This is a genomic window from uncultured Gilvimarinus sp., assembly GCF_963972205.1.
Classification (GTDB): domain Bacteria; phylum Pseudomonadota; class Gammaproteobacteria; order Pseudomonadales; family Cellvibrionaceae; genus Gilvimarinus; species Gilvimarinus japonicus.
In genome coordinates this window covers 57,672-114,363 of record NZ_CAXAUC010000006.1, presented here as the reverse complement: position 1 = coordinate 114,363, position 56,692 = coordinate 57,672, and the positions used below count along the sequence as shown (strand labels likewise).

Here is a 56,692-nt window from a genome sequence, read left to right as displayed (position 1 = left end):
ACGTCCGACCGTGAATATTAATCAGTTGTTTCTTAATAAACGTTCAGTGAGTGTTACGGTTACTTTTACTGGTTTTTAGTTTTGCGGTTAAGTATCGGCGTATTGGGAGGTCTAAAAACTTAGCGACTAAGTAAGCTAAGCATACGAGTAAAATTACAGAGATAGGAATAACCCAGCTCAGCTCCGTCATACTTGGTTGCTCTGCTACCACATAATTGGCAAATACAAATAGAAATGGGTAGTGAGTCATATAAAGCGGGTAAGAGATATCCCCGGAAAGCTTATTGATTTTATGGTGATTGCTGGACAAGCTTGCGCCAGCGCCGAGTGCCACCAATAAAGGAAAGTAGAATACGACCAACAGCGGTTCAATTAGCCAGTTCCACTGATCGTTGTAAGGTGTTAAAAATGCCAGCATCAATAACACACTCATGCCGAGCAAGCCCAATTTATTCTTGATGATCCAGTTTGAGCGATAAATAAACATCCCCATTAAAAATGAGAAAGAAATACGAGCCAGGCCATCTAAGAAAGTACCACCACTCCAGCCGCCGAGTATGTTTCCCGAGCTCCAGCCCACATAAAAAAGCCCCGCTGCCGCCAGCACGAGCAGAGGCGCTAGTAGCGTTCTCGTTACTTTAAATAAAACCGTCGCATATACAAAGTTGGCGACATACTCCCAAAATAACGACCAGCTGGGGGCGTTCAAACTAAACAGATTAAAATAACGCTCTGGCATTACCGGGTAAGGTATTAACAAAACCGAGGTAATAAAGAGTATGGCTGTCTCTTTAAAGCCGTAAGTGGAATACAAGTTAGTGAAAGGGTCAAACAAAAAGGTCAGCAAACCTAAAATAGAGCCTATCACCACAAGCGGCTGTAAGCGTATCAGGCGTACCTTAATAAAGCCCAGCAAGCCCATCCCGGCTATACGGGTATCGTAGGCATAGGCGATAACAAAGCCCGATAGACAAAAGAAAAAATCGACGGCTAAAAAGCCATGGGCCACCCAAATACGGCTAAAGTCGGGAACAATAATTTCCATAAAATGGAAGATCACCACCACGAGTGCGGCTAAACCCCGTAAGCCATCCAGTATCTCAAAGTGCGGCTTATTGTTTAGCGTCATCGAACCTGCAGAACTGTTGGTCATTTGTATTATCTTTTGTTATTTGTGTTTAAAAATAGCGATAAGCCGTATCCCCAAACCTCGGCTAATCGTTACTTACCCCAAGAGTCTTATAGACTGGATAAATACCGTGAGCATACCCAAAAGCGCAAGAGCGCGACAACACTGAGAATATTAGGGAGTGTTAGGGTTTGTTAGTGGGGCGCTAGGCTCAATAGCACGACATCGATATCAAATGTCACTAGGCTTATTGCCTAGAGCCGCCAACTATTCACCCCAATCTCCTCCGCCCCACTACTCAAACCCCGACAACTTAGGGTATTATTGACTATAAGCGCGCGACAACTGGCTCAAACCAGCGTTTTAGGCTCTTGGCCGCTTGTGGCGTGAATCTATAGTGTTTATGATCGGTGCGTGTTTGCCGGAGTATTCGGCCCGAGCCACAGATAGCGCGATGCCCATATGGCGCTAACAACATAATTAATAATTTAGGTATCTTCCATGAATAATTCAGTCAGCTCTGATCAGGGCAGTACAGGATTTATTATCTTTATCAGTGTGATCGCCACGATTGGCGGTTTCCTGTTTGGTTACGACAGCGGTGTTATTAACGGCACGGTTAAGGGCTTACAGATTGCCTTTGATTCCGAGTCGGCCGGTACCGGCTTTAGCGTGTCGTCGATGTTGCTCGGTTGTGCGGCGGGCGCCCTGTTTGCGGGCCGTTTGGCCGATCGCTATGGCCGTAAAGCGCTGCTGATTGTGTCGTCAATACTGTTTATTATCTCGGCCTGGGGCTCGGGTGTGGCCGGCTCTACCGGGGAGTTTGTGGTGTATCGCATTCTCGGTGGCTTGGCGGTTGGCGCGGCCTCGGTGATGGCGCCGGCTTATATCAGTGAGGTGGCTTTGGCGCGTTATCGCGGGATGCTGACCTCGGTGCAGCAAATTGCGATTATCTCGGGTCTTACCGCGTCTTTCTTTAGTAACTACTTTTTGGCCGATTCCGCTGGCGGCTCGACCGCTGAGTTTTGGCTGGGCTACGAGACTTGGCGCTGGATGTTCTGGGTCGAGCTGATTCCGGCCGGTATCTTCTTTATTGCGTTGTTGGCGATCCCAGAGAGCCCCCGCTTTTTGGTGGCCTCGGGCAAAACCGAAAAAGCCCGCGCGGTGTTGGTACGTTTGTATGGTTCGGTCGATGGTACTGCCAAACTGACCGAGATTAGCGATTCGATGGCCGCCGATCATCACCGTCCGCGTTTCTCGGACTTGATCGACAAAGCCGCCGGTAAAGTGCGCCCCGTGGTATGGATTGGCCTTGGTTTGGCGATTTTGCAGCAATTTGTGGGCATTAACGTGGTGTTTTACTACGGTGCGGTACTGTGGGAGGCCGCCGGCTTTACCGAAAGCCAAGCGCTGTTGGTGAACGTATTGTCCGGTAGTATCAGTATTGCCGCCTGCTTTATTACCTTCTTTTTGGTGGACAAAATTGGTCGCAAGCCGCTGTTGTGGTTTGGCTCGGCGGGTATGGCCATTAGCTTAGGTGTGGTGGCTTACGCGTTTGCGGGGGCGCCCGTAGATGCCGCGGGCAACCTGGAGTTGTCGGACGATTCTGGCCTGCTGGCACTGTTTGGTGCCAACATTTATGTGTTTTTGTTTAATCTGTCGTGGGGCCCTGTGGTGTGGATTATGCTGGGTGAGATGTTCCCCAATCAGATTCGCGGTTCGGGCCTGGCTGTGGCCGGTTTGGCGCAGTGGTTGGCTAACTTCCTGATTACCTGGAGCTTCCCGATCCTGTTGGCCGGTATTGGCCTGTCGGCGGCCTACGGTATTTATACCTTCTTTGCCGCGCTGTCGGTGTTCTTCGTGATCTTTATGGTTCGCGAGACCAAAGGCAAAGAGCTGGAAGAAATGGAATAACCGCTTCCAAGCGATCAAAAAAGCCACCTTCGGGTGGCTTTTTTGTGTCTGCCCAGCAACCTTGCATCTGTTTTGCCCCCGCCCGCGTCTATCCTGTAATTGAGTGATAGACCGAGGAGTCCACCGTGAACGACATCAGTATTCTGGTTCCTATTGTTGCCATCATTATGGTGTTTTCGACCCCAGTATTGTGCTTGGGAATCTTGATGTTTAGCTTGCATAAGCGCAAGCAGCTGCAGCTAGAGATTATTAATCGCCTGATTGAAAGCGGCCAGCCGGTGCCCGAATCACTGTTTACCGGCGCGGCTAAAAACACCGGGGGCGACCCTTTGTATCGGCGTAGCTTGTACCTGTTATGGGTTGGTGGCGCGGCCTTTGTCGCGCTGTTTTTTGCCGCTGGGTTAGATGTGGCGGCGCTGGCGCTGATACCCATTGCGATGGGGGCGGTAAACTATAAGTTATGGCAGGATTCCCGCGCCGACCAAGCTCGCGACGGCGATTAATTACACGATGGAGCTCGGTGACGAGGTCTTAATCGAGCGCGCCGTTAAAGGGCGCGATCGGCACGCCTATAGCCAGCTGGTGCTGCGCTATCAGTCGCGCCTGCGCCAAGCGCTGCGCCAGCAGTGTGGCGGCGATCACGCATTGGCCGACGATATTGCGCAGGATGCGTTTATTAAGGCGTACCACGCGCTGGCCGGTTTTAAGCGCCAGTCGGCGTTTTTTACCTGGCTGTACCAAATAGCGCGCAATAGCTTAATGAGCCATTACCGGCGCAATATTCCTACGCCCGACAGCGAGTTGGTCGAGCACTCACAAGCACAGCTGGTCAGCGAGGGCCCGGCCCTTAATGGCCGCGACTTAGACCGTGCGATGGTACAGCTGAGCGCCCCCCAGCGCGAAGCGCTGCACTTAACTTATCGTCTGGGCTACAGCAACGAAGAGGCGGCGCAGCTGATGCAGCTACCTTTAGGTACGATTAAATCTCACGTGCTGCGTGGTAAGACTAAACTCAAGACGATACTGCACGATTGGCAGCAGGAGGTGTGCAATGAGCGCGGATAAACTGGACGCGTGGCTGGAGCAAACGCTGGCCGCGCAAGAGCCGTACCTGGACGACGACGGTTTTACCGCTGGGGTGATGGCCAGCTTGCCTGCACCGGTCAGCCGGCGCCAGTTGTGGCTGGCTAATCTGTCGGTGGGTTTGGTGGTCGCGTTGTTGGTGGCGTTAGTGTTCCCCTGGGGCAACCTCATTTCTGTTTTAACGGGCCTGGGTGATAGGGCCTGGCTAACGCTGGCGGCTGCGGTCAGTGGCGTGTTCACCACGGCCGTGTTGGCCGGCGGCTATTGGAGTTACCAGCGCTGGAGTTAGCCGCCGTTAGCCCCGGCCGAGCCGATCCTAGCCGGTGTTCACGCGCTGCCTGCGTGCCTAGTTCACGTTTCGGCATCAATCCTGCAATATCACCTGTTCTGCGGTTTCTTTTGCTGTTTTTGGCTTAAATCGCATGGTTTACGTGTGTTATTTGCAATGTGCGTGTAAAGATTTCTGTCTGTCGGGGGAATGGCGTGACCTGTTTAAAGATTCTAACGGTCAATACCCACAAGGGTTTTACCACTTTTAATCGCAAGTTTATGCTGCATGAGCTGCGCGATGCGGTGCGTTTGGTATCGGCTGATTTGGTATTTTTGCAAGAGGTTCAGGGCGAGCATCAAAGCTGGTCTGAGCGCCATGCCGAGCTTTGGCCCGAGCAACCACAGTATGAATTTTTGGCCGATGAAATTTGGCAAGATTTTGCCTACGGCCGCAACGCGGTCTATCAAGAGGGGCATCATGGTAACGCGCTGCTCAGTAAATACCCGATTAAAAGTTGGGACAACTGGGATATCTCACTAAATGGCATCGAAAAGCGCGGGTTACTGCACTGTAAAATCGATACCCAATCTGGCCACCCGTTGCACGCAATTTGTGTGCACTTAAGTTTGCGCGAGCCCCATCGGCAAATCCAGCTGCAGCAGCTGTGTGAGCATGTCAACGCGATCCCCGCTAACGAAGCCGTTGTGGTGGCAGGCGACTTTAACGACTGGATGCAAAAGTCTCAGGCGATCTTAAAAGAGAAGGCGGGGATGCAAGAGGTGTTTACCGAAGCTTACGGTAAGCCGCCACGCACCTTTCCCGCGCTGTTCCCCATGCTGCGGCTCGATCGCATCTACGTGCGTGGCGCCGAGACGCATATGCCTATTGTATTGTCTAGCAAACCTTGGTCGCGTTTATCGGATCACGCACCGCTATTGGCCGAAGTCGAATTTTAACAGGAGTGAAGTATGTTTGGGTTTCGAGAGTTTAAAGGTCACTTCTGTCAAAACAACCGCTTGCAGCTGTTGGTCAATGGCGAAGAGTTTTTCCCCCAATTGTTGCGACGCATTAAACACGCCAAGCGAGAGATTTTGCTAGAGACGTTTATTCTGGAGGATGACCGCATTGGCGGCGCGTTAAAAACAGCGCTTATCGGTGCGGCAAAACGCGGTGTTTGGGTGAGTGTTACGGCCGATAGCTGGGGCAGTCATTTTTTAAACCCCGAGTATATCGAAGAGCTGGCTGATGCTGGCATTATCTTTCAGATCTACGACCCGCAGCCTGAGTGGTATAACGGGCGGCCTAAACTGTTTCGTCGTTTGCATCGCAAGCTGGCGGTTATTGATGCGACTTATGGTTTTATTGGCGGCATCAATATGTGTAACGACCATATGATCAGCAGCGGCCCCGAAGGCAAGCAAGACTACTCGGTTGAGCTAGAAGGTCCGATTGTGAATGAGTTGCGCGACCTGTGTAAAAGTTATGTGCGCGATGCCAAAGACGAGCATTTGCACGAGTTTGTCGAGAAGCTTAAATCGCCCGATAAGCCTGGCACCACACCGATGGCGTTTGTCTCGCGAGACAACCGCCGCAACCGCAGTGACATCGAGAAAGCTTACTTAGCGGGTATTCACGAGGCAAAAGAGCGGGTATGGATAGCCAATGCATACTTCTTTCCCGGCTACCGGTTTATGCGTGCGCTGCGCAAAGCGGCTAAGCGCGGCGTCGATGTGCGCTTGGTGTTACAGGGCGACCCGGATATTCCGTTTGCGTTGCCTATGGCGCGGGCGTTGTACGATGTTCTGCTGCGCAACGGAGTAAAGATATACGAGTATCGCGACCGGCCGCTGCACGCCAAGATTGCGGTGATCGACGATGAGTGGTCGACCATTGGCTCGAGTAACCTCGACCCTCTAAGTCTCGCGTTTAATTTAGAGGCTAATATTATTGTGCGCGATCGAACTTTTAATGGCCAATTAGCCGATCAAATTGAGGCGCTGGAACAAAACAGTACTAAAATTGAAAACGATTGGGTTAAGCGTCGTCGCTGGTACTATCTGGTTAAAGATTTTTTTATGTACCATTCGCTGCGTCACTTTCCGACCTTTGCCGGCTTGTTTCCGGCGCACACACCAAAAATCCGTGAGCTAAAACGAGCCTTTGAAACGGGTGAAGGGCGCACCCGCGATGCCGACTTGCGCCGCCAGTATCCCGAGTCAAAACACGCGCGCCGGGTTACTCGCAAGCAAGATTACGACACAAACACCGAAATTGAAGCCAAAGAAGCTGAGGTTTAATGATGCCAAGTACCGAGAGTCACCGCAGTGCATTTGGCGAGAAGCTCCATAGCCTACGCCATTGGATTAACTGGAGCTGGGTAAAAAATGGTTTGACCGTCGTATTCTTTTGTTTGGTGGCCTATTTGCTTTATCAGCAGGCTATTACCATTGAGTGGGGCAAGGTGTTTGAAACCCTGAAAAATACCTCGATGGTTACCTTGGCAACCGGTTTTGGCTTGGGAGTGTTGTGTTATTTTGTGTACGCGGGCTACGATTTGTTTGGGCGCTACCTTTTAGGGTTAAGAGTAAGCGTTGCTAAAACGTGGTTTGTCGCTTGGCTAAGCTATGCCTTTAATTTAAATTTAAGTTCATTGGTGGGGGGTATTGCGTTCCGCTACCGGTTGTACTCTCGTCTGGGCGTAAAAGCGGGCGATGTCACCCGAATTTTAGGTATTAGCATTGCCACGAATTGGCTTGGTTATATTTTGCTGGCGGGAGGCTTGTTTGTATCGGGGCAAGTTAACCCGCCCGAGAGTTGGGCGGTTAACGCCACCCACTTGCAGTTTATTGGTGCGGCGTTTATCGCTGTGGTTTTAGCCTACCTTGGAATGTGCGCGTTTTCTAAACGGCGTGAATTTCAGGTGCGCGATACCACGCTTACCCTACCCTCGGTGAGTATCGCTGTGCTGCAACTTGTGGTGGCTTGCGCCCACTGGACGTTAATGGCTAGCGTGATATACCAGTTCTTGGCCGACGATGTAAACTTTCCCACCGTTTTTGCGGTGCTATTAGTGAGTAGTTTGGCGGGCGTTATTACCCATATCCCCGGTGGGCTGGGTGTCCTAGAGGCGGTGTTTCTTGCGTTGTTGGCAGGTCAAGTTGAAAAAAGTACCATACTGGGCAGCTTGTTTGCTTATCGCTGTGTGTTCTATTTAATTCCGCTGGCTATCGCGACACCCACGTACTTGGTGTTTGAAGCCTTCACCAGGCCGCCCCAAGGTGATAGCGAAACACCTAACAATGAGCGCAACAAAACCACGGCGGCTCTGTCAGAGGCGGAATCGGCATGAGTGATTGGGTCACAGATATTATCCGCTCGACCGGGTACGCTGGGATTATTTTTTTAATGCTTATCGAGAATGTGTTTCCGCCTATTCCGTCGGAAATTATTATGCCTTTGGCGGGTTACTTGGTCAGCCAAGAGCAGCTGCAATTTGCCTTGGTGGTGTTAGCGGGCATGGTGGGGTCAGTGCTAGGTGCACTACCTTTGTATTACTTGGGCCATAAGCTCGGTGCCGAGCGCTTAAAACACTGGTGTGATCGATACGGCCGTTGGTTCGTTATTACCCGCAAAGATATCGATAAAACCCAGCGCTGGTTTGATCGTTACGGAATCTGGACGGTATTGCTGTTGCGCTTAGTGCCGGGGGTGCGATCTTTGATTTCGATCCCAGCCGGTATTAGTAAAATGTCGCTGTGGCCGTTTTTACTGTTTACCGCCATTGGCACGGCGATTTGGTCGGCTTTTTTGGCGTATTTAGGCTTGGTTCTGGAGCAAAATTTTTCCGCTGCCAGCGATTATATTGGCCCTATTAGCACGGCTGTTATTGTCGCTATGACGCTTTGGTACGTGTGGCGCGTTTGGCGCGGACCAGAAAAATCGGGCAAAACCGGTTGAGCTCGGGTACCATTAAAAAAAACAAAAAAAGCCTGATAGATGATCCTTTGCGATTCACTTAATAAACAAAGGCTCATGGTATGACATTGCAGTTATTAATTAACACACAGGGTAAATTACTGACCTTGCTTTTTGCGCTTAGCGCAAGCTGCTTGCAAGCGGCAGATCTAACCGGCACCTGGAAACTGGCCGGCGGTGAGTTTAAAAACGCCGAAGGCGCGATGCTGGACTATAACCAAGAAAAGTTTGTTGGTATTAAAGTGATCAATGCCGATCATTTTTCGTTTATCTCTAAACGCGATGGCGAGTTTTGGGCGGCCGCCAGCGGCCCTTACATCGCAACTGATTCACACTACACTGAGACGCCCAGCATCGCCTCGTTTGGCGAGGTGGGCAAAGACTCGTACGAGTTTCGTTATCGCTTGGAGGGTGACAACTGGTATACCGAGCGCTTTGAAAACGATGAGCGTGTTGAGTATGAACACTGGCGCCGCGTCACCCGGTAATCCGATGTTACCGAGCTTGCTTTAGGGCAAGCTCGGTGTCGAGCTGTTCGGCTAATGCGGTATGGTTTGCCCGCCGCAATAACGCCGCGACACATTCACTGGTACACAAACCGTATTCTTGCTGGTTGCGCCGCAAGCGATATTGCGATGGTACATCGGGCTTTAGCTCAATGTGCCCCAGCGCGTGCAAGTAGGGGCTGTGGTTGTACATCTTGCGCGCTTGTTGCCAGGTCGCATCCAACAAAATGATATGCTCGGGCAGTGGTGTATGGCGGGGCTCTTGTAGCAGGATGGGTGCTTGCCCATTGGGTGCTGGGTACAGCAATGCGCTGGGCATAGCGTTAATGCGCAGGAGTAATTCGGCATCGGGTTGTTTACGCTGCCAAATAATACGCTGGCAATTGGCAGCCCGTTGCTGAGCAAAAGCGGACAACACTAACTGCCCGGTATTACTGGTTTTATCAAGCTCCGTAGCGTGGGTTAGTAGAGTAATAAACATGCAGCCAGCGGCGACTAACACTCGCCCCATTGGCGCAACAAATTGTGGTACACACCCGTCAGAGAAACCAGCCGTGGGTCGTCTGGGTAATCGGTGGTGATGCCCTGAATGGATTGGTCTAGATCAAATAAAATGCGACGCTGCTCGTCGCTGCGTATCATGCTTTGCAGCCAAAAGAATGATGAAATGCGTTGGCCGCGGGTAATGGCTTCGACCCGGTGTAAGCTCGTCGAGGGGTACAGGACTAAATCGCCGGCGCCGAGCTTGACGCTCTGGTTGCCGTAGGTGTCTTCCATAATGAGCTCGCCACCGTCGTACTCGTCTGGCTCCGACAAAAACAAAGTCATGGACAAGTCGGTGCGAATTTTTACCGCTGTGCCGCGCACGGGGCGAATGGCGTTATCCACGTGGTTGCCAAAACTGTGGCCTTCGCGATAACAATTAAACAGCGGTGGAAATATTTTATTGGGCAGCGCCGCCGACATAAAGTGCGGGTTGGCGCCCAGCGCCGATAAAATCATATCGCCCAGCTCGCGGGCAACGGGTGAATTCTCGGGCAGTTGAATATTGTGTTTGGCTTGCGCCGATTGAAACCCAGCGGTTACCCGGCCATCGATCCAGTCACTCTCGGCCAAACGCTCGCGGGCGTGTTGTACCTGCGCTTTGGTCAGTACGGATGCGATGCGATGCAGCATAGGATTTCCTCAAAGTCTAAAAACAAAAACAGCCCCGGCAAACGCGAGGGCTGTTTGGTAGCCCACCTAAAAACCGGCGGGCCGTTTTTTAGCATTTACATTAAAAGCTAAAGTTTGCACCTAAGGTGACTGAGCGGCCGTCGCCCACGTAGGCGTGACCGCCGGGACGTGACGATGAAATGTAACGCTCGTCGGCCAAGTTGTCACCGTTTAGCTGGAACGAAATAGCGTCGTTTAGCTGGTAAGAGACCATCAATTGTAGCACTTGATAGCTGGGTACCGTAACGCCGTCGCGCACGGAATATTCACCCATGTGCTGTACTCCACCACCGATTTTTAGGCTGTCGGTTACGGTGTAGTTGGCCCAGATGCTTAAGGTGTTGTCGGGGGTTAAGACCAGCTCGTTGCCCTGTTCTTCGGGGTCGTTTGACTCGGTCACCTCAGAATCCATAATCGCCGCCGACGCTTGAATTTGCAGTGCGTCGGTGATGTTACCCGTCAAGCCAAACTCAATGCCGTCCACTTGCTGCTCGCCGTCCAGAACAATGCCCTCGCCATCGGCGTCGGTGGTTTGCGCGTTGGTGCGCACGGTGCGGAACACAGCGGCCGATGCTAACAAGTTGCCACCAAACAGATCCCACTTGGTGCCCAGCTCGTAGCTTAGGGCTTCTTCCGGGTCGAGATCGGCGGTGTCAGCGCTTAGGGTTAAGCCATTGCCCGCTGGGGTAAACGCAGAACCGACACCAAAGTAAATCGAGCCATTTTCGGCGGGTTTATAAACGGTCGAGGCGTTCCAGCTTAGCATGGTGTCGCTGCTATCTAGTGAGAATGGCGGAGTTTCGCCACTGCGGCCACTGCTGGTGTAGTTTTGGCTGTAGGTTAAGTCGAACTGCTCTAAACGCACCCCACCGGTTAATTCCCAGTGTTGGTTTAAAGTCAGAGTATCAAACGCGTAGATTGCGTAGGTTTCACTCTCAGAGGCGCGAATTTGGCTTTTGTCCTCGCTGATGCTACCAACCCAGGTGTCGTTGGGGTTGGGGCTGTACAAAGGCGTATCGACCGGGTAATCACCGCTTTCAACGTTAACCACGTACTGGTCTAGGTTTTCCTGAGTTAGCTCTACGCCGACGTTAAAATCGTGCTGAACGGAGCCGGTGTTAAATTGCGTGGTGATGTCGGTCAGGCTGGTGACGATATCGCGCGACTGTGATTTGCTTTTAATGTCGTCCCGACGAGCAAAGTTGTCTGGGTCGGTACGGCTAAAGCGCGGCGAGGTACGCACGTAAAACAAATCGTTTTCGGTGTACTTCAGCAAGCTGGTTAAGCGCGTGTTGTCACTAAAGTCGTGGCTGATTTTACCCGAGAAGGTCATTACGTCGACTTCTTCGGTATCGCGGCCTTCGGCAAAACCGTAAAAATTATCGGCGGTGCCATCGGGGATATACACTTCGCCGTTGTCGCGGGTAAACATCGGGATACCGAAGTCAGGGATATTGTCCTGATCTAAGTATTCACCGTACAAGTCTAAGCGGGTCGCCTCGCCCAGCTGCATTGCCAGCGATGGTGCGATACCTACAGAGGTATTTTCGACCACATCGCGACCGGGAGTGCCGCTGTCTTCCACCAATAGGTTTAATCGCCCTGCGACGGTGTCGCTGAGTTGCTGATTCAAGTCGATAGTAGCGCGCAGCTGATCATCGTTACCGGCTTTAACGGTACCGCGATAAGCCGTATCAAATTTTGCGGTTTTGGTGATTAAGTTAACCGAGCCACCCGTTGAGCCGCGGCCGTTGTAGGTAGATGAGGGGCCGAGGGTGACTTCTAGTTGCTCTAGGTTATACACATCGCGTTCGTACACGGCGGTATCGCGCACGCCGTCGGCGTAGATGTTTTCACTGCTGTCAAAGCCGCGAATGCTCAGGTTGTCGCCTGGGTTGGTACCACCCTCGCCGGCGGCAATGGTAATGCCCGGCACGTTGCGCAGCGCTTGCTGCAGCGAATCAACGCCTTGGTCGCCCATCACTTGTTCAGTCAACACATACTGGGTCGCGGCGGTATCCAGGATCGGTTGGGTGCGCTTGGGTGAGCTCATCGAATCGACTTTATAAGAGCGCTCATCGGTGCTCTCGATACGGGTTTTCTCCAATACGGCACCTTCCCCAGAGGTTTGTGCAAAGGCGGTACTGCTCATGGCAAAGCCTACGGCGCTGGCAAGTGCGCAGCGTTGGACGGCGCCGATGGTGATGGGGAGGTGACGGTAGTTCATGAAGCTGATTCCTTTAAAAAGAGCATTAAACGGTTTTTGGGTGAGGTATTAATTTAATACGACTCATTCTCATTAGAATACCGCAAAACCGATGTAAATAAAAACAATTTGCGTTATTATTAGTGAAATACTATGGAACTATTTGTTATCTAGCTAATTCGGATGTACCTGTACCCATGAATCTCCCTTTTTTACTGCGCCGCTCTTTGCTGTGTTCAAGCCTGCTCGTGATGTCTGGGCTCATTCAGGCCGAGCCGGCTACGACGGCTGCTGAACAATTAGTATCCCAGTGGGTTGGCCTGGAGCAGCAGCGCAATCAGATGCAAACCGATTGGGCGCTCACAGAGGCGGCGTTGCGCCAGCAAGTGTCATTATTAGAGGCCGAGCAAAAAGAGCTAAAGCAGGCGCTAGCGGCCAATAAAGGTGAGCGCAGCGAGGTCGACGAGGCCCGCGCACAATTGCTGCTTGAGCAAGAGCAGATGGAGACCGATCAGCAGGCGCTTGAGGGTCAGTTAGAGCGCGCCTATCAACAGGTACAAAGAGTGGCGCCGCAATTGCCGCCGCCGCTGGCCGCTAAGTGGCGCGAGTCATTAGCCAAGCTTGGCGCCGAGGCGCTCGATAGCAGCGAGCGCTTGCAGGCGCTGTTGGCACTGGTGGCCGATTTTGACCGATTTAATGCCCGGGTTGCCTTAAATACCACCGCGATGACGCTAACCGACGGCCGCGAAATCTTAGCCGATCAAGTCTATTTAGGTGTTGCACAAGGCTGGTACATCAGCGCCGATGATCAGTACTTTGGCCGCGGCACGGCCACCGCCAGCGGTTGGCAGTGGCAAGAACAGGCGGATATCGACCCGGCCGATGTGCGCGCGATTGTCGCCATGCTGAAAGGCGAGCGAGAGCCCGCGATGGTGCCCGCACCACTGGCGAGCGCTGTGGGAGGTGACCAATGAAGCTGGTGACTAAAACCCTGCGCGTGCTACTGCCGTTATTGTTGTGCTCGGCGGTCGTGTCCGCCGATGGCTTGCCGAGTAAAGTCGAGGCCTCACTGGTGGCCGATATTAAAAGTGCGCAACAAAACCTGGCGAGCACGCAAAAACAACTCACCGCCGAGCGCACCGCGCTGGGTAAAAAGCTGCATAACTTGAGTGACGACGTACGCCAACTGCGCCAAGAGACGGCCGTCGCCCGCCGCTTAGCCGATGAGCAAACCTTAAGTTTGGATCAGCTGCGCGAGCGCTTGGCCGAGTGGCGCAACCAGGGCCGTTATCAGCACAACTTGTTGGCTGGGCAACACCAGCAACTCGCCCGTGGCACCGAACGCGATTTACCGGTAAGGCAAAACTTTAGCGCCGGGCTCGACTGGTTGCAGCTGCGCTTGCAGGATATGGAGCAACAGTTGTACCCCGAGTGGCACACCGCATCGCTCGTGAGCCCCAGCGGCGAAGTCGTGAGCGCGGCGCAAATTAAAGTCGGCCCGGTGGAGTGGTATTTACAGGCCGATGCCGAACGCGGCGGTTTGCTGCAACGCAATGAGGATCAACCATTGCCCGTGGCGGCGCTGGAATTAAGCGGTGGTGCGCTAGAGCAGTTACAACAACTGCAAAGCACTGGCCGTGGCAATGTGAGCTTTGACCCCACCTTAAACCGCGCGCTGGCGTTGTCGCAAAACCAAGAGTCCGTATTGGCCCACTTAACCAAGGGCGGCGTGTGGGTACTGCCCATCCTAGGCTTTGCGTTGTTTGCCTTGGTAATTGGTTTGGGCAAAGCGCTGCAACTGTGGCGCGAGCCAAAACTCCTGCCGGCACTGGCCGAGCGCTGCGAGAAGCTGGTGCAAAGTGGCGAGGGCGATTCCGCGCTTAACAAGCTGGCGCAGCAAGCCCAGGGCGCACAGCGCGAGATGATCGAAATTACCCGCGCCAGCGGCACCTCCCAGCAGCGCGACGATCGCTTGTTTGCCTGCTTGCTTGAGCACAAACACCGCTTGGAGTATTGGTTGGGCGCCATTGCCATTACCGCCGCTGTCTCGCCCTTATTGGGGCTGCTGGGTACCGTATCGGGCATGATCAAAACCTTCAAAATGATGACGCTGTTTGGCGCCGGCGATCCGTCCGTGGTGAGCGGCGGTATCTCCGAGGCGCTGATCACCACCGAGTTAGGCCTGGTGGTGGCCATCCCCGCGTTGTTACTGCACGCCGTACTGCAGCGCTGGGTTAAGTCTTACTACAGCCAGCTGGAGACGGATGCCATCAAATTTAGCCAAATCGAGACCGAGCCAAAAGCTCAAGGAGCACAATCGTGAACCTACATTGGGATAACCTGATTATCTGGCTGATCATCGCGCTGGCGGTGGTGGTGTACGGCCTGATTTTGGATTTACTGTTACAGCCACAAAGCAGCGATTGGCACAAACAAGTGCAGCATTGGCTCGGGGCCATTAATCCCATGCTAGCCGCCTTGCCGTTGCTGGGTTTGCTGGGCACCATCGCCGGTTTATTGGTGACCTTTAAAGGCATGGCCAGTGGCCAGCTTGATCAGCAAGAGTTGCTGACCACCGGCATCGCCGATGCGCTTATGACCACCCAACTGGGCCTGCTGATGGTGGTGCCGGGTTGGATGCTGCTGGGTTGGTTGCGCCGCCGCGCCACTAGCTGGAGCCGTTTACAGGTAGCCCAAGCGTGAAGCCGAGTTTGCACCAACGCTTAGAAGAAACCCACCAAAGCGGTATCGATTTATCGCCGCTGTTGGATGTGGTGTTTATCCTGCTGATCTTCTTTATTGTCACCACCGTGTTCGTGCGCGAAACCGGCGTCGAGGTCGATAAGCCCCAGGCGGTATCGAGCGAGCAGTTGCAAAAGCAGGTCATGCTGATTGCCATTACCAGCGCTGGTGAAGTTATGTACGACGGCACCAATATTGGGGTGTCCGGTGTGCGCGCGGCACTCGCCCAGCAAAGCCGCAGCGAGCCGCCACCGGTGGTGGTGCAGGCCGATAAACAAGTGCCTACCGAGCTGTTGGTCGAGGTGATCGACGAGGCCAAACTCGGCGGTGCTACCAGCGTTAATATCGCGACCCAGAGCCGGTAATGAAAAGCACTCACCGACGGGCCATTGCCCTGAGCTTAGGCGTGTTGCTGGTGGCGATTTTGATCGGTGCCGAGCAGTGGCTGCAAAACCAACCGCTGTTGCAGCCCGATCAGGTCGAGGTGCGCAGTATCGAGTTGTCGGCCCCGCCGCCACCGCCGCCACCCCCGAAGCCGCAGACTCAGCAACAGAGCACGGCCACGGCGGTGGAGCTAAATATCGCCAGCGGCGGTGCCAGCGTCGAGCTGGGCGTGCCAGAGCTGGATGCGCAACTGGAGTTGGCCGAGCCCGAGGTGCCGCAACTGGCCAGTACCCCCGAATGGAGCACCCAGCTAACAGTTAATTGGGAGGCGTTTGGCTTGGCCGAGCTGGATCAGTTGCCGCAGGTGGTTAACAGCCCGCGCACAGTGTTCCCTAATAGCTTGGTGCGCCGGGGTATTACTCAGGCGACGGTGGAGCTGGATGTGATGATCGACGAGAACGGCCACGTTAGCTTGCGCGGAGTGCGCTCTAACCCCTACCCCGAATTGCAGCCGCTGATTGATAAAGTGGTGCAAAAAACCCGTTTTACCAGCCCGACCAAAAAAGGTCAGCCGGTTCGCGCCGTGTTTACCTGGCCCGTGGAGTTTGCCAAATGATGAAGTCTCGCCTCGCTTGTGTTGTAGCGTTTACCAGTGTGTTAGCGGTTGCCTTTGGCGCGCAGTCAGCCACCGGCAAAAACGCCGGGGTCGACCCGCGCATTGCCATCGAGATCACCGCGCCGCAATGGCAGCTGCCGGCGGGCACGGCCATTTTGGGCGAGCGCGAGGCTAGTTTAGCCGCTGCTGAACAACCGCTCGCGCAGCAACTGCGCCCGCTGTTGCAGGCCGAGCAGTACACGGAGGCGTTAGCACTGCTAACAGCGCAGCAAAGCGATGAGCCAAGCGCTGCGCTCTGGTTATTGCGCGGCCAAATAGAGCAACAACTGAAGGACAACCAAGCCGCTGCGCAGAGTTATCGCGCCGCGTTAACATTATTGCCCGACTTTGCCCGCGCCCACCGAGCGTTAGCACTGGCCGCCATTGCCGATGAGCAATACCGCGAGGCGCGCACCTCGCTGGCCCGCGCGGTCAGTTTGGGGATTACCGACTCCACCACATACGGCTATTTGGGCTACATCAATTTAAAAGCCGGCCAAAGCTTTGCCGCCGCCGAGGCGTACCAGCAAGCGTTGGTGCTCGATCCGGACAATCGCGATTGGCAGTCGGGTTTGCTTTACGCGCTGACTCAATCGGGTCAGTACGACAGCGCCGAGGCGTTGCTGGGCGATTTAATTAACCAGCGCAGCGATGACGCCGAGCTGTGGGTGCAGCGCGCCCAAGTGCAGTTGCGCCAGCATCATTCCGATCAGGCCTTAAGCAGCTTGGAGGTGGCCATTCGTTTGGGCGGTGTGAGCAGCGCCAACCGCCAAGCCGCGGCGCAGCTGCATATGCAAGCGGGCAACTTTCCCCGCGCGCTCGCACTGCTGGATAAAAACCTCGCCGCCGGCGACATCAATATGGGCTACTTAAGTCGCCTCGCCAGTTGGATGATGAGCGAAGAGCAATGGCGCGCCGCCGGCCAATTGTTGCAAAGCATCGACGCGCACAAAAGCAAACTCAGCAGTACCGATAACGCCCGCCGCTTGCATCTGCAGGCGCGCTTGGCGGAGCATCGCGGCGAGCAAACAAACGCCATGGCTGCCATGCAAAACGCCATCGAGCTCGACCCCAGCTTTGCCGATGCCATCGTCGATCTAGCGCGGTTAAAAACCAACGCTCAGGCCTACGCCGAGGCCGAGATGCTCTACTCCCGAGCGGCCGCGCTACCCGGTTATCGGCAGCAGGCGCTAATGGGCAAAGCCCAGGCGTTGATCAACCAAGAGCGCTACCGCGAGTCTTTGACGTTGCTGCGCGATTTATATCGCGAGCAACCCAGCGGTGAAATACAGCGCAATATCAACACCCTCGAGCGCATTGTTAATCAGCGCGGCGGCCGGGGCTAGCTCGCGTGTAACAGCTGGGATGGAAGGTGCATCTGATCACCATGAGGTTATACTCGTGGCTTGGATGACAAGGAGGCATGATGCCAGACACCTCAAAGGTCACTCGCACATCACCAGCGCCGCCCCGCTCACATGAAAGCTGGCGCGACTTTTACGCTCGCACCGAGGGGTTTCCCCATCGCGATCTTACCGAGCAAGCGGTTGCGTTAGCCGCCGGTCAGCTTGCCAAAGTCGCTGTGGATGCGGGTTGTGGCTCGGGCTTGGATATTCCCTATTTACGCTCGCAAGGCTATACCGTATAAAGCTATGACGCCGAGGCGGCAGCCATCGAATACTGCCGAGAGCGCTATGGCGATGACCCCGGTGTACATTTGCAGTGTGCGAGTTTTGTCGATTATCGCTATCCGCGGGCGAGCCTGGTGTTGGCCCATCGCAGCTTATTCTTTTGTCCGCCGTCACAGTTTGCCGCTGCCTGGGAGGCTATCACCGAGTGTTTACCCGCAGGTGGCGTGCTGAGTGTTGATATACTCGGTGTGAACGACTCCTGGGCGCGCGAGCCGGCATTGAACGTCAGCGCTTTTACCCAGCGTGAGGTTGAGCAACTGCTGGTGCCGTTTGACATTCAATCGTGGCAGACAACCGATGAACCGGGCACCACCTTACAGGGCCTCGCTAAGCACTGGCACTTTTTTACGGCGGTGGCCTGCAAGCGCTAAACGCCGATGCGAGGCTCGAATTATGCTCTGGCTAAGCGGCACTGGCAGAAGGCTTTTGTTGTTGTGCTGAGCAAGGCTTATAGCGAGCGCGGCTAGCCTTTGTTATAGTCGGTGAGACTATTATAAGTATCAAGAGTACACCCAATGAGTATAGTGAGTAACGCCCGTATCCTGCTAATCGCGCCATTCGCGGTGGCCCTTTCTATAACGTCCTTTAGCGCGGCCGCCGATGTGCAGCTGCCACGGATTTTGTCCGATGGTGCTATCTTACAGCGCGATCAACCCGTGGTGTTTTGGGGCACGGCAGACCCAGGCGAGGCTGTGGCCTTGAGTGTGGATGGCAAGCAAGTGGCCAGCGGCCAGGCGGACGCTGACGGCCAGTGGCGTATCAGCTCCAGCAATACCTTCGGTGCTGGTGGGCCCCATACCGTGACACTAGCGGGTGATAATCGTATTGAACTAGCAGACGTTTACTTTGGCGATGTTTGGCTGGCTTCCGGGCAATCCAACATGGAGCTGCCCATGGCGCGGGTGGCCGAGAAGTACGCCGATGAGATAGCTAAGTCGGCCAATACCCGTATCCGCCAGTTTAAGGTGCCTAAAGTGGTCGATTACCAAGCCCCGCAAACTGACGTGCCCGAGGGTAGTTGGGTGGCTGCCGCGCCCGATACCCTGCCGGATTTTTCGGCAGTGGGTTACTTTTTTGCCAAGGCCATCGAGCAAGCCGAAGACGTGCCGGTGGGTATTGTCACCGCCGCTTATGGCGGCTCTACGGCGCAGTCGTGGATGAGCCCCGAGGCGTTAAAAGCGTTTCCGCATTACTTAGCGCAGGCCGAGCAAAATGCAAAACCCGGCTATGTGGACGCGCAAAAAGCCGCCGACCGCAAAGCGAGCGATCAGTGGTACAGCTACATTAATAAACACGACCAAGGCTTAGCGGATAATTGGCGTATGGCCGATGTCGACAGCCAGTGGCAAGCGATTAAATTGCCGGGCTTTTGGTCCGAGCGCGGTTTGGGTGAGATCAACGGTGTGGTCTGGTTGAAAAAAACCGTGATGGTGCCCGAGTCTGCCGCCGGCCAAGCGGCCACGTTGCGCCTGGGACGAATCGTCGATGCCGATACCGCCTATGTGAATGGTCAGCAAGTGGGCAATATCACCTATCAGTATCCGCCGCGTATTTATCCGGTGCCCACAGGGGTGTTAAAGGCCGGCGCTAACGAGATTACCGTGCGCTTGATTACCAATAATAACGACGGTGGTTTTGTGCCTGATAAACCCTACGCGTTAGAGCTGGCGAGTAAGTCTATCGACTTAGCCGGCGAATGGCGGTATCGGGTTGGCGTTAACCACACGCCCACACCGCCCACCACTTTTTGGGATTTTTTACAGCCGGTGGGCATGTACAACGCGATGCTGTCGCCCTTGTTTAATGTGCCTTTTAAAGGTGTGATTTGGTATCAGGGTGAGTCTAACGTCGGCGCGGCGGCCGAGTACGCCCAGTTGCTGCCGGCTTTAGTGCGCGATTGGCGCGCGCACTTTAAGCAGCCACGGCTGCCGTTTATTGTGGCGCAGTTACCGGGCTTTGGTGCGCTTACCGACGATGCCAATCAGCCCAGCGATTGGGCGGTCATGCGTGATTCGCAAGCTCATGTACTCAGCGAGCCCAATACCGCGTTGACTGTAAACCTGGGGCTCGGTGAGTGGAACGACATTCACCCGCTTAACAAAAAAGGCGTTGCCAATCGTTTGGCTCTGGCCGCGCGCAAGCTTGTTTACGCTGAAGCGAAACTCGCCGCTGATAGCCCCGCCGCTTATCGCATGAGTATTGAGGAGGATAAAATTCTGATCAGCGTTGCCCACGCCAGCCGTGGCTTGGTCAGTAAAGGCAAGCCCAGCGGTTTTGCCATTGCCGGCGGCGATGGGGAGTTTGTTTGGGCCAAAGCGGAATTACAGGGTGATCACATTTTGGTCTGGAGCGATAAAGTAAAAGCCCCGACGCGAGTGCGTTACGGCTGGGCCGACTTTCCGGATAAAGCCAATGTAAAAAATCGCAGCGGCTTGCCGCTGATGCCGTTTTCGCTGAGTTTACCGGTGGAAGAAAAAGCCGCCGATTAACAGCCCGACGTTTGCACATCGACCACCGGTGCCAGCTTGGGGCCGGTGGGTTGGCGGTAGCGTAAATAGCATTGCGCGTCACCGGCATCCTCTTGAATCACACCGTGCCAATACACCCAGGCCCCACTGTATATGCTGGGGCGTTTTTGCCAGCCACTGGCGTTCATCATTTTATCAATACCCGCTGCTGTGCCCGAGGGGTAACCGTACACAGTGGCAACACTGGTGCCGTCAATATCCACACTGCTGCTGGCAAGATCGGCCACACCCTCTACTTCGGATTTTGCATAAATCATGGTTGCCGCGCTTTTCATTGCGCCGGTCATAGACTCCATGGTCGCCTGTAGCGAGGCCTTTTTTAAATCGATAAACCGCGGCACGGCAACAGCCGCGAGAACGCCCAATAAAAGGATGACGGCGATTAACTCAATAAGGGTAAAGCCTTTAGGGTGGTGCATTGTCATGGCTAGGTTGATTTTTAGGTGGACGCCGATGGCGCATTTATTAGCTGATCATAGCAAGTTTGTTGAGACGCTGCCTAGCGCAGGAGGTGCGTGCTGAGTGCAAAATTAGCTGCTATTAAGCGATGAGACGTCGAGGCTATGCCAGCCTCAGGCGTTGCGCCCGAGGCTGGTGTATGGTTTTACAGCTGGGTCAGGCTGAACCAGTTAATGTTCCAACCGCCGACCGGAGCGTAGATACCAAAACTAAAAGGCCCGGCGGGCAGTGGTACATCTAAGCTGACGGTTTGCCAGTTCTGCCAGCCACCGGTTGCGGGTATATCCACTAATCCTAGCTGGGTCTGACCGCCGTTTAAATCCAGCGACAGTTGTGCGCCGCTGGGGCTAGCCACCCGCAACTCGACACGGTAGTTGCCGGCAACCGGTACGCTCATCGCCGAGTAGGCCATCCAGTCGCCGCTATCAATCCAGCCAACATTCTGGCCGCCACCGGTGTCACTGGTGGCTTCAAGTTGTACGCCATTCATGTTGGTGAACCCCTCCGCCTCAACTTTTTGGCTAAAGCCCGTGGGGTTTTCTCCGCCACAAGCGGCGGCGGTGGTTGGATTCCAAAAGTAGGTGCTGACTGTGGGGATGTAGCCCGGATTGGCGTACTCGGCGACGTAATAGCCACCCTGATACAACACCACGTCGCCGACGTCATAGGGGGTACCTTCAACCCAGGCCGGGCAGTCGCCGGTGTTGCCCGGGCCGCCGCCCGCGTCCATCTTGTTGTTAATGGCACTGAGTAAGCTGTTGCTGCCGCTGGCATCTTGCGACAGCTCCCAAATCATCACACCCGAGCCCTCTTGCAGAGCCAGCTGGGTTTTGGCGCGAATAGTGGGCAGGCCATTGTAGGTAATGTAGCTGCAACCACTGCATAAGTTGCCAATCACGTCTTGTTGCGCGGCGCCGGCGCCAAACTGCGCCACTATGTCTGATATTGAATAGCTGGGGGCATAACCGCCAAAGCCATAACCGTAAAAAGGTACGCCGAGTACTAATTTGTCTTTACTTAACCCGCGCGCCTTCCAAGTGGCAATGTCCGATTGCGCTTGGGCGTAACTTGAGTGCTCGTTACCCGACACTCCCCAGCTGGGGCCTACCGCATCGTAGGACATGATGTTGACGAAATCGAAGTAAGGCAGTGACGAGGTGGGCACCATACCGCCGTTGTAAGAGGCGGTGGCTGAGGTAAGCAACTTACCGCTGGGCAAACCGTTGCGCAGCGCCTGGATAAACGGCGTGTAGTTGCCAGCGTTGTCGATGGCGGTTAACACCACGCCTTCGATATCCACATCCAAGCCGTCTAAATTGTAACTGCTGACAAAGTTGAGCAGGTTATTCACGGTATTGGCGCGGTTAGCCGGACTCAGCAGAGTTTGCCAATCGCCGGAGCAGCTGGGAATCACGCCGCCGGCCACCGATACCAGTACTTTAACACCGGCTTGGTGAGCTTTATTGATGACATAACTTAGCTCGGAGCCGGTGACATTGGCGCCAAAGGTACCTGGCATACACACCGGGTCGCCGCCAGCGGTAACCACGCCGTTGGCATTGGGGTTTAAAAACGACAGGTTAATGTGGGTTAGTTGGCTGAGATCCACCGAATCCACCACCGCCGTCATATTTTTGTATGACGGAATATAGCCGACAACTTTATCGGCCGCCTGAGCGTTGAGCCCTATTAGCGCCGCAGACAGCGCTGTCATTTTTGCGAGTAATTTTACGTTACTAAGTGCATTCATGAGCAATCATCCTGTTTGATTGAGGGGCATTATTGTTGTGTTGCGAGGCAACGTTGTCGCCGCTGGCTAATGGTTTAGCTCTTTAATGGCGTGCTGACCGCTTACCTGTAAATCACCTAATCGCTCGCCGTGTACTGTAGCGTTTTTGGGCGTTAACTAATGCAACTTAGTCGGCGTTCTGTCGATTGCCATGGTGGCCAATAAGCACTTTAGAAAATGTTGATAGATGCGCTATGCCTAGCACAAATGAGGTGAGGTATTGCCGAGTGGGTTTATCCACTTAACGCTGGGCTGCCCGCTTGCGCTTTAAATATAAAATACAAGCAGAGGGCACGTGGGTAACGCAGAACGCTGTAATACACACGATGAACTGGAGTGCGCCGCTAGGTTGATAGGTGCTATTGCTCACCCAGGCAAACCCAATACCAATAGCGATTAGGCTAGTACGTACCACCCAACGTTGAGCGCTATTGCTGATATGTTTTGCGAGTTGCGCCTGGGTGTAAACGGCGGCGGCGATGGTGAGTAGCATCACCACACTGGCGAGATAAAGTTCCATGGGCACCTCTTAGCGCGATTAGTATGGCGCTTGTGTGCGAAGAGTGTAGCGGTTTTTTTAATGCCACCCAGTTTTTCAACGTGAATTATTTCACGCTTTACACGATAACCCCCAATGTTTTTAGGTTTGCGCTAAAGCGGCTGTATCCATCGCGTTTACTGGCCGGTGCGATAGTCGGCGCCGGTGAGAGTAGCGGTGTGTTTCTCTGTTTTAGGGCTAGGTGTAAGTGCACTCTAGCCCGTTGTAAAGGCAATCTAACCTGGGCGCTTAAACCACAAAATGTGTTATTTGCCCCGATAGTTTTTGCGCCGTGGTATCCAGCTCGTTGGCCGTCTGGGTCGAATGCTGCGCCGCTTGATGGGCTTGCTGTACCAGCTCGACCACCTTAACCACATTTTGATTGATCTCTTCTGCGGCGTAGCTTTGTTCTTCGGCAGCGGTGGCAATTTGAGTGTTCATCCCGACAATGGCGTTAATCGCATCTGAGATGTCGCGAATGGCTCGTCCGGTCTCGTCCACCAGTGATACGGTACGCTCAGTTTGCTGTTGCCCGGTCTCCATCGCGTGACTCGCTCGGCTGGCGCCGGCTTGCACGGCTTCGATAATGTTTTGGATCTCGGCGGTAGATTGCTGAGTGCGCTGCGCCAGTGCCCGGACCTCATCGGCGACCACGGCAAAGCCTCGGCCTTGATCTCCCGCTCGCGCCGCTTCAATGGCCGCGTTAAGGGCAAGCAAGTTCGTTTGCTCCGCAATGTCTTTGATAACGCCAAGAACACGGCCGATACTGTCTGTCTCGGTCTCCAGTTGTGCCATTGCCTGGCCCACTTCCCCCACTTGAGTTGAGAGCTGGCTAATGGCCAATACGGTTTGCTCCATGACGCCCTGCCCTGTGCGAGCGCTTTTATCGGCGGCGCCAGCCGCTTCAGCCGCACCGGAGGCGTTATTGGCCACTTCTTGTACGGTCGACGACATTTCGTTAACGGCCGCCGCCACCTGATCGGTCGAGCTTTCGGTTGCGCCAATATGGCGGGCAATATCGGAGGCGGTTTGATTGATATTGGCCGAGGCATCGCCGAGCTGCACGGCGGTGGCTTTTACCGAGCCTACCACCGAGCGCATCTCTTGCTGCATATTGCGCAGGTTGTCTCCCAACTGGCCCAGCTCGTCTTGGCGTTGCAAATGAAACGGCTGTGAGAAGTCGCCACTCGCCATATGTTTAATGTGGCCCATAATCGACTGCAGAGGGCGAATAAGTGACGAGCGCAGCAGTAGCCACAACACGCCAAGCGCAATCAAGGCGACCGCAAAGGTAACCACCTGCGCCCAAAAAGATACTTGCTGACTGGTGTGCCGCACTGCGGCGGCGGCCACTTTAACGTCTTTGGCGATAAGGTCGGCGGCCTCTTGCAGCAAACGGCTCGGCTCACGATCGATGCCGGCCACAGCTTGGTCGCCTACCGCCGGGTTGTAACCGCTAGTGGCAAAGCGCTCAAAGCCTTGTTGATAATTATTGAATGCCTTGGCATGGACCAAAAGAAACTGGTTTAACAGCTCGCGCGAATTGGCATCTGGCAGTTCTTGGGTTAGAGCTTTGCCAGTATTTTGAATATCGCTTTGGGCGTCAACAAAGCGGCTCCAGTATTTGTCGCGTTGGACGGGATCGGTGCCGCGCAATAGCACATTTTTCCACTCCTGAACCTGCACCTTAAAGGCGAAATTCATCGTGGAGATACTGCGCTCATAGGCAATATTGCGCTCAATTAACTGATTGTAGTTTGTGAGCTGGGTGTTGAGCATCGCAATCGCCACTTCGGCAGCCAGCAACAGTCCGGCAATGCCCAACGCAACCACAGCAACGAGGCGGGTTTGCATACTGCGGGTTAACCATTTCATAAAGTGTCTCACTTGATTGAGTTGTCCGGTCGTTTGGTAGGCCGTTAACGTTTTTCGTACCAACAGAAATGTCAGCTAAGCTCGCCATTTGGCGCAAAATACGCAGACGATTTTAGGTTATCGGCCTTGGCCTTAAATTCTGTAATGCATCTTAGTTGATAGGCTTGGGGTTAGAGTGTCGGTTAGCTGCTAAACTCAGCAAAAGCATTGCTTCACTGAGGTGGGTTATGGCACGGATGAAATGGATAGCGAGTGTTGTGGGCGTATGGCTTGTCTTGTTGGCGAGCGCTGCTAACGCCATTGAGTGGCCGCAGCAGATAACGGCCGATGAGGGGTTGATTGTCGTTTATCAACCGCAACCCGAAAAAATAACCGGTAATCAGTTGCGCGGACGGGCCGCTATGTCGCTTGAATTAAAGGGGCAAAAAGACCCGGTGTTTGGCGCTTTTTGGTTTGATGCCAGAATTGATACCAACCGCGATTCGGGCAAGGTATTGGTGCGCGATATTACCGTGACCCGCGTCGGCTGGCCCGACTCGGAGGCCGCCGATGAGGCGCGCTTTACCCAAGTGGTGGAGGCGGCCATCCCCACGGTGGGCTTTACCATTAGCCTAGAGAGTTTATCCGCCAGTTTAGAAAACGCCGAGCTAGAACAGCAGAGTTTAGCCGAGTTGAAAAACGAAGCGCCCGAGATTAGGTTTGCCGATGAGCTGGCGGTACTGCTGTTGTATGACGGCAAACCGAATTTTTCGGCGGTAGAGGACAGCCCCTACGAGCGCGCGTTAAACACCCCGTTTTTGGTGGTTCACAACAAGTCGCAAAATCGCTTTTATCTCAGCAGTGGTAACTTTTGGTACAGCGCGAAATCGGCGCTTGGTCCTTGGCAAACCACGAACAGTCCACCGCCTGATTTAGTGGCCATGTTACCCGAGCCCGAAACTGACACCCCCGCCGATGCCAATCCCCCCGCAGTGGTGGTCGCCACTGAACCGACCGAGCTGATTGCCACCCAGGGCAAGCCTAACTGGAAGAGTCTGGCTGGGGGAAAATTATTGTACGTCGAAAATACCGAAACCCCTTGGTTGCGCGATATCGAAGGCGGCCAAATGTATCTGTTGTTGTCTGGTCGCTGGTATCGCGCCAAAGATCAAGACGGCCCCTGGCAGTTTGTTCGCGCCGACCGGTTGCCGAGCAGCTTTAGTGATATTCCGCCGGCCTCGGATATTGGTGGCTTACGGGTCTCGGTAGCCGGTACAGAAGAAGCTGACGATGCTTTACTGGATGCGCAAATACCGCAGACGACCGCGGTAAAGCGCAGCGAGGCCACGCTTGAGGTAAGCTATGACGGAACGCCCACCTTTGAAGATATTAAAGGAACTGAGGTCGCCTACGCTGTTAATACAGGTGCCCAAGTGTTGAAGATCGATAACAAATACTACGCGGTCGATAATGCTGTGTGGTTTGTGGCGGCAAAGCCTACCGGCCCCTGGCAAGTTGCCGATACGATTCCCGAAGACGAGATCAATAAAATTCCCCCCAGCTCGCCGGTGTATAACACCACCTATGTCGAGGTGTACGAGTCGACCCCCGAGGTCGTCTACGTCGGTTATCGTCCGGGTTATATGTGGTCGTTTCCTTACTATGGTGTACCCGTGTATGGCACCGGCTGGTATTACCCGCCTTACTGGGGCAGCTATTATTATCCACGCCCGCCCACGTGGGGTTTGCATGTGGGCTATAACCCTTGGACGGGATGGAATGTGGGTGTGAGCTGGAGCAATGGCTTTTTTAGTTTTGGCGCCAGTTGGGGTGGCGGTTGGCATGGCCCGTACCGGCCTTGGGGTTGTTGCGGCGGATGGTACGGTGGGGGCTACCATCGTCCACCGGTGGTGATTAATACCGGTAATATTAATATTGGTAACAACGTTAATATTGGCAATCGTGCTCACATTAAAAACAACTTAAACAAAAATAATATTGCCGCCGGCAACGTAAACCGCAATTTATATAAGCGGTCCGAGAACCGTGCGCGCAATGCCAGCGCCGAAACCGTTAAGCGCAATTTAAAAACGGCGCAAATGACTAAAGGGCGCGACAATAATGTATTTGCCGATAGAAATGGCAATGTCGCCCGCAAGATGGGTGACCAGTGGCAAGTGCGGGATAAAGGCGATTGGCAAACGGATCGGAATACTAACGAGATTCGTGAATCACTGCCGAAAAAACGACCCGAAACTTTGCCTAATCGCGACACTATACAGCGGCCGGAGTCGATCAATCGTCCACAGGCGGGCAATTACAATCGCCCCAGCACCAGGCCGACGATTGATCGCAGCAACTTAAATCGTGATTTTCAAGCGCGCCAGCGCGGTATGAATCGCGCCGCCAGTCGTCCGATGCCAGCGCGCGGCGGGTTTCGGCGCTAACCGTTAAAGCAGGCAATAAAAAACGGCGCTGACGGCGCCGTTTTTTATTGGAGTGAGAGGCTTTGCTAGTCTTCTAACTCCTCGAGCTCGGCTTGTGCCTCTAGCCACTGCTCTTCGCAATCATCGACTTGCCGCTGCATGTCGATTTGCTTTTGTAACAGTTTTTGTAACCGGTCTTTATGTTCGTCTTCGTATAGCGTGGTGTCGGCCAGCTCGGCTTCCAGCGCCGTGTTTTTCGTTTGCAGCTTTTCCAATTCGGACTCAAGTTTCTTAATGCGGTTTGCCAGCGGTTTGCGCGCCTCGCGTTTGGCGGCGGCCTCTTGGCGTTGTGCTTTTTTATCGGCGGCAGGTTTTGCCGCGAAGTTTGCGCTCGGCGCGCTGTCGGTTTTGTTGCTGCGGGTTTTACGCTCCAGCAGCCAGCGGTAGTAATCATCAAGCTCGCCGTCAAACTCTTCGACAGTGCCGTCGGCAATTAATAGCCACTCGTCTACGGTGTTGCGCAGCAGGTGGCGATCGTGCGATACCACAATCACGGCGCCGGCAAAATCTTGCAGCGCCATGGTCAGCGCTTGGCGCATCTCTAAATCCAAATGGTTAGTCGGCTCATCCAGCAATAAAACGTTGGGTTTTTGCCAGGCAATAAGCGCTAACGCTAAGCGGGCTTTTTCGCCCCCCGAGAAATGATTGATCGGCTCGAAGGCGCGATCGCCAATAAAATCAAAGCTACCCAAAAAGTTACGAATTTCTTGCTCGCGGGCTTTAGGGCTAATACGCTGAATATGCAGCGCCGGTGAGGCGTTCATATCCAGCGCCTCAAGCTGGTGCTGGGCAAAATAACCTAACTTAAAATGCTCGCCAGTGACGCGCTCGCCGGTTAACGGCTCGAGTGTGCCAGCTAGGGTTTTAATCAGGCTCGACTTACCCGCGCCGTTGGGGCCGAGCAAACCGATGCGCGTGGCGGGCGCGATGTTAATATCTACGCCGCCTAAAATTTGTCGCTCGGGATAACCAATGGTCATCTCGCGCAACACGATTAACGGATCGGAGACTTTCTCGGAGGCGGTAAAGGTAAAGCTAAAAGGCGAATCCACATGGGCCGGGGCGATGGTTTCCATGCGCTCTAACTGCTTAATACGGCTTTGCGCTTGTTTGGCTTTGGTGGCTTTGGCGCGAAAGCGGCGAATATAGTCTTCGATGTGGGCGATGCGCTCTTGCTGTTTGGTGAACTCTGCCTGTTGCTGGGACAAACGCTCGGCGCGCTGACGCTCGTAGGCCGAGTAGTTGCCGCTATAGCCCACCAGTTTGCTCGATTCGATACTGACGATGCGCTCGACCACGTTGTCTAAAAAGTCGCGGTCGTGGGAGATAATCAACAAGGTGCCAGCGTAGCGCTGCAACCACTGCTCAAGCCACAAAGTCGCGTCCAAATCCAAGTGGTTGGTGGGCTCATCCAGCAACAGCAAATCGGATGGGCACATCAGGGCGCGGGCCAAGTTTAAGCGAATTCGCCAACCGCCCGAGAAAGCACTGACCGGGCGCTCCAACTCATTGCCGGTAAACCCCAAGCCGCTTAGCAGCTGCGCGGCCCGTGCCGGTGCCGTGTAGGCGTCGATTTGCTCCATTGCGCCAAACAGGTGTGCCAGCTTTTCGCCGTCATCGCCGGCATGCTCGATCTCGACTTCTAGCTCGCGCAGTGCCTCGTCGCCGTCAAGCACATACTCCAGCGCGGTGCGTTCGGTATCGGAGACCTCTTGCGCCATATGGGCCAGGCGCCAGTCGCTGGGCAGTGATACGCTGCCGGTGTCGGCGCTCAGCTGCCCTAAGAGCAATTTAAACAGCGACGACTTGCCGCAGCCATTGGCGCCAATAAGGCCAATTTTTTGTCCCGGAAAGATCGCCAGGTCGGTTTCCGTGAGCAGAAACTTAGGGCCGCGTTGTAAACTGATTTGCTGTAGTGTGATCATGCCGCGCATTCTATCTAAGCTCGGTGTGAAAGCCTATCACCACAGGAAGAAAGACGTTAATGACTGAGATATTACCCGGCCCTTTATGGGATTTTGCCCTAGAGCTCTATCAACAGCCCGATATTGAGGTGCAGTGCTTACAGTTGCAGGATGAGTACGGTGTGCGCATCCCGATTTTGTTGTTCCTCTGTTGGCTGGATATCAGCGGCAAAAGGGTCGAGCCCAGTACCTTGGCTAATGTGCTTAAAGAAACTGCCGAGTGGTATGAGCAAGTGGTGGTACCACTGCGGGGAGCGCGCCGCTGGATAAAATCACAAGCGCCGCTGGATGAATCGCAAAGTCAGTGTCGCGGGCAGATTAAAGCGGCCGAGTTGGCGGCCGAGCGCTGGGAGATTCAACAGTTGGCTGAGCTGAGTAAAGGCTGGCCCGTCGAGCGGGCCGCGCCGCTGCTGCCTCGGGTGCAGAATTATCTGGCGGTGTGCGAGGTGCCGCCCTCGGTATTGCAGCGCACCCTTGTGTTGCTACAGGGTGCGCTCGCCCCCGCTTAGTGGTCGTCTTCGTCGAATAAACGGCCAGAGCTAGGCGCCGCCGGAGCATCCGGCACTGGGGTAGGTTTTAGTTTGTCGTCATCGTGAGGCTCGATCATCCCGGTGCCGATGTGGCTCGGTAATGGTTTTGGGCTAACCCCAAGCTCGGACGGTTGTGGCTTGGCAACCGGCTCTGGGATAACGTCAAAGGCTTGTTGTTGTACGGGCTCAGCCACGGGCAAAGCCTCGGTACTTTTCTCCGGCGCCGCTGGCGATGGTGCCTCTTGTTTTGCGGGGCTGACCGGTTTGGCTGGCGCCGATTTTTTTACTTTCGTTGCCGGCTTGGCAGCCTTGGGCGCTTTTTTGGCGACGGCGGCTTTTGCTTTGGCAGGCTTGCTAGTGGCGGCTTGTTTGCTCGCCGCCTTTTTGCCGCTCGCTTTAGCGGGCGAGGTTTTTTTTGCCGGTGCTTTGTTTGCGCTAGTTTTGGCTTTAGGCGCTGCCTTGGTAGCGCTTTTAGCGGCTGGTGTTTTGGCCGCGGCTTTTTTGCTTTTAGGCTTAGCCTTTGTCTTTGCGGTCGCTTTTAACGCTTTAGCGCGAGCGCGCTCGAAGGCTTTTGCCAGCGTCAGCTCCTGCTTCGCCGCTGTTTGCTCGGCTTTTGCGGAACTCACCTGCGCGTCGGCAGTCTCTACCACTTTCGCCTGTGCCGTGAGCGCGGCCTTGGCTTTTGCTAAGCGCGTTTTAGCCGCTGCAGTGGCCTTTGCTTTGGTCGCGGCCGCTTTGCGGGTGCGCAGCGTGGCGAGCTTTTTGCGAGCCGCAGCCAGTTGTTTTTGTGCGCTCGACAAAGCTTTGTCGGCGTTGGTCAATTGTTTGCTGCGCGCGGTGGCGAGCTTGGCGTTAACCGCCGCGATGTCTTTTTCGAGTTGCGCGACAGACACTGCAGTTTTTTTCTTGGCAGCCATAGTGAAACCCTACGTGTGATCAGAGAATGTTCAAAGAGTGTTACAGAAAGGGGTCATTCCAAGAAGATATTGTAGACCCTAGCGTATAAATTGTGTACGTCGCGAGCACAAAATTAAGCATTAACTATTGATTTTTTGCGCTAACTCCCCATGAATAGAGCTACAGGCGCGTTCGAATTCGCATTTATCAACCTAAACGCCCACAGTGTGGCGCAGTTGGTATAACATGGATGGGCTTTTTTTCTGAGTGCCGGATGGGCCGGCGAGCTGTGGCGTGCAGGATCCGTTGCAGCCGATACAACAAACACACTCCAATAAATAGGTATTGTATGTTTAACAAGCGTTTACTGATGGCCGGCGTTATCTGCTCGGCAACTGTGCTAGCAGGCTGTAACGAAGGCGGCTCTGAGGCAACTGATAAAGCGGCCGCGACCGATGCTAAAGCGACATTGACGACGTTGGAGCAAAAGGTTAACTACGCCATCGCTCTGAATATGGCGACTAACTTTAAACAGCGCGAGGTGCCAATCGAAGTAGACGCGTTTACTCAAGCGCTTACCGATGTGCGTGACGACAAAGAGCCCGCTTTGAGCCAGGAAGAGATGCAAACTGTAATGCAGACCTTCCAGGAGCAACAAATGGAGCTGCAACAGCAAAAGCAAAAAGAGTTAGCCGAAACGCAAAAAGCCGAAGGCGAAGCTTATTTGGCTGAAAACGCCGGCAAAGAAGGCGTGATGATTACCGAAAGCGGCTTGCAGTATAAAGTATTGGAAGAAGGCGATGGCGTAAGCCCTAAAGCAGAAGACACCGTGACCGTACACTATCGCGGCACTTTGCTAGACGGCACCGAGTTTGATAGCTCTTACGCCCGCGAGCAGCCGGCGACTTTTGCCTTAAACCAAGTCATCGCGGGCTGGACCGAAGGTTTGCAGTTGATGAAAACCGGCGCTAAATACGAGCTGACGATTCCATCAGACTTGGCCTATGGCCCCGGCGGCAACCAAGGCATTCCACCGAACTCGACGCTGATTTTTGAGGTTGAGCTGTTGGAAGTTGAGCCTGCCGAAGCACCAGAAGAAGCGGAAGCCGCTGAGTAAGTTTTAGCGTTAGCAGCAAAAAAACCGGGTTTTTAGCCCGGTTTTTTTATGCCTGCCTTTTATGGTTAGTAGCTAAGAGTATAGATATAACCGTTACCACTGACGGCGCGATAGAGCTTGGTATTGTCGGTAAAGCTCACGTCTAGCACGGAGGTGGGGCTGGCCTGCCAGGCGCTGAGCTTGGGCATTTGCCAGTGGTAAAGCTCTTGCTGCGCGTCGATATCCCACAGCTGGACGCGGCCATCGGGGCGGCCGGTTAACAGGTAGGCGCCGTCATCGCTAAAGCGTGCCGCACTTAAGCTGATGCCGCGAATAATTCGCTCGTGGCCCAGCGGTAATTGCCAGTTGAGTTTGCCCGTGGCGGTGTCGAACAGCTCAACGCGGTCGTAGCGCGCGCCCACCAAAGCGCGCTTGCCGTCGGGGCTAAGCGCCACTTGCTGGATCGGATCGTCAAAGTTGCGCTGCTGCAGCGGCTTGCCGGATTGGGTGTCCCACAGCTGGGCGGCGTTATCATCGCTGCCGGTTAGCGCTAGGCTTAAGTCGTCGCTTAAGGCGACGGCGTTAACGGGGGTGTTGTGGGTAAAGGTGCCAAAGGTGCCGCCGCGGCGCACGTCGTACAGTACCGCACGGCCGTCGTCTAACCCCAGTAACGCGACATTGCCAAAACGCCCCAATGCCATGGCGCGAATCTCTGAGCTGATACGCCAGTAGGCGACGGACTCACCTGTTGCGGTATTCCACAGCACCAGGGTTTGATGATCGGCGGTAATGGCCCAGCCGCCATCGCTGGAGATCGCGCTGTGCAGCAGTAGCCGGGTGGTATCACTGCTGTGGTTCCAGTCGTAGAGGCGTTCGGCGGGGGTAATTTGCCAGTAGCTACCACCTTGGTAGGTGGAGCCGATAACAGCGTGACTGCCGTCGCGAGCGAGGCTGGCCGATTGCACGCTGCGGTTGGCGACTTTTAGTTCGGCTTCGGGCGCCGGGCTACAGGCGCTTAAAAAAGGCAGTAGTGCGGCTGTCAACAGCAGCGGTTTCATCATGGGACGGGCCAAGATCAACGTGGCGCCGCGCGTGCGTGAGCCGCTGGCGCCAACGATGTATTAACTGGCCTGGACGACGTCTTTATTGGCATCGTGTAGCACGGCGATCATGCGGTCTTCGCCGCTAAAGCGTGCCTCAAGGGTCTCGCCCAGCTCAGACAGATCGGCATCAAGCGCGGTTAAGTCGTCCGTCTCTTGATACTTGTCGTTAAAGTCGAGCAATTTTTCGGTGGTGGCATCGACTTCTTTAAAGCGCTCACCGGCCTCTTTTAGGGCTTGCTCATCGCCAAATTCGCGGCCCTCGCGAACCAGCTGATCGTAAATTTCGAAGTGCCCGGCCGAGATGTAGTCGACCATGATTTCGCACATGCGTCGCAGCTTAACGCCGCGCTCATCGTCTCCTTGGCCTTTGGTGTCTGACAGAGCGCAGTATTGCACCAGCATTTGTTGACGCTCGTGCAGCCAGCGGTCAATGATTTGGCTGACACCGCCCCAGCGCTCTTTAGCGTCTTCGCAATTTTCTAACATGATGTTTTCCCAGCTAGCGATATTGATGCTATATCTATTGATCCAGTGTGGGTCAATCTTAGCACGATCAAACGCCCGCCCCCAGCTCTGCATACGCCGTTTTCAAATCTATGGCTCCGTTTGAAAAGCGTAGTCTAACCGTCGTACGCGGGAATCCTTATGCAGCCCGATTTTAATACTGAAGCTGCGCTCTGGCTATCATGCTCTCAGGCGTCGCGATCTTGTGGGATATAGTCTACAGCGCACGGATTGAACGCTGGATTCGGCGTGAAAGAGCCAGTGGTCAGCCTAAGCTGGGCTTCTGCACGGCCTGGATTTTGAGGGGATTTTTGAGGGGATTGTGCGGCTTTGTCTTTATTTTGCGCTACACGAAAAGCAGCCCGCTTTGTTGCAGGCCGCTTTTACTCTTTTACACTGGCGTGCTTTTAAATCGGTGTTTTATTCTGGGGCTGCGTAAGAGCCATCTTCTTGGTGAACTTCATTGCCGGTAATAGGCGGCGTAAAGACGCACGCTACGGTCATACCTTGCTCTTTGCCGCGCAGCAAATGCTCATCATGTTGATCTAGCATGTATATATCGCCGGCTTTGATTGGCCAAATTTTGCCGTCGGCCAGTGTTTCTACTTCGCCTTCACCTTCATAGCAAAACACAGCTTCGTAGTGGTTTTTGTAATGAATGTGCGTCTCCGTGCCAGGAAAAATGCGGGTAATATGGAAAGAGAAACCAGCATTATCATTGGCTAGCACCAAGCGAGTGCTGTCCCAATTGCCGTTTTCGGCGGTGACGAGACGGTCTGTTTTGCGTGCTTCTTCAAGATTACGAACGATCATAAAAATACTCCGTTGCCAAGTGGCTGACGATGACCAACCACTATCTACTCAATCAAAAAATGTTTAGCGTAACCACTAACTAGCAACCTCGTTGATACCCATATTCGAGAATATTCAGGCTCTGCCGCAGACCTGCATAGATAATGGTTAGCGGGCAAAAGCGGTGCACTATTTTGTTTGCCGCTCTGACCGCTGACTGCATTGTTAGACCATGTTCAAGCGCCTTAATGATGATCTTGTCGGATCCGCGCATCGGCCAGAATCGTGCTCAGTGGTGTACCAGCTTTTGGAAACGCTCTGCTATGATACGCCTTTTACGCTGAACATCACGTTCAAAGGCGTTATTACTCCAGTATTTTCAACATAATCCAAGGTGTCAGTGCGATCATCTCTGTAACCTCGGCGGCCTGTCGCCTGTTGTGCGACAGAGGGTACGGTCCTGTGGCTAAAGCATCTACGGTGACGCCGTAGGTCTTTAAAGGAATGTGCTGTTTGGCCGATAGCATTAGCGCGGATCGCATAAGTTGTATGCACGGGCTTCGATCGCGTTACACTCGTTGCCTAAATTGCCCGTATTGTTAATGGCTAGCTTGTTAATGGTTAGGAGCCCCAATGAATCATCCCGTTACGATCGTTCGGTCACTGGTGCTGATGGTTTTGCTGCTGTTGGTGTCGATGTCGATGGTGCAGGCGCAAAGTGGGCCTGAGGATAAAGAGGTCGAAGGCTCTATTTATATTCCGATGCAGCCGGCGTTTGTGGTTAATTACGGCGGTGAGGGGCGGTTAAAGTATTTAAAAACCGAGCTGTCGGTGCGGGTCAACGATGTCCACACGGCGGCGGCGGTGCGCCACCATATGCCGCTGCTGCGCAACGCGATGGTGATGCTATTTAGCCGCCAAACGGAAGATGGCATTACCACCCAGCAGGGCGTAACCCAGCTGCGCGAGACGGCCAAGGCCGAGATGATCGCGCTGCTGGAGTCCGAGCAAGCTGAGGGAACGGATGTACTGGAAGTCTACTTTAACAACCTGATTGTGCAGAAGTAACGACAGGCGCCCCACCGCAGCCGTTGTATTGGGCGTAGTAAATGGCAAGATACTCATCAAAGCTCTCGCGATCGGCTGCCTCTACCTCTAACTGATGTTGCTTTGACTGCTCGGCTAAGCGAGCAAAATGCGCCTGTTGCTGGTCGTCTAGCGGCCGCGCGGCAAAGTAATCCCGGTGTTGCTCGGCCAGTTGCAGGGTGTGGGCGTAATAGGTTTGGTTGCGCTCGGCCAGCTCGCTTAGCACTTGCGCCGCCGGGGTGGCTCGCTCGCCCGTGAGTTTTTGCCGCTGCTCGGCACAGGCGCTTTGGTACGCGGTACCCTTGTTGGCCTGATCAAGCAGCGCCGCGCAGCGCTCTACCTCTTGTTGGATCTCTCCGGCCCACTCGCGCATGTTTACCTCACCGCCGTTGCGTCGCAGCATAAGCTCGGGGTCGCGGCCGCGGTAGACGATACGCGCTTGGTTATCCTGCAGGCCTTGATACTCTTGATCGGTTGCTTCTGGGCTGTCTTGCAGTAGGCAAAACAGCAAAAATGCATCCAGATAATGCAGCTGCGATTCACTTACGCCCAGCGGCTCGAATGGGTTTAAATCGACGCAGCGCACCTCTACATACTCTACCCCACCCAGTTGCAACGCTTGCAGTGCCGTTTGCCCAGATTTGGCGGTGCGCTTGGGGCGAATGGTACTGTAAAACTCGTTTTCAATTTGCAGCAGGCTGGTATTGAGCTGCTTATACTGACCGGCGTCGTCTTTAAGACCAATATTTTGGTACTCGGTGTGCGACTGGGTGATGGCGCCACACAGAGTTTGCAGGTAGTTATCGAGGTTGTTGTAGCACACCACCAGCGATTGCTGAGCATCGCTTTGATAGCCCAAATCGCCCATGCGCAAAGAGGTGGCGTTGGGGGTGTGCAGGGTATGTTGGTCATCGCCGAAAGGTTCAAGGGCGTGCTCGCGGCCGCGCACAAAGCTGCGGCACACCGCTGGGGCGGCGCCAAACAAATACACCAACAGCCAAAAATAGCGTCTAAAGTTACGGATCAGGGCAAAGTAGCGATCGGTTTTAAAATCTTGCAGGCTCTGCTTGTTGTCCATATCGCGGGCCAGCTCGCGCCAAAAGTCGTCGGGCAGCGAGAAATTGTAGTGCACTCCGGCAATGGTTTGCATGGCGCGTCCATAACGGTGCCCCAGCCCCAATCGGTACACGGTTTTCATGGTGCCGCTATGGGAGCTGCCGTAGCGCGCCACCGGAATATCGCTGTCGGCCCCCAACGCACAGGGCATGCTTGCAGGCCATAAGTACTCGCCGCCTAGCTGGCCGTAGGTGTAACGGTGGACGTCATCGAGTTGGCCAAGCAGCGCGCCGATAGAGGCTTTAGGCTCGGTAATAAACTCCAGCAGCGCCTCTGAGTAGTCAGTGGTGATATGCGGGTGGGTGAGCGCCGAGCCGAGCCCCGTCGGGTGGCTGGTTTGCGCTAAGTGGCCATTGGCGCTAACCCGCAAGCTCTCTTTCTCGATCCCACGCAAGATTCCGCGTAGTGTTTGGCGGGCTTTGACACCGGACAACGCCTGTAACTGCGTATCAAATTGAGACAAAACGTTTTCCTCTGCAGTCCTTAGCGGATGCGGTCGTGGCGCTAAGCGCTAGCGGTAAAAAATAGCCGTAAAGTGTCGAGTGTAGCCAGTTACCCAAGTTAGAGCTACCGCGATAGCGGGGCCCAGTGGTAAAAAACCGTAAGTCTGATACAGGGTTAACTTTGTGACTGGCCGAACGGTTCGGCGCTAGCGCTATTGTCGATAGCGTCAGTCACCGTCGCCTCAGCCTCGCGGGCTTCACCGGCAACGGTGTCGGCCTCGTTTACAGTCGCTGGTGCTTCGACGGCGGTTAACTCCAGCTCCAACGAATCTTCACCACGCTTTTTGGGCTGCGGCGGCGGTAAAATATCCGGGTCGATCACTGGGTTGCGGCGCTCATTAAGCGGGCAGGCCACCAGAGAGACACGCTGGCGATAATCCTTGGAGCTGGCTTCAAACATCTCGTTTACCGCCTCGTCCTTATTGGGGCTGCGGTACAGGCTGGCCGGGTCGCGGCCATCGAGCCAGGTGCGCTGCTTGCTTAGAAACAGTTTGTCCTGATTTTGCAGAATGTATACGTCAGTCATAACTCACTAACTGTCACTGTTGGTGGTAGGAACGGCCTGGCGACAGGCACTAAGTGCGTTTATGGGGGCGACGGGGCCAGAATCAAGCGCCACTATTTATCCTGTGTGTCTAACCTTGGGATATCCATTAAAAAATCGGTTACGCCGATGTCCAGCCCGCGCTGGTTGAGTAGCGTGCTTGCCTGACCGCGATGGTGTGTCTGGTGGTTAAAAAGGTGCATCACCAGCTCGCCAAAGTCTCGCTCGGCGCCCTCGCCTTTGCTGTTGTGATAGGCCAGCGGGCGCTGTAGGTCATCGCTTTGCAGCTCGTCGGCGCTCCACTCAATAATGGCGCTGTCGATCAATCCGCGCGCGGCGCCCAAGGCGGCAAACGCCGGGTAAAGTTGTTGATCGAGCCGCTCTGGGGTGGGCAGCTCGCTCAGCGCCTGCAGGCTTTTGTAGCGAGCGGAATGTTGGGCAAAGCGCGCCAGCCACAATAAGTCGGTTACCACCATATGGTTGAGGGTGCCCAAAATCGAGCCAAAAAAGGCCCCGGCATCGGCGGTTAACGTATCGTGTTCGAGGTTGGCGGCGGCCGTAAACACTTGGCGGTTTAAGCGCTGGTTGTACCCGGCCATCAGGCGAATATGATGGTGAAGATCCACGTGGTTACTGCTCCTGTTGTACGTTATATAGGCGGTCGCGTTACCGACACTGTGTAAATTTACAGTAAAATGTTATGCTGTCGCTTCCGTCAGGGCAAGCGCCCTACCATACACCAAGATGCCAGAACTCACCCATGGATGCTCCTCACCTCGTCGCAAATTTAAACGATGCCCAGCGCCAAGCCGTTACCGCCGAGGCCGGCAATCAGCTGATTCTTGCCGGTGCCGGCAGTGGTAAAACCCGCGTGCTGGTGCACCGCATCGCCTGGCTGGTGCAAACCCAAGGCGTATCGCCCTACAGTATTTTGGCGGTGACCTTTACCAATAAGGCGGCCCGCGAAATGCGCGCGCGGCTGGACGAGAGCTTTCGCGACAGTGGTACACCCATTAATACCCGCAGTATGTGGGTGGGCACGTTTCACGGGCTGGCACACCGGCTGTTAAAAGCCCACTGGAAAGACGCCAACCTGCCGCAGAATTTTCAGATCCTTGATAGCGACGACCAGCTGCGACTGATTAAACGGGTGTACCAAAACCTTGGGTTAGATGCCGAGCAGTGGCCACCGCGCCAAGCCCAGTGGTTTATTAATGGGCAAAAAGACGAAGGTGTGCGAGCCAAGCATATGCAGGCCAGTTCCGACCCGTTTATTCGCACTATGGCTGCGGTGTATGCCGCCTACGAGGCCGATTGCGAGCGCGGCGGCTTGGTCGACTTTGCCGAGCTGCTACTGCGTGCCCACGAGCTATGGCTTAACAAGCCGGCTATTTTGGCGCACTACCAGGGCCGCTTTCCGTTTATCTTGGTGGATGAGTTTCAGGATACTAACTCGGTGCAATACGCCTGGTTGCGGGTTCTGGCTGGCGAGAGCTGCTTTGTTACCGCCGTGGGCGACGACGACCAGTCCATTTACGGTTGGCGCGGCGCTAAAGTCGAAAACATTCGCCGCTTTAGCGAGGACTACCCCGGCACTACCACTGTTAGGCTCGAACAAAATTACCGCTCCACCGCCAATATTCTTAACGCCGCCAATGCTGTTATCGCCAATAACGCGGGTCGCATGGGCAAACAATTGTGGACCGATGGTGAAGATGGCGAGCCGATCTCACTCTACGCCGCGTTTAACGAGCAGGACGAAGCGCGCTTTATTGTCGAACGTATTAACGACTGGGCATTAAAGGGCAATCGCAAAGACAGCTGCGCCATTTTGTATCGCTCCAACGCCCAATCGCGGGTGTTGGAGGAAGCGCTACTGCGCGAGGCGGTACCCTACCGTATTTACGGCGGTCAGCGCTTTTACGATCGTTTAGAAATTAAAAATGCCTTGTCGTATATGCGTCTAGCCAGCCGCCGCGACGACGACCCGGCATTTGAGCGGGTGATTAATACCCCGACCCGCGGCATTGGTGGAAAAACCGTCGATGAGATTCGCGCCTTTGCCCGTGAGCACGGTTGCTCGTTGTGGCAGGCCTCCGAACAAATGCTCGCCAACCGGGTGTTAACGGCCCGCGCCGGCAACGCGCTGGCCAGCTTTATTAAATTGATCGATACCCTGGGTGAAAAAAGCAGCGAACTTAAACTCGATCAATTGGCCGAGTCGGTGCTAGAGAGTACGGGCTTGCTTGAGTTTCATAAAAAAGAAAAAGGCGAAAAAGGCCAGGCCCGCGCCGAAAACCTCGAAGAGCTGATTACCGCGTGCCGGGTATTTGAAGCTCCAGAAGACGAAGAGCCGGTGCTGCAACAGTTTTTAGATACCGCCTCGCTGGACGCGGGTGAAGCGCAAGCCGACGAGTTTGAAGACGCGGTGCAATTAATGACCTTACACTCGGCCAAAGGCTTAGAGTTTCCGCTGGTCTTTATGGCCGGGGTTGAAGAGAATCTGTTTCCCCATAAAATGTCGGTAGAAGATCCCGACCGTTTGGAAGAAGAGCGTCGTCTGGCCTATGTGGGCATTACCCGCGCGATGGAGAAGCTCTATATCTGTTACGCCGAGACGCGCCGTCTGCACGGCGGCGAAACCTTTAATGCCCTGTCGCGCTTTGTCAAAGAGATTCCCAACGAATACCTCGATGAGGTGCGCATTAAAAGCACCGTCACTCGCCCAGCGCGCTTGCAAGGTAAGGCGCCGGCCAAACCCAAAGGGTTGCGTATTAGTGACTCGGGCTCCGATACCGGGTTTCGTTTGGGCCAGCGCGTTGCCCACAAAAAATTTGGCGAGGGCGTGATCGTCCACTTCGAGGGCTCCGGCTCTAGCACGCGGGTGCAAATTAATTTTAATGACGCCGGAGTTAAATGGTTGGTAGTGCAGTACGCTAAACTGGATCCAATTTAATGATGGGAACGGGGAACGGGGAACGGGGAACGAGGAACGAGGAACGGGGTTATGAGCTATTATTTGTAACCCGTAACCCGTAACCCGTAAGTTATCTTTATTTAATCTAAACAATAAATATTATGAGCAAAACACGCCGCTATCAAATTACCCCCCTCATTATGCTCGCGCTTATTGCCCTGTGCGTGATGCTGTTTGCCGCGCTGGTTATGAGTAAAACCGATCAGGGTAAAACTCATGTGGCGGGTGAGGCGGTAACGGCTGAGCAGTTTAAATGGCGTATGGTTACCACGTGGCCAAAAAACTTTCCGGGCCTGGGCACCACCGCCGAAAAATTCGCCAGTATGGTTGGCGATATGAGCGGTGGTCGGCTGACCATTCATGTGCATGGTGCGGGCGAAATCGTACCGGCCATGGGGGTGTTTGACGCAGTCTCATCCGGCAGTGTCGAGATGGGCCACGGCGGCGCTTATTACTGGCGCGGTAAAGCGCCCGCTAGTCAGTTTTTTACCACTGTGCCGTTTGGCATGAACGCCCAAGAGATGAACGGCTGGCTGTCGCACGGTGGCGGTATCGAGCTGGGGCGCGAAGTCTATGAGCCATTCAATGTTATTCCGTTTCCCTCGGGCAATACCGGCATTCAAATGGCTGGCTGGTTTAATAAAGAGATTAATACTTTAGCCGATTTGCGCGGATTAAAAATGCGCATTCCAGGATTGGCAGGCGAAGTGTTTAACCGCGCTGGTGGCACCTCGGTTAATATCCCTGGCGGCGAGCTCTACACCGCTATGCAAACCGGCGTTATTGATGCCGCCGAGTGGGTTGGCCCCGCCAACGATTTAGCCTTTGGCTTTCACCAAGTGGCTAAATATTACTACTACCCAGGCTGGCACGAGCCGGGCTCCACCATGGAGCTGATTGTGAACAAAAGCGCGTTTGAGGCATTGCCTAACGATTTGCAAGCCATCGTTACCTACGCCGCACGCGCCGCTAATCAGGATATGCTCGATCAGTACACCGCTACCAACAACGCCGCACTGGAAACCTTGGTAAATGACCACGGTGTCGAGCTGCGCCGCTTACCCGATGAGGTACTCCAAGAGTTACGCCGCATCACCGAGCAAGTGTTTATCGAGCAAGCCGAGCAAGACACCATGTTCGCCAAAGTGTGGCAATCCTACAAAACCTTTCAGGCCAAAGCCGCGGCTTGGCATAAAGTGTCTGAGCAGACGTATTATAAGGTGAGAGAAGAGACGGCAGAATAAGGGTGCGATGTTAAGAGTTAAAGTTTATGAGAAACCTGCAAGGAGCACGTTATGAAAAATGAACTAATTCACTCTCTGACCGAAAGCTTTGAAGATCACGCTCAGAAGACGGAAAACGGTGTGGAGTATTGGCTAGCGCGCGATATCCAGCATTTATTGGGCTACGCAAAGTGGGACAACTTCATCAACGTTCTTTCTAAAGCGAAGACTGCTTGTGAGGTCTCAGGACATGATATTTACGACCATTTTGCTGACGTCGGGAAAATGGTCGAGCTAGGATCCGGTAGTCAGCGGTATCATGCTGACTTGGTTAGCCTGCTATCTCATCGCCCAAAATGGCAACCCCGCTAAGCAAGAGGTCGCTTTTGCCCAAACCTACTTTGCTATGCAGACCCGCAAGGCAGAGCTAATCGAGCATCTCTTGCTAGAAGCAGAGCGAGTATCGGCTCGCAAAAAGCTGACGCAGACGGAAAAGGAGTTATCCGATGTCATTTTTGAGCAAACCGGTGGCAATCAGAATTTTGCGCTTATTCGCAGCGAGGGCGACACCGCGTTGTACGGTAAAAACACCAAGTCTATGAAGGCCCAGCGGCAGGTGCCAGATAGTCGCCCGCTGTCGGATTTTGCTCCCACCATCATTCTAAAAGCCAAAGATTTCGCTACTGAAATCACGATCCACAACGCCCGTGAGCAAGCCATGAGTCGCGAGCCGCAAATATCTCAAGAACATGTGACCAACAATCAGGCTGTGTACGCAATTTTGTTAAGTTGAGGTGTCCGCCCCGAAAGCCTGCCACCCGCTGAAGATGTAAAAAAGGTCGAGTGTCGTTTGGCGTCAGCGGATAAAAAGGCACTTAAAAATCCAGATGGGTTGAAAGAGTGATAAAGCTGGGTGGTCAGCAATAAGTGTTGGTTTGATTTTTAAGCTCAAACTTTGTAGTTGATAAGCGGTTAGGACGATGCGATGCACAGCTAGAGTTTCCCGCCGCGTGTGTCACATTATTAGCAGTAATAAACTTCATCAGGGACTGATTATGACGCATGTAAGAAAATCTATAATCGCACTTGTCACAAGTATGTTGTGCATTCCTTTGATGGTAAGTGCAGGTGCGCCACCAATATTTGACTCTGTCGACAAGCCTGCTTGGTGGGGTGAGTCTGGAGAAGAGTTAACTCCATTTGAGTCTCGGGATGATGTTAAAAACCAATATAGTCAAGAAGGTGGCGTTGATCGCGTGTACGTAAAGCGAGCGTTGTTGACAGCAAATTTAACGCCGGAGAACGAGTATTTAGTTAGCTTTGCTTTATTTTATGCGCCGTTTAACGAATCGCTGGCTAACGATATTTCAATTCAGATTTCTGAGTACTTTGTGCGGTATTATTTTTACCGTGATGAGGAAGGTTATTGTTTTCGTTGCTCAGGGAAAGCTAGTATGGTTGCAAGCGTTGTAGAGCGTCTTGTGCGTGGGTACTGTCGAGCCGGAAGGCTTGATAGCGCTGTGGATTTAACTAAGAGGTTTATTGCAGAGCGTCAATCAGAGCTCGATGTATCGTCTCAGTCTGGAATATATGCAACATTAACCCACTGCAGAGGTAGAAGTTTAGAGTTAAACGATAAAGTATATAGTGTGTTGGAAAAGGCTTATGAAGAGCTCTGGCCGTTAGCAAATTCAAGCAATTCTTATAATGACGTATATAGGCTCGGGCGATCTGTGGTGCAAGCGAAGACTGCCCGAGGTATAGAAGATCATTGTGCGCTAAAAAGATTAGAGGCCGCTCATTATAAAAGAGCAGAAAATATAGCGTATTCTAGAAGCTGGATGTTAAAGATGCTTGATTCTGGTGACTGGGCTGCGCACCTGTTCGGATTCAAAAATCTAGTGCTATTTGAAAGCGAAGATACATTAAAGTTGGCTAAAGAGATATTCCTAAACGATTTTTATGGTGATAAATTTCCGAACTGGAAAAGTAACTACGCTTATAATGAAGCCATATTTGGTATGGCGTGTCTTAATAATCGCGATTACGAATCCATTATCGTTTCACATTTTTACAATAATGAGCTTTTGTTCAAGAGCGAGCAGATAAAGTTAGTGCTTGAAACTATTTATCCTGCCGTGAATGGGTACGAGCGACGTGTCGACATAAAGGATATCGGCGCCGAAGTTGAGGTGAGTATTGGTCACTACCGCGGGCTTTTGGATGCTCACGGTCAAACCTTTATTTTTAAAAAAATAAAAATTAAGGGTAAGGTTTACTGGGTTCCTGTTAACAGCACGGGGCGTTGGATCGCATGATTTATACCTTGCCGATGAAGTTATATAACAAGCCATACTTGTGGCGAAGCAAGGAAGCTATATCCAGTATTTATCCGATGGCAAGTGATTTCACTTAACCTTTAAGGATGGGGAGGTTTCTTTAATTTGGATGGAGCAAGCTTTCAACCGCATTTTGTATAAGGTCCAATAAGTTCAGCGACTTATTAAATTAACCCTAGAGCTAAAGCAGGCATGATAAATTGAACACCCAATCAAATAGCTGGACGGTTTGCCCTGAATGCCAAGGGCGCGGTCAAAAAGTCCGTCGGCTTCGTAAAAAAGTGCGGCTGCGCTACCAGCGGGAGTTGGATGAATTTGTCCGGCTTAACCGCGAGGGGTTGGCGCCTGTTCGCCCTAAGGGACATCTGGATGACTGCGTCCATTGTGGCGGCTCGGGTTTGGTGTATTCGACGAGCCGCCCGGTGGCGGATGCCGAACATTACCCGCACGTGGCGATCATTGGTGGTGGTATTGGCGGCGTTGCTTTGGCGCTTGCCTGTTTGCACCGCCGAATCCCGTTTATGCTTTACGAGCGAGATAGCGGGTTTAATACTCGTTCGCAGGGTTACGGCCTGACATTACAGCAAGCGAGTAAGGCGATTGCGGGGTTGGGACTTTTTACTTTAGACGATGGGGTAGTTTCTACGCGACATCTGGTTCACACGACTGAGGGAAAAGTGCTGGGCGAATGGGGCGTAAGAAAGTGGAAGGCCGGGAATGCGAGTGCCGCAACGAAACGAACCAACGTGCATATTGCCCGGCAGTCATTGCGTTTAGCGCTGCTGGATGAGCTAGGTGACGGTGATGACGTGCGTTGGGGGCACCGGCTTATTGGTGTTAGAGAAGCTGACAGTGGCGGTGTCGATTTAAGTTTTCAGGTGGGCAGTGTGGTCGAGCATACCACGGCCGACTTGGTAGTCGGGGCCGATGGTATTCGCAGTGCGGTGCGTCAGCTATTGATCGGCGAAAGTGTGACCCCTTTACGCTATTTAGGTTGTATTGTGATTTTGGGTATTTGTCCGCTGGCGGATTTGGGCGGCCTTGCTCATGACTTGCTAGACTCTGCCACGGTATTTCAAACGGCCAATGGTAATGAGCGAATTTATGTAATGCCCTATACCGCCGACTCTGTAATGTGGCAGCTTAGTTTTCCTATGCCAGAGAGCGAGGCCATAGCGCTGAGCAACCAAGGCGCTCAAGCCCTAAAAGATGAAGCTTGCCGTAGAACACCGTGGCACGACCCTATCCCGCAAATTTTAGCGGCGACTAAAACAGCGCTGGTTTCGGGTTACCCTGTTTACGACCGCGCATTACTTGAGCCCGAACTGTTGCAGACATCAGCGCAGATAACATTGATTGGCGATGCGGCTCACCCTATGAGCCCGTTTAAAGGCCAGGGCGCAAATCAGGCGCTTCTTGATGCGTTGGCACTGGCTCGGGCGATAGCAATAGGTTGCAGGCCTTTATCTAATTGGCGTGAGGCGGGCTTGCGACAAAGTGTACTAACGCAGTTTGAAGCTGAGATGTTGGCGCGCAGCGCTATTAAGGTGCAAGACTCAGCCGCCGCGGCCCAGTTTTTACACTCCGATACCGTGCTTTATGAAGGTGATGAGCCGAGAGGCCGTTGTTTAACAAAAAAGAGCATAGACAAGTAAAATGTCAGTAACGGCAGAATAATTTTGATGCTTTCTCGCCGTACGGTGTTGCGTTACCGTTGATTCTTTTTCGGGGGGGGGTTAAAAGATATATTGAGTGCCTTCAGAAGAGGCGCTCTGTTAAGGTTGGTTGGTTGGATGACTTTGTTTTAGACTCTCGTTGCTTTATGTAAATGGGGCACTACGCTCTAGAATGCATGCAACTGTTTTCGTCAGTTGTTTGATTGTGGATAAATTTAAATAATGGATAGAGGTTTTACTTTTTAGATACCTCATCATAAGGATGTAACAACCATGAATAAATTGCTCATATCTTTTCTCTGTACCTTTGGCTTATTAAGTGCGGCACACGCCTATGAGCTTATTGAGCCTGTTGCGACAGAGGATAACATGCCTTGCTGGAGCAATTCTTTTCCCGAATACACTGAAATAATTGGCTATTCAAGTCTTGGTCATGTGTTTATGCGCTCTGCGGAACAAAACGACTATGTCGTTCTTCATCCCTTTAATGCAGCCGCAAAGTCATATGGTGTTTTTGCCAGTGTCAAAGCATTTGAAGAGAAAATCTTACGCGAAGAATCGTTTGAGCTGTTCGTTTTAAGGTCGGATCATGTCAACGAGGTTGCAGAGAAACTAGGGCCGCTACAGAAAGAAGAAGTTTACATACCCACGCCATATCCATTTTTAGGCGGTGACGAGGCCGTGGATTCCTACAGCAAAGGAAACATCTGGATAATGTTAGATATTGTCGGACAGTTTCACGATGTGTGCACATAGATAGCGCAGCATCATAACTTTGACGGTGCGGCTTTTTAAACCGCTATTTTTTGCCTTCGCAGGCGTTGAGATTTTATCAGGTTTTGCTACCAAGATATGGCAAGGTAGCGCTGCCCACTTGTTAAATCTTTACTCGTTTCTCCAATACTATAGGTTGGGTACACTTGGGTGACCGTTAAGGTTACGCCTTCAGCTTGTAAGGTCTTATATTCAGGAGGGTACGGCCATGTGTATGAGGTATTGCTTAAACCGGGAAAGTTCCATCCGCTCTGATCGTTAATATCCAGTTTATCCCCTACTTTTACACCATGATTGGCACCGGCGAATAAGTATAGGGTGTTGCCTGGTTCAGCAGTATTGAGTTGAGCGGGAACCATAAACGGCTGGCAATTGATTTTTTCTCCCAGATCATTCACAGAATTTTCTATCAGTGAGTTAACCACGTCGCCGTATGCCGTGGTCCAGAATCGAGGCGTGCCGAACCCCGTTATCTCGGTATAGTTGGCGTTCCAGAGCCCGATGTCAGAATAACTTTTATCAAAAATAGGCGCACCAGATAGGCCATCATAGACGACCATTCTAAAGGCAAAGTGTCTGGCTCTGCTGTCTTCTTTTACCTTGTTGGCTTTTGTCGAGGTGAAAAAGTTGGAAATCGCGCGGGTGAATTTTGCCCCGTGAGTCTGGCGATAGTAATCATCGGGATAAAGCATAGACATATCGAGGATCGAACCGGAAACCACGAGCTGTACTTGGTACTTTTTTGCCAGATTTTTTACGGTCTCGGACGTGGGAAAGTTAGAGCTTGCATAGCGGGTACGATTTGTCAGAAAAACGGATGGCTCGTCTTGCACAATAACATTGTAAGCAGGGTACAGTCGCCGAGACAGCTCGGCTGAAAAGTCTGCATCGATATTGTGTAGCTGACCTACCCGAGAAGATTCCGGCCGCTCCCGGGGAAACCCCGTAAATAACACGTCTTTATGATAATGAAGGCTCTGAGACGATCTGCAGTCTTGTATATCAGATACCACAGCCCGTATCGATACAACATAGAGGCCGTTGCCTTGATGTTCATCCAGAACCTCGATATCGCTGATGTTACCCTGTGTTCGTAAGTTGACCCGGTCGCTCACCAATACACCGTTGCTAACACCGGTTTGGCTATTCACTTGGCCACCGGATTTGATGAGTGCATTCCTGATGGCGTCTTCATAGGCGCTCAGCCTGGAGGCGTGAAGATCACTGCTCAGTGGCGCTCGGCCTTCGGCTGTAACTACATCGCCATAGGCATGCTGCCAGCCGCATAGGAGCAGCATCAGCGGAAAAACCCACCCTAGTGAGCGCACTTTTTGCTGCCGATTCATTCAGCCCACGCCCAGCCTTGGCCGCTGCCGATATCGTAATGCGAGTCTGCTGTGGATAAGGTGCTTATGCGGTTTCTTGGAGTGGGGTTATCAGCTGTTTTTGTCGTCGGTGTTTTGGGCACGGGGGCGGCAGAAAAACTCTTAAAGAACTCCTGATCAAGCGTCAACGACAAGGTGGTTTCATAGTAGCCTTGATTGGTTAGCCCTTGCGAGATGATCTTGGAGCTCTGGATATAGCTATCGACTACGGCGCGCAAGTGGTCATAGTTAGTCACAAAGTCAGCCACCTTTGTCGACGCCGAAAGTTGAACCCCCTGAACCCGCTCGGCTAAGGTTCGGTAGGCGTCTACTTCTGAGGCCCTCATCGCCATAAGCATTTGTTGCGGTTTGTTTTGGGTGTGATCGTTGGGTGCCCCATAACCCGTGACGGTAATAATCAGTGATTCCGATCTATTGCTGGTATGGGTAACCTTGGTTGAGCTTTGGGCGTTTGCGCTTTCGCCTGCCTGGGTGCTCCCCTCCCCGCTTGCGCACAGAGTGCACCTCAGTATCCCACAGCCATTTAACGCCACCAGCAGCAGCGACGCGGCCATAAGTGACCCCGCACGAACGACAAGCTTTTCCATATCAATATCCTTTAATGAATCTAAAAAAGCTATCGACCGGAGGTTGCATACCTTTAGCGCAGATATAAAAAATGAACGCTAATAACTGTTTGGCAGTGTTGCGGTGGGAATAGGCAGGTTGTGAACGGCTGCGTTGCGTTTGTGCTCTCGCTAAAAGGTGGAGCAACCGCGTTCTATAACACTAAAGGAGAGCTGTATATGGCATTGTTTCCGGCCATAAAAAAGGCCGCCCTTGTTAAACAAGGGCGGCCTTGCTAGCGTCTGATGTGCGTTTTACTGACGAATACCTTCGATGTGCAAAGTAAGCTCGACCACTTGTGAAGCGGGGCCTAAATCTTTGGTGATGCCAAAGTCTTTCATGCGAATTTCGGCTTCGCCTTCAAAGCCGACGCGGTAACCGCCCCAGGGATCTTTACCCTCGCCGACTTTCTCGACTTCGATGGTGATTTCTTTGGTGACGCCGTGCAGGGTTAAGTCACCGACAATATCAAACTCTTCGCCGCCGTCGTCAATGTCGCTGATGCGCTTGCTGACGAATTTCGCTTCGGGGTATTTCTCCACCTCTAAGAAATCGCTGCCGCGCAAGTGTTTGTCGCGCTCAGCGTGGTTGCTGTCGACACTGGTGGTGTCGATGGTCACGTTGATGCTGCTGGCTTCGACGTTTTTGGGGTCGTAGCTAAAGTCGCCGTTAAAGTTGTTAAAGCGCCCCAGCAACCAGCTATAGCCCAAGTGCTGCACTTGAAAGTTGATCGAGGCGTGCGCCCCTTTGGTGTCGATTACGTAGTCGGCGGCCATGCTTGAGCTAGCGGCGACGGCGCTACTGGCGATGATTACGCCGGCTAATGTTTTCTTCATCCAACCATTTGCTACTAACATTGCGTTCTCCTTAAGTGTAAATAAAAGCGTTACTGTGTCGTCTCAGATTTAACGGGTTTAAGCATGCGCACTAACGTGCGGTCGCGAAATAGAAAATGATGGGCCAGCGCAGCTAGGCCGTGAATACCGGCCAAAATAACGATAAGCCAGGCAAATATCCGATGGATAAAACCGGCAAGGTCGACTTGCGCCGGGTCGATTTGCACAAACACCGGAAAGCTGACCCAATTAAACAGCTGCGGGCCTTTGCCTTCGGCACTGTTAATGAGGTAGCCGGTGATTAACAGTGTCAGCAATAGCGCGTACAGTGCAATTTTCATGGCCTCGGCGGCGAGGTGCTGCCACTTAGTGGTGCCGGCAACGGCTTTTGGTTTGGGGTTAAATAACCGCCAAGCAAGCCGGCACAGCGTGAGCAACAACAACAGTAGGCCAATACTGACGTGCAGGGCCGGACCTTTGTGGTACCAAGGGTCGTAGTAGCTAAGGTCGACCATATAGATGCCGAGGCCAAACATAAAGACAATGGCGATTGCGCTCACCCAGTGAATGGCGATGCTGATGAGTCCAAAGCCACTGCGGTTGTCTTTGAGCATGTTGCCGAATCCTTAGCCCTTGGGTGTGTTAGCTTTTAGTGTTGGTTACGCTATCAAAGCTCGCGGCGTAGTGCGGTTAAGATTTGTTCGTTAAACGCGCTTTTGTCCGAGAAAGCCAACAAAAATTGTCAGTTTTCTGGTCGTTGCGCAGCCTGTTAACAAATCTTCTGCAACCACGGCTAATCGCGCGGTACTGGACGGGTGCGGCCGTTGTCATCGATGGCGACATAGACAAACTCACCCTCGGTCACTTTGGCGACTTCACCAGTGTTGGCGATTTTAATCCATACCTCAATGGTGATGTGAATCGACGAGCGGCCAACATCGGTGGCATCGGCATAGACGCTAACGGTGGCGCCGATGGGTACGGGGCGTAAAAACGCCATATTGCCGACGGCCACGGTCGTAATCCGTCCGCGGGCGATTTGCTGTGCGAGGATCGCCCCGCCTATGTCCATCTGCGACATCAACCAGCCGCCAAAAATATCGCCATAGGGGTTGGTGTCGGCAGGCATAGACAGTGTTTGTAGTGTTAACTCACCGTTAGGGGTTGGATCGTCGTCGAGACCGTGCATGGCCATAGTAGGAGTACCTTGTGTTCCGTGTGCGTAATCGAGGCGTTTGAGCCTGACAGATTGCTAAATATAGCAGAGCCGCCCTGACTATTGTGTGAAGTAAAGGACAGCCGAGCAAGAAATAAGTTTACAGGAGCTGCTTTGGCTGGGTGTGGCGAGCCGGCTATGTGTGCCAGGGCAATATAACTCAGCCCGCCTTGGTGGTGCCGAGGCGGACGGTTGATTAGCGCATCACCGACGGTAACCAGGTCACTAGCTGCGGCCACAGTGCCAATGCTGCCAGCAAACACAATTGCAGGGCAATAAACGGCGCGACCCCGCGATATATATCGGCGGTGGCAACCGAGTCAGGTGCCACGCCCCGCAGGTAAAACAGGGCAAAACCAAACGGCGGGGTTAAAAACGACGTTTGTAGGTTGATGGCAATCATAATGCCCAGCCAGATCGGGTCGATGCCCATGGCCAGCAGCACGGGGCCGACAATCGGCACCACGACAAACGTGATCTCGATAAAATCGAGAATAAAGCCCAGCAGAAAGATTACCAGCATCACCACCAGTAGAGCACCTATGTGCCCGCCGGGTAAATTGTTAAAGAGCTCGTGGATCAGCTCTTCACCGCCAAACCCCCGAAACACCAGTGAGAACAGCGACGCGCCGAGCAAAATGGTAAAGATCATGGCGCTAATACGGGTGGTCGAGCGCATCACGTCTAGCAGTCGCTCGCGGTTTAACTGTCGCTGACCGGCGGCCAGTATCATCGCCCCCATGGCGCCTACGCCGGCGGCCTCAGTGGGTGTGGCAACGCCGGTAAGAATAGAGCCTAACACCAGCGTAATAAGCACCAATACCGGCACCAGCGATAACCACAAGCGCCCACCGGTGGGCGCGCTGGGTAGGTCGGCGTCGCTGTCTAAATCCTGCGGTAAACTGGGCGCTTTTTGCGGAGCCAAGCGGGCCACCGCCAACAGGTAGATGATGTACAGCCCCACCAGCAGCAGTCCGGGAATCACCGCCCCGACAAATAAATCGCCCACCGACACGGTTTGTAAATTAAGTACACCGAGGCGCAATTGCGCCTGTTGGTAGGCGCTGGAGAGTACATCGCCCAACAGCACCAAGGCGATAGACGGTGGAATAATTTGCCCCAAGGTGCCCGTGGCGCAAATGGTGCCGGTGGCCAGCGACGGGTGATAGCCGTGACGCAGCATAGTGGGCAGTGACATTAAGCCCATGGTGACCACGGTGGCGCCGACAATACCGGTGCTGGCCGCAAGCATGGCGCCCACTAAAATAACGGACAACCCCAGCCCGCCGGGTAAACGGCCACAGGCGCGTGCCATATTGCCTAGCAGCGTTTCGGCAAGGCGAGATTTTTCGAGCATCACCCCCATAAACACAAATAAAGGCACCGCTACCAAGGTGTAGTTGCTCATAATGCCGTAAATACGGCTGGGGAAGGTTTGCAACAGGGCCGGGTCGAACACACCGGCAATGATGCCGCCGCCGGCAAATAACAAAGCGACACCCGCCAGCGTAAAGGCCACCGGGTAGCCCAGCATTAACACCAGGCACACTAGCGCAAACATCCACAGTGGCAAAAACTCAATTAACATGATGGGCTCCGCCAGCGCTAGCTTGTGGGCCGGCAATCAGTGTCCAGCTGGCGCGAACTAACTCGGCTAGTGCTGCGAGGGTGAGCGATACAGCAAACACCAGCACCAGCGATTTTAATAGGTAAACATAGGCGAGGCCGCCGGCATCGGTAGAGCGCTCGGCTACCTGCCAGGAGCCGGTCACAAAATTAAGGCTGATCCAACCGACAAATATCGCAAATGGCAGGGTAAACACAATCGCGCCTATGGCATCGATCCACGCTTGCGAGCGGCGCGAAAAGCGCCGGTACAGCACATCGACCCGAACTTGCGCACCGTGCTTAAGGGCGTAGCCCGCCCCCAGCAAAAAAACCGCGGCGTGCATATAGGTGACGGACTCTTGCAAACCGATCGAGCCGATGCCAAACAGCCGGCGCAGCACCACCACGGTCACTGTGGCGATTACCATAATGAGTGTTAGCCAGGCGGTGCTGCGGCCGCTGATTTCGGTAATAGCGTCGAGCACTCGCAACAGGCGCGGTGGCGTGTCGGCCGAGGTGTGAACGGGCGGTGCAGATGTACTCATAGGGTCCGGACGCAGCATTTGCGCCATCGTTATTATTGTTTCAGTCAGGGTTAGCCAGCGGCAGTGCCGCTGGCTAATGGGAGGGCATTATACCGATATCGTGGCTAACCCGTTAACCCTGTGGCTGTTGCAGCTTTTGCAGCTGAGCTTTGGCGGCCTCGGCAATTTCGCCACCGCCCTGGGCCGCTTGCTGAAAGTAAGTCACGGCTTTTTGCGTATCGCCTTTTTGCAGCGCGTATTCACCTAAGTAATAACTGGCAATTTGGGTGGGCAGCAGTTGCATGCTCTTTTCCAGATCGGCCGCCGAGGCATCGGGTTTATCCAGCTGACGATAGGCCAAAGCGCGATACACATAGGGGCGGAAGAACTCAGGGTTGGCCGCAATCGATTTGCCAAAGGCTTGGGCCGCGCCGTCAAAATCTTTCTCGTTAGCCTCAATGCGGCCTTTAAGCTCCCAGAACAAGTTTTCTTTGGGTTGTTTGGCAATGGCGCTGTCTGCCAACTTCTTGGCCCCGGCGACGTCTTCTTCACTAAGCGCTTTCAGCGCCTTTTGATAATCGGCGTAGGCGTCCTGATCTTTTTTAAGCTGGGCGATGGCGCGCTGGTACTCGGCACGGTTGCGCACGCCTCCGGGTTTTTCGGCGGCCATTTTTTTGTTGGCCTCGACCCGCTGCTGCGAGGGCGGGTGACTGGCAAAAAAGCTATCCATCCAGCTGGATTGTTGGCCCTCTGAGAGCTTCACAAAGGTTTTTTGCAGCTCGACGGCGCCCTGTGGGTCATAGCCGGCGCGCACCATATACTCAATGCCGTACTTGTCCGACTGCAGCTCTTGGTCGCGCCCGTAGCGCGCTTGCCACGCTTGCGCGCCTACGCCCAAGGCGCCCACCGCAAGGCCCGCGGCTTCGTGATCTTGGCTTGCCAACGCGACACCGGCAGCCATTAGCCCGACATTAAGCAGGGTGCCTTGGGTTTGTTGCTTGGCGCCGTGTCGCGCTGCGGCGTGGACGATCTCGTGGCCCAGCACCGCCGCCAGCTCCGATTCATCATCCAGCAAAACCAATAAGCCCCGGTTGATGGCGATTTTACCGCCGGGTAGTGCCCATGCGTTGGGGACGTTGTTGTTGAGCACTACAAACTCGTAGGGCAGCTCGCGCCGGTCGCTTACCGCGGCCAGCTTTTGTCCCACTTGGCTGACGTAGACGTTTAAGTCTGGGTCCACCACATAGCGGCCCCCCTGGGACTGTTGGCTGGGCTTGTACTGTTGCGCGCCAATGGCGACCTCTTGCTCGGCTGACATAAATGACAGCTCGTTGTTGCCGGTAACCGGGTTAACGCTGCAGCCGGTGAAAAGTATAGCCAGCGATGCCAGCAGAGCGACTTGTATCCGATGCTTCACAGATGCCTCCATTTATTCGTTGCGCGATTGGGTATTATTCATAGATACCCGAGGTATGACGGTTATAATGTCACAAATTTAACCGAACGAGGTAAACATGCAAACACTTCAGGCGGTCGAGCTGTTTGCCGGCCTGCGCCCCGATGGCCAACCAATGGTCGAGCGTATCCCGGTAAAAGTGCTGGATGATAACTCTGTGCAGCTGGTGCGTTCACCGGCCTTTATCAAGGGCGTCGCCAGCGGCGATGTGATTCGCTGCGAGCCGGACAAGCGCGAATTTGAGATCGTCACCCACAGCGGCAACCTCGCCGTGCAGGTATTTTGCAAAGGCGATATTCAGGCGCTAGCCGACCAACTGAGCGGCCCGGTGGCCAAGCTTGGGGGCGACTTAGACGTCGAGACGCCCCGCATGCTGGTGTACACCCTACACGTAAGCTGTGGCTTTACCGAGATCGAAGCGGTGTTCAACGCGATCAATGGTGATGATAGCGCGTGGCAGTACGGCAATGTTTACGATCCTGCCGACGGCATCACGCCGCTCAATTGGTGGGTGGACATTCTCAAGCCGGAATAGCCGCCCACCCGAACCCCCTAAAACCGAGAGCGAGTTTGTTTTATGTTGATGTTGATCTCTCCGGCCAAGACGCTGGATTTTGAGTCTGCCCCGGTAACCGAAAAACACACCGAGAGTGACTTTTTAGCGGACTCGCGGGCGTTGATTAAAGAGTTAAAAGCTCTGTCGCCGGCCGATATATCCGGCTTGATGCACATCTCTGACAAGCTCGGGGTGCTCAACTTTGACCGCTTTCAGGCCTGGAAGACGCCCTTTACCGCCACTAATGCCAAGCAGGCCGTGCTGGCGTTTCAAGGAGATGTTTATACCGGGCTTGCGGCCGACACCTTTAAGGCGCGCGATTTTGACTTTGCGCAAAAGCACCTGCGCATTCTCTCGGGTTTGTACGGCTTGCTGCGGCCGCTGGATTTAATTCAGCCTTATCGCCTGGAAATGGGCACCAAATTTCATAATAGTCGCGGTGCCAACCTCTACCAATTTTGGGGCGATCAGCTTACAGAGGCCGTCAATCAGCAGCTAACAGCGCTAAAAAGCACGACTTTGGTTAACTTGGCCTCTAACGAATACTTTAAGGCCATTAAGCCTAAAAAATTGGCCGGTGAGGTGATTACCCCGGTGTTTAAAGACTGGAAAAACGGCCAATATAAAATTATTAGCTTTTACGCGAAAAAGGCTCGTGGCTTAATGAGCGCTTACGCCATTAAAAATCGGCTGACATCGGCCGAAGACCTTAAGAGCTTTGACGTCGATGGCTATGGTTTTGATGCCAAGCTGTCGTCGGAGCGCGATTGGGTGTTTACCCGCCGGGTCGATTAGGGGCTCTATGGACTATGGTGTAGTAAGGTAATAATAAAGGGAGTGCCCTATGGCATTACGCATACTGGTGGTCGACGATGCCAGCTTTATCCGCGACATGGTAAAAAAACACCTGCGCGAACGTTTGCCGGGGGTCGAGGTTTTTGAGGCGCCCGATGGCAATCGGGCGCTGGCGCAACTGAAAGCGCAAAAAATGGATTTGATTTTATCCGATTGGGAAATGCCCAATATGAATGGTGAGCAGCTGCTGGCCAGCATCCGCAGCGATGAACGTTACCAAAGCACGCCGTTTGTGATGATCTCCAGCCGGGGCGATCGCACCCACGTCCTTAAAGCGGTGCAGGCGGGTGTGTCTGATTACTTGAGCAAGCCGTTTACCCCGGATGAGCTGCTGGGCAAAGTGACCAAGCAGCTGAAAAAAATTAATAAATTTCCCGCGCGCCCAGGTACCGGTGGCGAGCGCGCGGGAGCGGCGCGAGTCGCCAACGCCTCGGTGGATGTTTTAACCGCAGGGTTCGGCGGCGCCGCCAAAGAGGCGCCGGCCGCCCCCACCAAAGCGCCCAAATCGGCGCGGGATAAACTCAAGGCGCAGATGCGTTTTGATAGCAACAAAGCGCCAGTGGGCTGTGTTGTCCGCGAAATATCGCTGCAAGCGTTTAGCGCCTTAGTGGCGCGCGATGGATATTTACCGGCGTTGTTTGATCAAGTGGTGCTGGATGTGGGCAACGAGACGGAGCAAGTTCAGCTCAATGCCTATGTTCACTCGCTGCAGGCGGCCGAGTCGCGCCCCGATAGTCGCGCCGTAAAAGTGGTACTGCGCTTTGTCGATACCGAGGCAGACAAATTTGAATTGCTATCGCGGCTTATCGGATAGCGAGCTAAGGCGTTGTGTATGAAGAATGATCAGCCTGCCCCAGAGAGCCGCGTGTTATTAGAGCGCTGTATTGCTCTTGCCAGTGAGTCCGCCAGTAGCGGAGGCGGGCCCTTCTCGGCGATTGTGGTGAAAAATGGTGAGGTTATCGCCGAGGCCTGCAACAGCGTCACTCGCGATCGCGACCCCACGGCGCACGCCGAAGTGGCGGCGATTCGCAAAGCTTGCCAGGTTTTGGACGATCATCAGCTGACTGGTTGCACCATTTACGCCAGCTGCGAACCCTGCCC

57 protein-coding genes (1 of these 57 running past the window's edge) are annotated in these 56,692 nt (G+C 53.8%); 33 read left to right on the top strand and 24 right to left on the bottom strand.

The annotated features are described in order from the left end of the window. Positions 1-43: 43 nt before the first annotated feature. Positions 44-1,153 (bottom strand): acyltransferase, encoded by a 1,110-nt coding sequence (locus tag AACY82_RS11160; RefSeq protein WP_339616893.1) that lies wholly within the window; start codon positions 1,151-1,153, stop codon positions 44-46. A gap of 477 nt (positions 1,154-1,630) precedes the next feature. Here AACY82_RS11160 and AACY82_RS11155 point away from each other — a divergent pair, with 477 nt between their 5' ends. From AACY82_RS11155 to AACY82_RS11115, 9 genes are all read left to right on the top strand, one after another. After that, entirely contained in the window at positions 1,631-3,043 is a 1,413-nt protein-coding gene (locus AACY82_RS11155) for a sugar porter family MFS transporter (protein ID WP_339616892.1), read from the top strand. Positions 3,044-3,168: 125 nt separating this feature from the next. Continuing rightward, positions 3,169-3,546, top strand: a complete 378-nt coding sequence (locus AACY82_RS11150) for a DUF6249 domain-containing protein (protein WP_339616891.1) — start codon at positions 3,169-3,171, stop codon at positions 3,544-3,546. 7 nt (positions 3,547-3,553) lie between these two features. After that, complete coding sequence (locus tag AACY82_RS11145) at positions 3,554-4,108, top strand: sigma-70 family RNA polymerase sigma factor (RefSeq protein ID WP_339616890.1); 555 nt, start codon at positions 3,554-3,556, stop codon at positions 4,106-4,108. Continuing rightward, entirely contained in the window at positions 4,095-4,415 is a 321-nt protein-coding gene (locus AACY82_RS11140; protein WP_339616889.1) for a hypothetical protein, read from the top strand. The genes AACY82_RS11145 and AACY82_RS11140 overlap by 14 nt, the downstream gene beginning before the upstream one ends. Before the next feature lie 194 nt (positions 4,416-4,609). Then, on the top strand, positions 4,610-5,353 hold the full coding sequence (locus AACY82_RS11135) for an endonuclease/exonuclease/phosphatase family protein (protein ID WP_339616888.1): 744 nt from the start codon (positions 4,610-4,612) through the stop codon (positions 5,351-5,353). A gap of 12 nt (positions 5,354-5,365) precedes the next feature. Next, on the top strand, positions 5,366-6,694 hold the full coding sequence (gene clsB, locus AACY82_RS11130; protein ID WP_339616887.1) for a cardiolipin synthase ClsB: 1,329 nt from the start codon (positions 5,366-5,368) through the stop codon (positions 6,692-6,694). Continuing rightward, the gene (locus tag AACY82_RS11125) at positions 6,694-7,746 is read left to right on the top strand and encodes a lysylphosphatidylglycerol synthase domain-containing protein (protein ID WP_339616886.1); all 1,053 of its coding nucleotides are present in this window, start codon (positions 6,694-6,696) and stop codon (positions 7,744-7,746) included. The genes clsB and AACY82_RS11125 overlap by 1 nt, the downstream gene beginning before the upstream one ends. After that, complete coding sequence (locus AACY82_RS11120; protein ID WP_339616885.1) at positions 7,743-8,354, top strand: DedA family protein; 612 nt, start codon at positions 7,743-7,745, stop codon at positions 8,352-8,354. The genes AACY82_RS11125 and AACY82_RS11120 overlap by 4 nt, the downstream gene beginning before the upstream one ends. A gap of 80 nt (positions 8,355-8,434) precedes the next feature. Further along, positions 8,435-8,860 carry a hypothetical protein gene (locus AACY82_RS11115; RefSeq protein WP_339616884.1) on the top strand — a complete coding sequence of 142 codons (426 nt, stop codon included), beginning with the start codon at positions 8,435-8,437 and terminating at the stop codon, positions 8,858-8,860. 7 nt (positions 8,861-8,867) lie between these two features. Here the strand turns inward: AACY82_RS11115 and AACY82_RS11110 are convergent, their stop codons facing one another. The 3 genes from AACY82_RS11110 to AACY82_RS11100 all read right to left on the bottom strand — a co-directional run bounded on the left by AACY82_RS11110 (position 8,868) and on the right by AACY82_RS11100 (position 12,320). After that, positions 8,868-9,389, bottom strand: a complete 522-nt coding sequence (locus AACY82_RS11110) for a tRNA-uridine aminocarboxypropyltransferase (protein ID WP_339616883.1) — start codon at positions 9,387-9,389, stop codon at positions 8,868-8,870. After that, the gene (locus tag AACY82_RS11105; protein WP_339616882.1) at positions 9,374-10,054 is read right to left on the bottom strand and encodes a Fe2+-dependent dioxygenase; all 681 of its coding nucleotides are present in this window, start codon (positions 10,052-10,054) and stop codon (positions 9,374-9,376) included. The genes AACY82_RS11110 and AACY82_RS11105 overlap by 16 nt, the downstream gene beginning before the upstream one ends. 100 nt (positions 10,055-10,154) lie before the next feature. Then, on the bottom strand, positions 10,155-12,320 hold the full coding sequence (locus AACY82_RS11100; protein WP_339616881.1) for a TonB-dependent siderophore receptor: 2,166 nt from the start codon (positions 12,318-12,320) through the stop codon (positions 10,155-10,157). 176 nt (positions 12,321-12,496) lie between these two features. On the opposite strand from AACY82_RS11100, the gene AACY82_RS11095 reads away from it, so the two are divergent. The 9 genes from AACY82_RS11095 (at position 12,497) to AACY82_RS11055 (ending at position 20,260) form a co-directional block, all read left to right on the top strand. Beyond that, complete coding sequence (locus AACY82_RS11095; protein ID WP_339616880.1) at positions 12,497-13,273, top strand: DUF3450 family protein; 777 nt, start codon at positions 12,497-12,499, stop codon at positions 13,271-13,273. Continuing rightward, complete coding sequence (locus AACY82_RS11090) at positions 13,270-14,622, top strand: MotA/TolQ/ExbB proton channel family protein (RefSeq protein ID WP_339616879.1); 1,353 nt, start codon at positions 13,270-13,272, stop codon at positions 14,620-14,622. The genes AACY82_RS11095 and AACY82_RS11090 overlap by 4 nt, the downstream gene beginning before the upstream one ends. Further along, positions 14,619-15,002 carry a MotA/TolQ/ExbB proton channel family protein gene (locus AACY82_RS11085; RefSeq protein WP_339616878.1) on the top strand — a complete coding sequence of 128 codons (384 nt, stop codon included), beginning with the start codon at positions 14,619-14,621 and terminating at the stop codon, positions 15,000-15,002. Before AACY82_RS11090 ends, AACY82_RS11085 begins: the two co-directional genes overlap by 4 nt. After that, positions 14,999-15,406 (top strand): biopolymer transporter ExbD, encoded by a 408-nt coding sequence (locus AACY82_RS11080; RefSeq protein ID WP_339616877.1) that lies wholly within the window; start codon positions 14,999-15,001, stop codon positions 15,404-15,406. The genes AACY82_RS11085 and AACY82_RS11080 overlap by 4 nt, the downstream gene beginning before the upstream one ends. Further along, a complete protein-coding gene (locus tag AACY82_RS11075) occupies positions 15,406-16,041 on the top strand; it encodes an energy transducer TonB (protein WP_339616876.1) in 636 nt (211 codons plus the stop codon). Before AACY82_RS11080 ends, AACY82_RS11075 begins: the two co-directional genes overlap by 1 nt. Further along, entirely contained in the window at positions 16,038-17,426 is a 1,389-nt protein-coding gene (locus AACY82_RS11070) for a tetratricopeptide repeat protein (protein ID WP_339616875.1), read from the top strand. Before AACY82_RS11075 ends, AACY82_RS11070 begins: the two co-directional genes overlap by 4 nt. Positions 17,427-17,506: 80 nt before the next feature. After that, complete coding sequence (locus AACY82_RS11065; RefSeq protein WP_339616874.1) at positions 17,507-17,728, top strand: hypothetical protein; 222 nt, start codon at positions 17,507-17,509, stop codon at positions 17,726-17,728. Positions 17,729-17,797: 69 nt separating this feature from the next. Beyond that, positions 17,798-18,142: a hypothetical protein gene (locus tag AACY82_RS11060; RefSeq protein ID WP_339616873.1), complete on the top strand. Its 345-nt coding sequence runs from the start codon at positions 17,798-17,800 to the stop codon at positions 18,140-18,142. A 144-nt stretch (positions 18,143-18,286) separates the two neighbouring features. Next, on the top strand, positions 18,287-20,260 hold the full coding sequence (locus tag AACY82_RS11055) for a sialate O-acetylesterase (RefSeq protein ID WP_339616872.1): 1,974 nt from the start codon (positions 18,287-18,289) through the stop codon (positions 20,258-20,260). On the opposite strand, the gene AACY82_RS11050 is transcribed toward AACY82_RS11055, so the two are convergent. The 4 genes from AACY82_RS11050 to AACY82_RS11035 form a co-directional block, all read right to left on the bottom strand. After that, on the bottom strand, positions 20,257-20,718 hold the full coding sequence (locus AACY82_RS11050) for a type II secretion system protein (protein ID WP_339616871.1): 462 nt from the start codon (positions 20,716-20,718) through the stop codon (positions 20,257-20,259). The two genes, AACY82_RS11055 and AACY82_RS11050, sit on opposite strands and share 4 nt — an antisense overlap. A gap of 185 nt (positions 20,719-20,903) precedes the next feature. Further along, positions 20,904-22,508, bottom strand: coding sequence for a glycosyl hydrolase family 18 protein (locus AACY82_RS11045; RefSeq protein WP_339616870.1), 1,605 nt, complete (start codon positions 22,506-22,508; stop codon positions 20,904-20,906). Between the two features lie 280 nt (positions 22,509-22,788). Further along, positions 22,789-23,067 carry a hypothetical protein gene (locus tag AACY82_RS11040; protein WP_339616869.1) on the bottom strand — a complete coding sequence of 93 codons (279 nt, stop codon included), beginning with the start codon at positions 23,065-23,067 and terminating at the stop codon, positions 22,789-22,791. A gap of 267 nt (positions 23,068-23,334) precedes the next feature. Beyond that, entirely contained in the window at positions 23,335-24,960 is a 1,626-nt protein-coding gene (locus tag AACY82_RS11035) for a methyl-accepting chemotaxis protein (protein ID WP_339616868.1), read from the bottom strand. 227 nt (positions 24,961-25,187) lie between these two features. Between AACY82_RS11035 and AACY82_RS11030 the strand changes: the two genes are divergently transcribed. Further along, positions 25,188-27,386, top strand: coding sequence for a carbohydrate-binding family V/XII (locus AACY82_RS11030; protein ID WP_339616867.1), 2,199 nt, complete (start codon positions 25,188-25,190; stop codon positions 27,384-27,386). A 65-nt stretch (positions 27,387-27,451) separates the two neighbouring features. Here the strand turns inward: AACY82_RS11030 and AACY82_RS11025 are convergent, their stop codons facing one another. Beyond that, on the bottom strand, positions 27,452-29,350 hold the full coding sequence (locus tag AACY82_RS11025) for an ATP-binding cassette domain-containing protein (RefSeq protein ID WP_339616866.1): 1,899 nt from the start codon (positions 29,348-29,350) through the stop codon (positions 27,452-27,454). A gap of 59 nt (positions 29,351-29,409) precedes the next feature. Here AACY82_RS11025 and AACY82_RS11020 point away from each other — a divergent pair, with 59 nt between their 5' ends. Next, the gene (locus AACY82_RS11020; RefSeq protein ID WP_339616865.1) at positions 29,410-29,898 is read left to right on the top strand and encodes a TIGR02444 family protein; all 489 of its coding nucleotides are present in this window, start codon (positions 29,410-29,412) and stop codon (positions 29,896-29,898) included. Here the strand turns inward: AACY82_RS11020 and AACY82_RS11015 are convergent. Next, positions 29,895-30,836, bottom strand: coding sequence for a hypothetical protein (locus AACY82_RS11015; RefSeq protein ID WP_339616864.1), 942 nt, complete (start codon positions 30,834-30,836; stop codon positions 29,895-29,897). The two genes, AACY82_RS11020 and AACY82_RS11015, sit on opposite strands and share 4 nt — an antisense overlap. A 329-nt stretch (positions 30,837-31,165) precedes the next feature. Between AACY82_RS11015 and AACY82_RS11010 the strand changes: the two genes are divergently transcribed. Further along, the gene (locus AACY82_RS11010; protein WP_339616863.1) at positions 31,166-31,933 is read left to right on the top strand and encodes an FKBP-type peptidyl-prolyl cis-trans isomerase; all 768 of its coding nucleotides are present in this window, start codon (positions 31,166-31,168) and stop codon (positions 31,931-31,933) included. Between the two features lie 65 nt (positions 31,934-31,998). Here AACY82_RS11010 and AACY82_RS11005 read toward each other — a convergent pair whose 3' ends face one another. From AACY82_RS11005 to AACY82_RS10995, 3 genes are all read right to left on the bottom strand, one after another. Then, a complete protein-coding gene (locus AACY82_RS11005) occupies positions 31,999-32,973 on the bottom strand; it encodes a PQQ-binding-like beta-propeller repeat protein (protein ID WP_339616862.1) in 975 nt (324 codons plus the stop codon). 60 nt (positions 32,974-33,033) lie between these two features. Continuing rightward, positions 33,034-33,501 (bottom strand): sigma D regulator, encoded by a 468-nt coding sequence (rsd, locus tag AACY82_RS11000; protein WP_339616861.1) that lies wholly within the window; start codon positions 33,499-33,501, stop codon positions 33,034-33,036. A 438-nt stretch (positions 33,502-33,939) separates the two neighbouring features. After that, positions 33,940-34,332 (bottom strand): ectoine synthase, encoded by a 393-nt coding sequence (locus tag AACY82_RS10995; RefSeq protein WP_339616860.1) that lies wholly within the window; start codon positions 34,330-34,332, stop codon positions 33,940-33,942. A gap of 612 nt (positions 34,333-34,944) precedes the next feature. Here AACY82_RS10995 and AACY82_RS10990 point away from each other — a divergent pair. Continuing rightward, positions 34,945-35,379: a flagellar basal body-associated FliL family protein gene (locus AACY82_RS10990; RefSeq protein WP_339616859.1), complete on the top strand. Its 435-nt coding sequence runs from the start codon at positions 34,945-34,947 to the stop codon at positions 35,377-35,379. Here AACY82_RS10990 and gshA read toward each other — a convergent pair. The 3 genes from gshA to AACY82_RS10975 all read right to left on the bottom strand — a co-directional run bounded on the left by gshA (position 35,354) and on the right by AACY82_RS10975 (position 38,186). Further along, a complete protein-coding gene (gene gshA / locus AACY82_RS10985; protein WP_339616858.1) occupies positions 35,354-36,976 on the bottom strand; it encodes a glutamate--cysteine ligase in 1,623 nt (540 codons plus the stop codon). The genes AACY82_RS10990 and gshA overlap by 26 nt on opposite strands. Before the next feature lie 155 nt (positions 36,977-37,131). Beyond that, complete coding sequence (locus AACY82_RS10980; RefSeq protein WP_339616857.1) at positions 37,132-37,542, bottom strand: hypothetical protein; 411 nt, start codon at positions 37,540-37,542, stop codon at positions 37,132-37,134. Between the two features lie 92 nt (positions 37,543-37,634). Further along, positions 37,635-38,186, bottom strand: a complete 552-nt coding sequence (locus tag AACY82_RS10975; RefSeq protein ID WP_339616856.1) for a DinB family protein — start codon at positions 38,184-38,186, stop codon at positions 37,635-37,637. Between the two features lie 134 nt (positions 38,187-38,320). On the opposite strand from AACY82_RS10975, the gene uvrD reads away from it, so the two are divergent. The 7 genes from uvrD (at position 38,321) to AACY82_RS10940 (ending at position 46,531) form a co-directional block, all read left to right on the top strand. Continuing rightward, a complete protein-coding gene (uvrD, locus tag AACY82_RS10970) occupies positions 38,321-40,516 on the top strand; it encodes a DNA helicase II (protein WP_339616855.1) in 2,196 nt (731 codons plus the stop codon). 122 nt (positions 40,517-40,638) lie between these two features. Then, entirely contained in the window at positions 40,639-41,781 is a 1,143-nt protein-coding gene (locus AACY82_RS10965) for a TRAP transporter substrate-binding protein (RefSeq protein WP_339616854.1), read from the top strand. Positions 41,782-41,832: 51 nt separating this feature from the next. After that, positions 41,833-42,132 carry a hypothetical protein gene (locus AACY82_RS10960; protein WP_339616853.1) on the top strand — a complete coding sequence of 100 codons (300 nt, stop codon included), beginning with the start codon at positions 41,833-41,835 and terminating at the stop codon, positions 42,130-42,132. Then, positions 42,080-42,553 carry a hypothetical protein gene (locus AACY82_RS10955; protein WP_339616852.1) on the top strand — a complete coding sequence of 158 codons (474 nt, stop codon included), beginning with the start codon at positions 42,080-42,082 and terminating at the stop codon, positions 42,551-42,553. Before AACY82_RS10960 ends, AACY82_RS10955 begins: the two co-directional genes overlap by 53 nt. 262 nt (positions 42,554-42,815) lie before the next feature. Further along, positions 42,816-44,078 carry a hypothetical protein gene (locus tag AACY82_RS10950; RefSeq protein WP_339616851.1) on the top strand — a complete coding sequence of 421 codons (1,263 nt, stop codon included), beginning with the start codon at positions 42,816-42,818 and terminating at the stop codon, positions 44,076-44,078. Between the two features lie 221 nt (positions 44,079-44,299). After that, positions 44,300-45,754 (top strand): FAD-dependent monooxygenase, encoded by a 1,455-nt coding sequence (locus AACY82_RS10945; RefSeq protein WP_339616850.1) that lies wholly within the window; start codon positions 44,300-44,302, stop codon positions 45,752-45,754. Positions 45,755-46,048: 294 nt separating this feature from the next. Next, on the top strand, positions 46,049-46,531 hold the full coding sequence (locus AACY82_RS10940; RefSeq protein ID WP_339616849.1) for a T6SS immunity protein Tdi1 domain-containing protein: 483 nt from the start codon (positions 46,049-46,051) through the stop codon (positions 46,529-46,531). Positions 46,532-46,617: 86 nt separating this feature from the next. Here AACY82_RS10940 and AACY82_RS10935 read toward each other — a convergent pair whose 3' ends face one another. From AACY82_RS10935 to AACY82_RS10900, 8 genes are all read right to left on the bottom strand, one after another. Further along, the gene (locus AACY82_RS10935) at positions 46,618-47,895 is read right to left on the bottom strand and encodes a flagellar assembly protein T N-terminal domain-containing protein (protein WP_339616848.1); all 1,278 of its coding nucleotides are present in this window, start codon (positions 47,893-47,895) and stop codon (positions 46,618-46,620) included. Next, positions 47,892-48,521 (bottom strand): LPP20 family lipoprotein, encoded by a 630-nt coding sequence (locus AACY82_RS10930; protein WP_339616847.1) that lies wholly within the window; start codon positions 48,519-48,521, stop codon positions 47,892-47,894. The genes AACY82_RS10935 and AACY82_RS10930 overlap by 4 nt, the downstream gene beginning before the upstream one ends. 273 nt (positions 48,522-48,794) lie before the next feature. Continuing rightward, positions 48,795-49,376 (bottom strand): YceI family protein, encoded by a 582-nt coding sequence (locus tag AACY82_RS10925; protein WP_339616965.1) that lies wholly within the window; start codon positions 49,374-49,376, stop codon positions 48,795-48,797. Between the two features lie 50 nt (positions 49,377-49,426). After that, positions 49,427-49,990, bottom strand: a complete 564-nt coding sequence (locus tag AACY82_RS10920; protein WP_339616846.1) for a cytochrome b — start codon at positions 49,988-49,990, stop codon at positions 49,427-49,429. Between the two features lie 179 nt (positions 49,991-50,169). Continuing rightward, on the bottom strand, positions 50,170-50,565 hold the full coding sequence (locus AACY82_RS10915; RefSeq protein WP_339616964.1) for an acyl-CoA thioesterase: 396 nt from the start codon (positions 50,563-50,565) through the stop codon (positions 50,170-50,172). Positions 50,566-50,788: 223 nt separating this feature from the next. Further along, complete coding sequence (locus AACY82_RS10910; protein ID WP_339616845.1) at positions 50,789-52,180, bottom strand: TRAP transporter large permease subunit; 1,392 nt, start codon at positions 52,178-52,180, stop codon at positions 50,789-50,791. Beyond that, positions 52,170-52,745, bottom strand: a complete 576-nt coding sequence (locus AACY82_RS10905) for a TRAP transporter small permease subunit (RefSeq protein ID WP_339616844.1) — start codon at positions 52,743-52,745, stop codon at positions 52,170-52,172. Before AACY82_RS10905 ends, AACY82_RS10910 begins: the two co-directional genes overlap by 11 nt. A 112-nt stretch (positions 52,746-52,857) precedes the next feature. Further along, positions 52,858-54,153, bottom strand: coding sequence for a M48 family metalloprotease (locus AACY82_RS10900; RefSeq protein ID WP_339616843.1), 1,296 nt, complete (start codon positions 54,151-54,153; stop codon positions 52,858-52,860). Positions 54,154-54,238: 85 nt separating this feature from the next. Between AACY82_RS10900 and AACY82_RS10895 the strand changes: the two genes are divergently transcribed. The 4 genes in view from AACY82_RS10895 to AACY82_RS10880 are tightly spaced (at most 49 nt apart) and all read left to right on the top strand, a layout consistent with a single transcriptional unit that may run on beyond the window. After that, the gene (locus tag AACY82_RS10895) at positions 54,239-54,715 is read left to right on the top strand and encodes a DUF4265 domain-containing protein (protein ID WP_339616842.1); all 477 of its coding nucleotides are present in this window, start codon (positions 54,239-54,241) and stop codon (positions 54,713-54,715) included. Between the two features lie 42 nt (positions 54,716-54,757). Continuing rightward, positions 54,758-55,531 carry a peroxide stress protein YaaA gene (gene yaaA / locus AACY82_RS10890; protein ID WP_339616841.1) on the top strand — a complete coding sequence of 258 codons (774 nt, stop codon included), beginning with the start codon at positions 54,758-54,760 and terminating at the stop codon, positions 55,529-55,531. Positions 55,532-55,580: 49 nt separating this feature from the next. After that, positions 55,581-56,405 (top strand): response regulator, encoded by an 825-nt coding sequence (locus AACY82_RS10885; protein ID WP_339616840.1) that lies wholly within the window; start codon positions 55,581-55,583, stop codon positions 56,403-56,405. A gap of 18 nt (positions 56,406-56,423) precedes the next feature. Continuing rightward, positions 56,424-56,692, top strand: the 5' portion of a protein-coding gene (locus tag AACY82_RS10880) for a nucleoside deaminase (protein ID WP_339616839.1). It continues 220 nt past the right edge of the window; the window shows 269 of its 489 coding nt (coding positions 1-269); it begins with the start codon at positions 56,424-56,426; the stop codon falls past the right edge of the window.

Coding starts and splice junctions, on each gene's coding strand:
- AACY82_RS11160 (WP_339616893.1), bottom strand. CDS start 1,153: ATGACCAACAGTTCTGCAGGTTCGATGACGCTAAACAATAAGCCGCAC.
- AACY82_RS11155 (WP_339616892.1), top strand. CDS start 1,631: ATGAATAATTCAGTCAGCTCTGATCAGGGCAGTACAGGATTTATTATC.
- AACY82_RS11145 (WP_339616890.1), top strand. CDS start 3,554: ATGGAGCTCGGTGACGAGGTCTTAATCGAGCGCGCCGTTAAAGGGCGC.
- AACY82_RS11140 (WP_339616889.1), top strand. CDS start 4,095: ATGAGCGCGGATAAACTGGACGCGTGGCTGGAGCAAACGCTGGCCGCG.
- clsB (WP_339616887.1), top strand. CDS start 5,366: ATGTTTGGGTTTCGAGAGTTTAAAGGTCACTTCTGTCAAAACAACCGC.
- AACY82_RS11125 (WP_339616886.1), top strand. CDS start 6,694: ATGATGCCAAGTACCGAGAGTCACCGCAGTGCATTTGGCGAGAAGCTC.
- AACY82_RS11120 (WP_339616885.1), top strand. CDS start 7,743: ATGAGTGATTGGGTCACAGATATTATCCGCTCGACCGGGTACGCTGGG.
- AACY82_RS11115 (WP_339616884.1), top strand. CDS start 8,435: ATGACATTGCAGTTATTAATTAACACACAGGGTAAATTACTGACCTTG.
- AACY82_RS11110 (WP_339616883.1), bottom strand. CDS start 9,389: ATGGGGCGAGTGTTAGTCGCCGCTGGCTGCATGTTTATTACTCTACTA.
- AACY82_RS11105 (WP_339616882.1), bottom strand. CDS start 10,054: ATGCTGCATCGCATCGCATCCGTACTGACCAAAGCGCAGGTACAACAC.
- AACY82_RS11100 (WP_339616881.1), bottom strand. CDS start 12,320: ATGAACTACCGTCACCTCCCCATCACCATCGGCGCCGTCCAACGCTGC.
- AACY82_RS11095 (WP_339616880.1), top strand. CDS start 12,497: ATGAATCTCCCTTTTTTACTGCGCCGCTCTTTGCTGTGTTCAAGCCTG.
- AACY82_RS11090 (WP_339616879.1), top strand. CDS start 13,270: ATGAAGCTGGTGACTAAAACCCTGCGCGTGCTACTGCCGTTATTGTTG.
- AACY82_RS11075 (WP_339616876.1), top strand. CDS start 15,406: ATGAAAAGCACTCACCGACGGGCCATTGCCCTGAGCTTAGGCGTGTTG.
- AACY82_RS11070 (WP_339616875.1), top strand. CDS start 16,038: ATGATGAAGTCTCGCCTCGCTTGTGTTGTAGCGTTTACCAGTGTGTTA.
- AACY82_RS11065 (WP_339616874.1), top strand. CDS start 17,507: ATGCCAGACACCTCAAAGGTCACTCGCACATCACCAGCGCCGCCCCGC.
- AACY82_RS11055 (WP_339616872.1), top strand. CDS start 18,287: ATGAGTATAGTGAGTAACGCCCGTATCCTGCTAATCGCGCCATTCGCG.
- AACY82_RS11050 (WP_339616871.1), bottom strand. CDS start 20,718: ATGCACCACCCTAAAGGCTTTACCCTTATTGAGTTAATCGCCGTCATC.
- AACY82_RS11045 (WP_339616870.1), bottom strand. CDS start 22,508: ATGAATGCACTTAGTAACGTAAAATTACTCGCAAAAATGACAGCGCTG.
- AACY82_RS11040 (WP_339616869.1), bottom strand. CDS start 23,067: ATGGAACTTTATCTCGCCAGTGTGGTGATGCTACTCACCATCGCCGCC.
- AACY82_RS11035 (WP_339616868.1), bottom strand. CDS start 24,960: ATGAAATGGTTAACCCGCAGTATGCAAACCCGCCTCGTTGCTGTGGTT.
- AACY82_RS11030 (WP_339616867.1), top strand. CDS start 25,188: ATGGCACGGATGAAATGGATAGCGAGTGTTGTGGGCGTATGGCTTGTC.
- AACY82_RS11025 (WP_339616866.1), bottom strand. CDS start 29,350: ATGATCACACTACAGCAAATCAGTTTACAACGCGGCCCTAAGTTTCTG.
- AACY82_RS11020 (WP_339616865.1), top strand. CDS start 29,410: ATGACTGAGATATTACCCGGCCCTTTATGGGATTTTGCCCTAGAGCTC.
- AACY82_RS11015 (WP_339616864.1), bottom strand. CDS start 30,836: ATGGCTGCCAAGAAAAAAACTGCAGTGTCTGTCGCGCAACTCGAAAAA.
- AACY82_RS11010 (WP_339616863.1), top strand. CDS start 31,166: ATGTTTAACAAGCGTTTACTGATGGCCGGCGTTATCTGCTCGGCAACT.
- AACY82_RS11005 (WP_339616862.1), bottom strand. CDS start 32,973: ATGATGAAACCGCTGCTGTTGACAGCCGCACTACTGCCTTTTTTAAGC.
- rsd (WP_339616861.1), bottom strand. CDS start 33,501: ATGTTAGAAAATTGCGAAGACGCTAAAGAGCGCTGGGGCGGTGTCAGC.
- AACY82_RS10995 (WP_339616860.1), bottom strand. CDS start 34,332: ATGATCGTTCGTAATCTTGAAGAAGCACGCAAAACAGACCGTCTCGTC.
- AACY82_RS10990 (WP_339616859.1), top strand. CDS start 34,945: ATGAATCATCCCGTTACGATCGTTCGGTCACTGGTGCTGATGGTTTTG.
- AACY82_RS10980 (WP_339616857.1), bottom strand. CDS start 37,542: ATGACTGACGTATACATTCTGCAAAATCAGGACAAACTGTTTCTAAGC.
- uvrD (WP_339616855.1), top strand. CDS start 38,321: ATGGATGCTCCTCACCTCGTCGCAAATTTAAACGATGCCCAGCGCCAA.
- AACY82_RS10965 (WP_339616854.1), top strand. CDS start 40,639: ATGAGCAAAACACGCCGCTATCAAATTACCCCCCTCATTATGCTCGCG.
- AACY82_RS10960 (WP_339616853.1), top strand. CDS start 41,833: ATGAAAAATGAACTAATTCACTCTCTGACCGAAAGCTTTGAAGATCAC.
- AACY82_RS10955 (WP_339616852.1), top strand. CDS start 42,080: ATGCTGACTTGGTTAGCCTGCTATCTCATCGCCCAAAATGGCAACCCC.
- AACY82_RS10950 (WP_339616851.1), top strand. CDS start 42,816: ATGACGCATGTAAGAAAATCTATAATCGCACTTGTCACAAGTATGTTG.
- AACY82_RS10940 (WP_339616849.1), top strand. CDS start 46,049: ATGAATAAATTGCTCATATCTTTTCTCTGTACCTTTGGCTTATTAAGT.
- AACY82_RS10935 (WP_339616848.1), bottom strand. CDS start 47,895: ATGAATCGGCAGCAAAAAGTGCGCTCACTAGGGTGGGTTTTTCCGCTG.
- AACY82_RS10930 (WP_339616847.1), bottom strand. CDS start 48,521: ATGGAAAAGCTTGTCGTTCGTGCGGGGTCACTTATGGCCGCGTCGCTG.
- AACY82_RS10925 (WP_339616965.1), bottom strand. CDS start 49,376: ATGAAGAAAACATTAGCCGGCGTAATCATCGCCAGTAGCGCCGTCGCC.
- AACY82_RS10920 (WP_339616846.1), bottom strand. CDS start 49,990: ATGCTCAAAGACAACCGCAGTGGCTTTGGACTCATCAGCATCGCCATT.
- AACY82_RS10915 (WP_339616964.1), bottom strand. CDS start 50,565: ATGCACGGTCTCGACGACGATCCAACCCCTAACGGTGAGTTAACACTA.
- AACY82_RS10910 (WP_339616845.1), bottom strand. CDS start 52,180: ATGTTAATTGAGTTTTTGCCACTGTGGATGTTTGCGCTAGTGTGCCTG.
- AACY82_RS10905 (WP_339616844.1), bottom strand. CDS start 52,745: ATGAGTACATCTGCACCGCCCGTTCACACCTCGGCCGACACGCCACCG.
- AACY82_RS10900 (WP_339616843.1), bottom strand. CDS start 54,153: ATGGAGGCATCTGTGAAGCATCGGATACAAGTCGCTCTGCTGGCATCG.
- AACY82_RS10895 (WP_339616842.1), top strand. CDS start 54,239: ATGCAAACACTTCAGGCGGTCGAGCTGTTTGCCGGCCTGCGCCCCGAT.
- yaaA (WP_339616841.1), top strand. CDS start 54,758: ATGTTGATGTTGATCTCTCCGGCCAAGACGCTGGATTTTGAGTCTGCC.
- AACY82_RS10885 (WP_339616840.1), top strand. CDS start 55,581: ATGGCATTACGCATACTGGTGGTCGACGATGCCAGCTTTATCCGCGAC.